Origin of the sequence: Desulfovibrio sp. (assembly GCF_019424165.1) — a bacterium.
In the GTDB taxonomy this organism is placed as follows: Bacteria; Desulfobacterota; Desulfovibrionia; order Desulfovibrionales; family Desulfovibrionaceae; genus Desulfovibrio.
This window is the reverse complement of sequence record NZ_JAHZAA010000011.1, coordinates 26,077-71,604: the sequence shown is the minus strand read 5'-3', so window position 1 is coordinate 71,604 and position 45,528 is coordinate 26,077. Positions and strand designations below refer to the sequence as shown.

36 protein-coding genes and 1 pseudogene are annotated in these 45,528 nt (G+C 57.7%); 12 read left to right on the top strand and 25 right to left on the bottom strand.

Annotation, left to right across the window (positions count from 1 at the left end; translation table 11 throughout):
- Nucleotides 1-496 (top strand): annotated as a pseudogene (locus tag QZ377_RS06095) (phenylacetate--CoA ligase family protein); the annotation flags it as partial.
- Nucleotides 497-912: 416 nt separating this feature from the next.
- Nucleotides 913-1,767 carry a DUF169 domain-containing protein gene (locus tag QZ377_RS06090; protein WP_291440303.1) on the top strand — a complete coding sequence of 285 codons (855 nt, stop codon included), beginning with the start codon at nt 913-915 and terminating at the stop codon, nt 1,765-1,767.
- A 260-nt stretch (nt 1,768-2,027) separates the two neighbouring features.
- On the opposite strand, the gene QZ377_RS06085 is transcribed toward QZ377_RS06090, so the two are convergent.
- From QZ377_RS06085 to QZ377_RS06045, 9 genes are all read right to left on the bottom strand, one after another.
- Nucleotides 2,028-2,453 (bottom strand): hypothetical protein, encoded by a 426-nt coding sequence (locus tag QZ377_RS06085; protein ID WP_012623966.1) that lies wholly within the window; start codon nt 2,451-2,453, stop codon nt 2,028-2,030.
- A complete protein-coding gene (locus QZ377_RS06080; protein WP_291440302.1) occupies nt 2,450-2,779 on the bottom strand; it encodes a hypothetical protein in 330 nt (109 codons plus the stop codon). The genes QZ377_RS06085 and QZ377_RS06080 overlap by 4 nt, the downstream gene beginning before the upstream one ends.
- A gap of 322 nt (nt 2,780-3,101) precedes the next feature.
- On the bottom strand, nt 3,102-3,767 hold the full coding sequence (locus QZ377_RS06075) for a flagellar basal body-associated FliL family protein (RefSeq protein WP_291440301.1): 666 nt from the start codon (nt 3,765-3,767) through the stop codon (nt 3,102-3,104).
- A 59-nt stretch (nt 3,768-3,826) separates the two neighbouring features.
- Complete coding sequence (locus QZ377_RS06070) at nt 3,827-4,207, bottom strand: chemotaxis response regulator CheY (RefSeq protein WP_012623969.1); 381 nt, start codon at nt 4,205-4,207, stop codon at nt 3,827-3,829.
- A gap of 75 nt (nt 4,208-4,282) precedes the next feature.
- Nucleotides 4,283-5,065 carry a FliA/WhiG family RNA polymerase sigma factor gene (locus QZ377_RS06065; protein ID WP_291440300.1) on the bottom strand — a complete coding sequence of 261 codons (783 nt, stop codon included), beginning with the start codon at nt 5,063-5,065 and terminating at the stop codon, nt 4,283-4,285.
- A 162-nt stretch (nt 5,066-5,227) separates the two neighbouring features.
- On the bottom strand, nt 5,228-6,040 hold the full coding sequence (locus QZ377_RS06060) for a MinD/ParA family protein (protein ID WP_291440299.1): 813 nt from the start codon (nt 6,038-6,040) through the stop codon (nt 5,228-5,230).
- Between the two features lie 29 nt (nt 6,041-6,069).
- On the bottom strand, nt 6,070-7,113 hold the full coding sequence (locus QZ377_RS06055; protein WP_291440298.1) for a flagellar biosynthesis protein FlhF: 1,044 nt from the start codon (nt 7,111-7,113) through the stop codon (nt 6,070-6,072).
- Between the two features lie 382 nt (nt 7,114-7,495).
- On the bottom strand, nt 7,496-8,560 hold the full coding sequence (locus tag QZ377_RS06050; protein WP_291440297.1) for an HD domain-containing phosphohydrolase: 1,065 nt from the start codon (nt 8,558-8,560) through the stop codon (nt 7,496-7,498).
- Between the two features lie 35 nt (nt 8,561-8,595).
- On the bottom strand, nt 8,596-10,347 hold the full coding sequence (locus QZ377_RS06045; protein WP_291440296.1) for a methyl-accepting chemotaxis protein: 1,752 nt from the start codon (nt 10,345-10,347) through the stop codon (nt 8,596-8,598).
- 333 nt (nt 10,348-10,680) lie between these two features.
- Here QZ377_RS06045 and QZ377_RS06040 point away from each other — a divergent pair, with 333 nt between their 5' ends.
- Together QZ377_RS06040 and QZ377_RS06035 are read left to right on the top strand one after the other, a co-directional pair.
- On the top strand, nt 10,681-10,875 hold the full coding sequence (locus QZ377_RS06040; protein ID WP_012623973.1) for a helix-turn-helix transcriptional regulator: 195 nt from the start codon (nt 10,681-10,683) through the stop codon (nt 10,873-10,875).
- Nucleotides 10,876-11,233: 358 nt separating this feature from the next.
- Complete coding sequence (locus tag QZ377_RS06035) at nt 11,234-11,500, top strand: helix-turn-helix transcriptional regulator (RefSeq protein ID WP_291440295.1); 267 nt, start codon at nt 11,234-11,236, stop codon at nt 11,498-11,500.
- A gap of 82 nt (nt 11,501-11,582) precedes the next feature.
- Here QZ377_RS06035 and flhA read toward each other — a convergent pair whose 3' ends face one another.
- Entirely contained in the window at nt 11,583-13,682 is a 2,100-nt protein-coding gene (gene flhA, locus QZ377_RS06030; protein WP_291440294.1) for a flagellar biosynthesis protein FlhA, read from the bottom strand.
- Between the two features lie 51 nt (nt 13,683-13,733).
- Nucleotides 13,734-14,813, bottom strand: a complete 1,080-nt coding sequence (flhB, locus tag QZ377_RS06025; protein ID WP_291440293.1) for a flagellar biosynthesis protein FlhB — start codon at nt 14,811-14,813, stop codon at nt 13,734-13,736.
- A 435-nt stretch (nt 14,814-15,248) separates the two neighbouring features.
- On the opposite strand from flhB, the gene QZ377_RS06020 reads away from it, so the two are divergent.
- Nucleotides 15,249-16,475, top strand: a complete 1,227-nt coding sequence (locus tag QZ377_RS06020; RefSeq protein ID WP_291440292.1) for an MFS transporter — start codon at nt 15,249-15,251, stop codon at nt 16,473-16,475.
- A gap of 202 nt (nt 16,476-16,677) precedes the next feature.
- Here the strand turns inward: QZ377_RS06020 and QZ377_RS06015 are convergent, their stop codons facing one another.
- From QZ377_RS06015 to QZ377_RS05995, 5 genes are read right to left on the bottom strand one after another with little or no spacing between them, the layout of a single operon-like run.
- Nucleotides 16,678-17,556, bottom strand: coding sequence for a prephenate dehydrogenase/arogenate dehydrogenase family protein (locus tag QZ377_RS06015; RefSeq protein WP_291440291.1), 879 nt, complete (start codon nt 17,554-17,556; stop codon nt 16,678-16,680).
- Complete coding sequence (locus tag QZ377_RS06010) at nt 17,553-19,007, bottom strand: 3-phosphoshikimate 1-carboxyvinyltransferase (RefSeq protein ID WP_291440290.1); 1,455 nt, start codon at nt 19,005-19,007, stop codon at nt 17,553-17,555. The genes QZ377_RS06015 and QZ377_RS06010 overlap by 4 nt, the downstream gene beginning before the upstream one ends.
- Complete coding sequence (gene pheA, locus QZ377_RS06005; RefSeq protein ID WP_291440289.1) at nt 19,004-20,263, bottom strand: prephenate dehydratase; 1,260 nt, start codon at nt 20,261-20,263, stop codon at nt 19,004-19,006. Before pheA ends, QZ377_RS06010 begins: the two co-directional genes overlap by 4 nt.
- 1 nt (nt 20,264) lies before the next feature.
- A complete protein-coding gene (locus QZ377_RS06000) occupies nt 20,265-21,248 on the bottom strand; it encodes a 3-dehydroquinate synthase II family protein (protein WP_291440288.1) in 984 nt (327 codons plus the stop codon).
- A gap of 4 nt (nt 21,249-21,252) precedes the next feature.
- A complete protein-coding gene (locus tag QZ377_RS05995; RefSeq protein WP_291440287.1) occupies nt 21,253-22,050 on the bottom strand; it encodes a 2-amino-3,7-dideoxy-D-threo-hept-6-ulosonate synthase in 798 nt (265 codons plus the stop codon).
- Between the two features lie 1,054 nt (nt 22,051-23,104).
- Here QZ377_RS05995 and QZ377_RS05990 point away from each other — a divergent pair.
- The 4 genes from QZ377_RS05990 to QZ377_RS05975 all read left to right on the top strand — a co-directional run bounded on the left by QZ377_RS05990 (nt 23,105) and on the right by QZ377_RS05975 (nt 28,390).
- Nucleotides 23,105-24,508: a Na+/H+ antiporter NhaC family protein gene (locus QZ377_RS05990; protein WP_365854388.1), complete on the top strand. Its 1,404-nt coding sequence runs from the start codon at nt 23,105-23,107 to the stop codon at nt 24,506-24,508.
- Nucleotides 24,509-24,787: 279 nt separating this feature from the next.
- Complete coding sequence (locus QZ377_RS05985) at nt 24,788-25,441, top strand: GntR family transcriptional regulator (protein ID WP_291440285.1); 654 nt, start codon at nt 24,788-24,790, stop codon at nt 25,439-25,441.
- A gap of 903 nt (nt 25,442-26,344) precedes the next feature.
- Nucleotides 26,345-27,661, top strand: coding sequence for a hypothetical protein (locus QZ377_RS05980; protein WP_291440284.1), 1,317 nt, complete (start codon nt 26,345-26,347; stop codon nt 27,659-27,661).
- A 24-nt stretch (nt 27,662-27,685) separates the two neighbouring features.
- Nucleotides 27,686-28,390: an autotransporter outer membrane beta-barrel domain-containing protein gene (locus QZ377_RS05975; RefSeq protein ID WP_365854385.1), complete on the top strand. Its 705-nt coding sequence runs from the start codon at nt 27,686-27,688 to the stop codon at nt 28,388-28,390.
- Nucleotides 28,391-28,705: 315 nt separating this feature from the next.
- Here the strand turns inward: QZ377_RS05975 and QZ377_RS05970 are convergent, their stop codons facing one another.
- The 3 genes from QZ377_RS05970 to QZ377_RS05960 all read right to left on the bottom strand — a co-directional run bounded on the left by QZ377_RS05970 (nt 28,706) and on the right by QZ377_RS05960 (nt 33,707).
- The gene (locus QZ377_RS05970; RefSeq protein WP_291440283.1) at nt 28,706-29,749 is read right to left on the bottom strand and encodes a DHH family phosphoesterase; all 1,044 of its coding nucleotides are present in this window, start codon (nt 29,747-29,749) and stop codon (nt 28,706-28,708) included.
- Between the two features lie 77 nt (nt 29,750-29,826).
- Entirely contained in the window at nt 29,827-30,720 is an 894-nt protein-coding gene (cbiR, locus tag QZ377_RS05965; protein ID WP_291440282.1) for a cobamide remodeling phosphodiesterase CbiR, read from the bottom strand.
- 74 nt (nt 30,721-30,794) lie between these two features.
- On the bottom strand, nt 30,795-33,707 hold the full coding sequence (locus QZ377_RS05960; protein ID WP_291440281.1) for an insulinase family protein: 2,913 nt from the start codon (nt 33,705-33,707) through the stop codon (nt 30,795-30,797).
- A 308-nt stretch (nt 33,708-34,015) separates the two neighbouring features.
- Here QZ377_RS05960 and rpsB point away from each other — a divergent pair, with 308 nt between their 5' ends.
- The 3 genes from rpsB (at nt 34,016) to QZ377_RS05945 (ending at nt 37,660) form a co-directional block, all read left to right on the top strand.
- The gene (gene rpsB / locus QZ377_RS05955; RefSeq protein WP_291440280.1) at nt 34,016-34,792 is read left to right on the top strand and encodes a 30S ribosomal protein S2; all 777 of its coding nucleotides are present in this window, start codon (nt 34,016-34,018) and stop codon (nt 34,790-34,792) included.
- Between the two features lie 138 nt (nt 34,793-34,930).
- Nucleotides 34,931-35,791 (top strand): translation elongation factor Ts, encoded by an 861-nt coding sequence (gene tsf / locus QZ377_RS05950; protein ID WP_291440279.1) that lies wholly within the window; start codon nt 34,931-34,933, stop codon nt 35,789-35,791.
- A gap of 285 nt (nt 35,792-36,076) precedes the next feature.
- The gene (locus tag QZ377_RS05945; protein WP_291440278.1) at nt 36,077-37,660 is read left to right on the top strand and encodes a transporter associated domain-containing protein; all 1,584 of its coding nucleotides are present in this window, start codon (nt 36,077-36,079) and stop codon (nt 37,658-37,660) included.
- 524 nt (nt 37,661-38,184) lie between these two features.
- Here the strand turns inward: QZ377_RS05945 and QZ377_RS05940 are convergent.
- The 6 genes from QZ377_RS05940 to QZ377_RS05915 all read right to left on the bottom strand — a co-directional run bounded on the left by QZ377_RS05940 (nt 38,185) and on the right by QZ377_RS05915 (nt 45,146).
- Nucleotides 38,185-39,942 carry a methyl-accepting chemotaxis protein gene (locus QZ377_RS05940; protein WP_291440277.1) on the bottom strand — a complete coding sequence of 586 codons (1,758 nt, stop codon included), beginning with the start codon at nt 39,940-39,942 and terminating at the stop codon, nt 38,185-38,187.
- 202 nt (nt 39,943-40,144) lie between these two features.
- A complete protein-coding gene (locus tag QZ377_RS05935; protein WP_291440276.1) occupies nt 40,145-41,362 on the bottom strand; it encodes a 6-phosphofructo-2-kinase/fructose-2,6-bisphosphatase in 1,218 nt (405 codons plus the stop codon).
- 269 nt (nt 41,363-41,631) lie between these two features.
- Entirely contained in the window at nt 41,632-42,453 is an 822-nt protein-coding gene (locus QZ377_RS05930) for an MBL fold metallo-hydrolase (RefSeq protein ID WP_291440275.1), read from the bottom strand.
- Between the two features lie 13 nt (nt 42,454-42,466).
- On the bottom strand, nt 42,467-42,913 hold the full coding sequence (locus tag QZ377_RS05925; protein ID WP_291440274.1) for a MarR family transcriptional regulator: 447 nt from the start codon (nt 42,911-42,913) through the stop codon (nt 42,467-42,469).
- A 611-nt stretch (nt 42,914-43,524) separates the two neighbouring features.
- A complete protein-coding gene (gene tyrS, locus QZ377_RS05920) occupies nt 43,525-44,721 on the bottom strand; it encodes a tyrosine--tRNA ligase (RefSeq protein WP_291440273.1) in 1,197 nt (398 codons plus the stop codon).
- Between the two features lie 176 nt (nt 44,722-44,897).
- Complete coding sequence (locus QZ377_RS05915; protein ID WP_072311538.1) at nt 44,898-45,146, bottom strand: hypothetical protein; 249 nt, start codon at nt 45,144-45,146, stop codon at nt 44,898-44,900.
- Nucleotides 45,147-45,528: the final 382 nt, after the last annotated feature.

Genomic DNA, 45,528 nt, shown 5'->3' with positions numbered 1-45,528 from the left:
TCTGCATGTGGCTAACCGCTGCTTTGTGGAAATTTGCCATCCTGACACGGGCATTCCGCTCAAGGACGGCGAAGTGGGCGAAATTGTGGTCACGGCATTCAACAAGACCTATCCGCTCATCCGTCTGGCTACGGGCGACCTTTCGTACATTGATCGCAGCCCCTGCGCCTGCGGCCGTACCAGCCCGCGTCTGGGCAGCATTGTGGGCCGCGTGGACACAACTGCCCGCATCATGGGCATGTTTGTCTACCCGCATCAGGTTGAGCAGGTCATGAGCCGCTTTGAAGAAATCAAGCGTTGGCAGATCGAGGTCACCAACCCCGGCGGCATCGATGAAATGACCCTTTTTGTGGAAACAAGCGCCTTCAAGCGCGAAGAGGAACTGCTGCACCAGTTCCGCGAAAAGATCAAACTGCGCCCCGAACTGCGTGTGCTGGCTCCCGGCAGCCTGCCCCCGCAGATCCGGCCCATCGAAGACAAGCGCCACTGGGACTAGCGTGTATTGCCATTGAGAATGCAGCCATTCTCAATGGTTGCACAAACCGGTTCCGGCGTTTGACAGCAGTTTACGCCTTTGGCAGCGGGCGGCGGCACAAGCCGTTGCCCGCTGCCCGCATTTGCAGGCCTGGCAAGGCGGCTCCATAGCGGAACCGTTTCGCCGGGCTTTTCTTTGTGCTGCCTTTTTGCTCCTGTTTCGTCCACTTCTTCCACATGTTTCGCCTTTTCCTGTGTATGCGTACATGTTGCGCCCCTTGTGCAACGGCACGCTGATCGGCTTCGAGGCCTTACCTCCCGGCGTAAAAGATGTTATGCGGAACTGAACCGGATACCCGTGTGTGCCTTACAGCCACGCGTGCCGGGAGCCGCATGGCGGGTGCAAGGCCGCCGGAACCCCTGACCGAGGAGTGCGCAATGCAGGAACTTGTCAAGCAGACGCGGAAATTGCTGGACCTTCTGGGCCATAACGAGGCCCCGATGGGAGTGTATTATACGGATGTAAAGCCGGAAGGCTTCGGCCCCAAAGCCGGAGAAATCTTCAGCCGTGAGCGTGAGACCGCAGGAGAGATCGACTGGCAAAAAGCTTTCGGCGCTTTTTCATGCATTATCGGCAATATACGGCTGGCGCGTAAAAAGCGCACGGCGGCGTGGATAAGCCACAAGGAATGCGGCTGTATGGGGGGCGGGTACTATTCCGGCGTGTACGCCCCCTATCTTGATATGAACGTTCGCTACGTCTCCACCGGAATGCCGGGAACGCCCATTGAAGGGGAGCATTATCTGCCTTCGCCCGAAAGTATGGTGGCTTTTATGGAAGATTGTGCGCCGCCCCTGCAGGAGGGCAAATATTGCGTAATCAAGCCGCTGGAGCAGTTCAGCTCCGCGGAGCCGCCGCTGGTGGTGGTCTTTTTCGCGCGGCCGGAGGTCATTACCGGGCTGCACAACCTGGCCTGCTATACTGTGGGCAGCCATACCGGAGTTGTCTCACCGTTCGGTGCGGGCTGTACCAACATCATCGCCTGGCCGCTGGTGTATGAACGGCGTGGGCAGCCCTGCGCGGTGATCGGTGGCTTTGACCCTTCCGCCCGCAAATACATGAAGGCTGACGAACTCAGCTTTGCCGTTCCCCAGGCCTTGTACGTCGAAATGCTGGACCGCATGGACACCTCGGCCCTGACGCGCGAAACCTGGGCCGGTGTGCGCAAAAAGGTGCTTAAAAGCCGCAGAATCTGGGGTGAAGGAGGGGAGGAGGGCGAAGCGACTTCCTGAGAAGGTGGCGTGCCTGGTCTGAGGCCGCTCATTTTGCGCCACGGCAAAAGGCGCGAAGCGGCTTTCTGAACACGATGCCAGGTGTGGGTGTGGATGCGGAACCGTTGCCGGTTGCGGTGTTCCGGCTGTTCTTACCCGGCTTGCTTGCGCGGCGGGCGGCAGAGGGGGAGGCAGTCAGGCCGTGTTTCTTCAAGGGCCTTGCAAAATGCTTGCAAGGTGAACTTGATTGGCCGTCAAGCAGCCATTTCAAGCGGCGATTGTTAGTCTGTTTCCTGCGCCAGGATCAGATCAACCTCGTCCACGCTCAGGCCTGCGTTGCGGGCGATCTGGCGGCTTGAAAGACCCTTGCGCCTGCCGTTGAGGATGATTTCGCGCAGGAACTGGGGCGAGCGGCTGATGCCTTCGGCCTGTTCCAGCAGGCGGCGCAGTTCCTGTGCGCGCTCCTCAAGTTTTGCGTCCAGGTTTTGCAGTTCGGCCTGACGCTGGGCAAAGGTTGCCACAATTTCCCGCTCCAGCCGCGCGTTCATTTCGATGCGGGCCAGCAGCGCTTCCTGATTGCCCTGCAGGGCGTTGAGCATGGTTTCCGAACGTCGCAGGCGCAGGTAGAAAAAGAGCACACCGCCAAGAATAGCCAGTTCAAGAATGGAAAAAGCGATAATGAGGGCGAAAACGAGATTGGCATTCATACTTTAACATTCAGAAGTTTGCCCACCAAGGGGGATTCCGGCTCGCGCGGGGCATCACTGGCTTCCGGCGGCGGTGGCGGCGGGCGTTTGCGGCGGCGGCTGCCGAACTGCGGCACAGGTGGGCCGCCATCTGCATCGGGCGACAGGTGGGCCTTGTCGCCCGCCTCGCTCTTGGCGATTTGCTGCCGTTCCTGCCGGGCCATTTCAGCGGCAAGCACCCGCGACATGGCAGCAGCGGCCTGCGGGCCTACAGCTGCCGCATTGGCCATGGAGGTAGCCATGCCTGTCTGGGCATACAGCACGGCCATGGTGGCGTCAACGCTCATGGCGGTCTCCGTGGGCTAGAGCAGGTTATTCGAGTGTTTTTTGTCTCCCCGCTTCGATGTGCCGTTGGGGCGTGTACACCCGGCCCTTGTTACGGGCGCGTACCCTTACGGTTGTCGGAACAGTGTTGTGCAAGGTGTGCGACCATAAAATTCCGGATGCTGCCGGGCGATGGCTGTGGTTGCAAAAGCGTTTTTTCGCCGATGGCCTGCTGAAAACCGGTATGTTGCACTGCATCCGGTTTTCCGGGAGTCGCCGTTTTTTCAGCGGCTGTGGCAGGCTGCCCGGCTGGCGGGCAGCGCCGTGCGTCAGCGCGGTTCTGCCTTATTCCGCAAGATAGCTTTCAAAAAGCACGTCATCAATGCGACCCGAGGACAGGTAGTCATTAAGAATGCTCGTCAGATCTCTCTTGATGGTGACAGCATTGCCCGGGTTAAGCAAGTAGTCGTCACTCTTGCCGCTCAGATAGAAGAACAGGGCGTCGCGCAAGGAGATCATCTTGTGATCCATCTCGCCGCTGACGCTGGAACTCTTGCTGATTGTCGAAAATTTGCACACCAGAAAGCGGGCCATGCCGTCCACCTGACGGGGAACCACAAAGGGGGCCAGCTCTTTGACATAATCGGCGGGCGGCACATCCACGGGCTGGGACGGAACCACAATGACTTCGGGCTTGATTTCAAGGGGAGGGGGCGGCGGCGTACGCAGAAAAAACCACCACACGGCGGCGCCAAGAATCAGCAGAAGGGCAACGGCCCCGGCGCCGAGAATAAGAAGCTTTTGTTTTTTTTCTGCTTTTGGATCAGGGGCAACCTGGGCGGGAAGCTTTTTGTCATCCTGTACGGCCGGACTGGCTGCTTCCTGTTCTTCTTTCAGGAATGGGGCGTCGTCAAGATCCAGATCCACCTTGCGCACGGCCGGGTCCGGCCCCAGTGATATCTGCATTTCGTCCCTGGCGGGAGCGTCTTTGACGTCTGTCTTGTTTGCCACAAGGTTCTCCTGGCCGCCACGCAGGGGCCTGCCGCCCGCAGGAGCGCCCCCACAACGGATCAGCCGAAGATTTTGTCGATCTTCTGCTTCATGGTGTCAGCAGTGAACGGCTTGACGATATAGTTGGAAACCTTGGCTTGCACGGCTTCGATAATGTTTTCCTGCTGGGCTTCGGCCGTAACCATAAGAAAGGGAATGTGCGCGAACTGTTCGCTGGCGCGCACTTTGCGCAGAAGCTCAATACCCGTCATGTTGGGCATATTCCAGTCTGACACGATAAAGTCTATTTTTTCGCGGTTGAGCACTTCCCATGCGGTGGTGCCGTCATCGGCCTCCACCACGTTCTGAAAGCCGATCTGGCGCAGAATGTTGCGCACAATGCGGCGCATGGTGGAAAAGTCGTCAACCACAAGAACACGCATATTGGGATTGTAAGGCATGTTGAAAGCTCCTTAACGCCTGCGGGGGCGCCGTAGCGGGGCTTGCCGCGATGTTCGCGCCTGCCCGTAGCATCGTTATATGTCAGCGTCCTCACCATACAGGCTGACGAATTCTTTGCGCAGGCGGCTCAGGGCCTGTGAATGCAACTGTGAAACGCGGCCTTCTGTGATGCCCATGACTTCAGCAGTTTCACGCATATTCAGCTCATCAGTATAGTAGAGTGACAGTACCAGCTTTTCTCTTGGCGTCAAGCGATCTATAAGAGGGGCAACCCTTTCCACCAATTCACGAAAAGCTGTTTTGCGGTAGGGTTCTCCTCCGGGTTCCTGGGCATCACCCGAGATGGTGTCCTGTATGGCGTCCAGTGAGAGCCAAAGTTGGTTTTGCAGCGCTTCAAGCCCCTGGCGCACGTCCCGCAGGGGAAGGTCGGTAATGGCCTGAAGCTCTTCTTCCGTGGCTTGGCGGCCGTGCTCGTGCTCCACCTTGCGCATGGCTTCATCAAGAATGCGCACCCGCTGGCGCAAAGAGCGGGGGAACCAGTCCAGCCTGCGCAATTCGTCCAGCATGGCACCGCGAATGCGGCTTTCAGCGTAGGTTTCAAAGCGTATGCCCAACTGCGGACGAAACTTGCCCAGGGCCTCCATAAGGCCGAGCGTTCCGGAGCTGATGAGTTCGCCCAGTTCCACGCTGCGCGGCAGCTTGGCCTTGAGACGCAGGGCCAGAAAGCGGATTTTGGGTGCATAATGACGCACCACGGCTTCCTGCTCTGCCGGAGAAAAATTTTCCCAGGCGGTTGCCCCGGTTTCGAGCGCTTCCCAGGGGCCGGGGGTATGCGCTTGGGCTGTTCCGGTTTTCATGTTGCTATCCTTCCGGTTTTGCCTCTTCCACCCCGTGGCATGCTGAATGCCGGTTGTGCGCCGCTGCCCTTGCCCGCCAGGCTGTGCAGAACGCGTTATTCCACGTTAAGGTTGATGTTGGGGCGGAACTGATGCCCGCCTGCCTGGGCCAAAATAGATATCCTAGCGGAAAAGCAGTTTTTTCCAGAAAAATTTGATGTTGCCGTCAAGATTTTCGGGCACATCCCACTGCGTTATGCCCCGCGCCAGATCCATGACGGCGCGTGATGCCGGGCTTTGCGGCTCACTGATGCAGAAGGGCAACTGCTGCACAACGGCCTTGCGCACGCCCGTATCGCGCGGGATGACGCTTACAAGCTCCAGTGAAACACCGCTTAAAAAGTGGTCGCAGGCCTGGGCCAGCCGCACAAACATTTCCTTGGCGGTCTTCTGGTCCGGGGCCATGTTGACGCATACCCTGAAGCGCTCCACGCCGTGGTTGGTCTTGAGAACCTTGATGAGGGCGTAGGCGTCTGTAAGAGACGTCGGCTCGGGGGTGAGCACCACAAGGCGCTCCTGGGCGGCCATGTTGAAGTAGAGAACATTGTCGCTGATGCCCGCCCCGGTGTCCACGATGAGGTAATCAAGGTCGTCTTCCAGCTCATCCACGGCGTCCAGCAGTTCCAGCTTCTGGCCTGTGGAGAGGGTGAGCATTTCGCTCATGCCCGAAGAGGCGGGCAGGATGGAAAATCCGTAAGGCGTGGGAAAAAGGATGTCGCCCACGCTGGCGCCCTCGTGAAAGAGATGAAAGATATTTTTCTGCGGCGTAAGGCCAAGCACCACGTCCACGTTGGCAAGGCCCAGGTCCGCATCAATGAGCACCACCTGTTTGCCAAGCTGCGCAAGGCAGATGGCCAGGTTGACCGAAACATTGGTCTTGCCTACCCCGCCCTTGCCGGAAGTGACGGAAAATACCAGGGGGAATGTGCCGCTCATCTGTGTGCTCCGCATAGTTTAGGCCGTGCTTAAGCCGCCTGGCCGGGGATTTGCCTTTTGAAAATCAGTCGCCACACCAGCGGCTCCGTGGCCGGGGCAAGGCTCTCCTTGAGTTCCGCGCCATAAGACAGTGCCGATATGGGCAAACCGGCGGCGCACGCCACGTTGACTATAGTACCAAAGCTCACGGCTTCGTCCAGCTTTGTCCATACCAGGGACCCCGGGCCGTCGCATTTGTAGCGGTGCAGAAATGCCTGAATCTGCACGGCATCGCAATAGGGAGAAAGCGTGAGATGCGTGGCGGCGTCCACCTGTGCCAGACCCATTTCTTCGCGCCATTGCACAAGACTTGTGGTGCGGTCAAGGCCGGGAACGTCTATGAACACGGCATCTGCATCGGCCGTAGCCCGCAGCGCTTCCTGCATGGCGGCCTTGTCCGGGGCTTCAAGGTAGCTGAAATTTGAAAGTTCAGCCCAGTGCCGCAGCACCAGACGACCGTTGCCGCGCAGGCAGTCGGCATTGATGAAGGCTATGCGCGCTTCAGGTTCCGCCTTGCGGCGGTGCAGGGCAAAGCGCAGGGCAGTAGTGGTTTTGCCGAAGCCGAACGGCCCCGCCATCAGGTGCAGCCGCTGATCCCAGTACGCCGGACCCCATCCCTTGACCGGAACCATGCCGCACAGGCATTCCAGCACGGATGCGCCGGGCTGCGCCACTAGGCGCTGGTACAGGTCCACGGCCACAGCGTCAGAAATTCCTTCGCGCTGGAGATACTCAAGGGCAACGCGCTGACGGGGGGTCAGGCGCTCAAGCTGGATGGCGGGCTTCATAAGGGCAAAGAGTTGATCCTTGATCTGCTGCCACTCCTTGTGCCATTCGCCCCATCCGCCCGGAGTGCCGCCGGACGCGCCGTTAGCGGACTGGGGGCGCTCCATCCCCGCCGTGATTTCGTGGCAGACCGCGCCGTTCTTGCGGTAGGTGCGGTTGCCCAGGATGACGGCATCTGGCCCCATTTCGGCCTTGATTCTTGCCAGAATCTCCTGCGATGTGGTGCCGGTGAACGTCTTTACCTGCATGGCCTTTCCTTTGACTGACGGCGGTTGCGCCGCCCGTTATTGCCGTTGTGCCGTATGTTTGACAGCACACTGACTAAATGCAAATTAAGGGCCAAGCTGAAAAACAGGGGAGAGCAAGAGGCGGCATGCTCATGCGCGCAGGGCGTGTATTGCGGGATTGTTCAGGCAAAGGCACGGCAGGAAAAGAGAAAACCGCCTGTCTGAGCCAGGCGGAACAGGGGCTTGCGGGACCGGGGCAAGGTCCCCCTGTGCGAAGTTCGTGGCGCTTCGCACAGGGGGTGGGGCGGCAAGGGCATCCGGGCCGGTTACGGCGGACTGGGGAGTACGCCCGGCAGGGACCGGGCATGCCGCACAGTGTTACGGCCCATGTGCCGCCCCGGATTCAGGCAATAAAGGTGGAGCCGATTTTCTGAAAGCTGGTTGAGATGTTTTTGAATATTTCCCGGTTTTCGTAAAAACATGCAGCCACAACAGGGTCAAAGAGCGTTCCCCTGTTGTCCATAATATACTGTGTGGATACGGAATGAGGCCACGCGCCCTTGTAAACGCGGGCAAAGCGGGTGGCATCGTAGACATCGGCCACCGCCATGAGCCGCCCCACATACGGGATTTCATCACCTTGCAGGGACAGGGGATAGCCGGACCCGTCCCAGCGCTCGTGGTGGGTACGCGCGATTTGTTCGGCAAAATCAAGAAAGCGGGAATCGGAAATAAGCCGGAGACTGTGCAGCAGGTTGCCTCCATGCAGGGTGTGGGTTTTGATGGTGTTGAATTCTTCGGCTGTCAGGGGGCCGGGTTTTTGCAGAATGGCATCAGGAATATGCACCTTGCCGATATCGTGCAGGATGGCGGCCTTGCTCATCTCCTTTATATCCTGCCCGGTCAGGGGTCCGGAGGCGTGCCGCTGCATGGCGGGAACCTCCAGCAGTACCTTGATGTATCGCGCCACACGCAGGAGGTGCCCGCCGGTATCCGGGTCTTTCATGGCGGTGAGGGTGGCCATGCCTTTCAGGAAAATGTTTCTGGAAGAAGACATGTGGGCGCTCAGGTGTAAAAAAGCCTCCTCTGTGCGGCATTGGCCCAGGGTGGCCGCCATGCGTATGGCAAGCTCGCTGTTGGTTACGGGTTGTGTAAGGTAGTCGTAAGCTCCCGCGCTGAAGGCGGCCTCTTTATCTTCAAGAAGTGCGCTGTGCCCTGACAAAACGATGACGGGCGGCCGTGAAGATTGCTGGAGCGCAGAGAGGCGAAGCAAAAAAGCATACCTGTTTTCCGCATTGCCGACGGGTGCTGGAGAAAACAGAACGACACGGGGCAGCCGCGCGATGATATCATCCAGGGCGGTGTCTTCACAGGAATGGTGAGTGAAGGTGCAACCGGGCAGAGCCTGCTCCAGTTGGCGGGTCAGTGTCGGAGTCATTCCTACGGATACAATCAGAGGCGTATGCATGCGCGTCTCCCCATATGATCATTGGCGGCCGATGGTTATTTGCCGCGCAGGTCGATAACCAGGTTTTTTAGCCCGTCCGTCTGCTCAGACAGTTCCACCACCGCCTGGGCGCACATATGCATGGCGGTGGCCCCCTCGTCGGCCATGCGGTTTATTTCGTCCAGAGCGCGGGTAATTTCTTCGCTGGCCGCGGACTGTTCTTCTGCCGCCGCCGCAATATTGCGTACCTGATCTGCCACGGTTCCAACATTATTTACTATTTCCACCAGCGACTGGCCGGATTTTTCCACAAGCTCGGCCGTGCCATTGAGTTCGGTAGAGGTTTGTTCCACTGCGCTGATGCTGTCTCTGGTTCCCTGCTGTATGCCGCTGATGGCTTCTCCCACTTCTTTGGTGGCGTTCATTGTACTTTCGGCCAGCTTGCGCACCTCATCGGCCACCACGGCAAAGCCGCGTCCTGCTTCTCCGGCGCGGGCCGCCTCAATGGCTGCGTTGAGAGCCAGCAGATTGGTCTGATCCGCGATGTCTGAAATAACCGTCATGATGGTTCCGATGTTTTCTGCCCGTTCTCCCAATGATTCCATATATCCTTTGAGGCGCTGGGCATCTGTCTGCACGACGCTGATGGATTCCACAGACTGGCGAACTATCGATTCACCCTGAAGCGCGTTTTCACGGGCAAGGTTGGCCCCGTCTGCCGCTACCCCCGCATTGCGCGCCACTTCAAGCACGGTGGAGTTCATTTCTTCCATAGCTGTGGCAGACGTGGCCACGCGCTCGCGCTGGATGTCGGTTCCTCTGGTGGATTCCTGGATCTGGGCAGAGAGTTCTTCGGTGGCCGTATACAGCCGGGCGGTCACGCCTTCGATGTTTTCAGCCGTGAGCAGGATGGCCTTGTGGCCTTCTTCGGCCTTGCCCTTGGCGATATTGGCCTCTTCTGTGGCGGCTGCTGCCAGCCTGCTTTGCTCGCGGGCTGCCGCGCTCTGTTCTTCGGCTTCGGCAATGCGGCGGCGCAGGTTCTCCACCATATGGGCCAGCGCGTCGGCCAATTGCCCGATTTCGTCAGAACGGTTCAGGCTGAAATCCTGGTCCAGGTCGCCGCCGGCTACCCGTGTGGCCTTGCCCGCGATAGACACCAGCGGATTGGCTATGCCCCGCTTTGTGGCAAGGCCATATAGTGCGCCGAGCACAAGGCCCAGTGCCAGCAGTGCAAAACTGTACAGGCGACCGCGTTCGTAGGTTGCTGTGGTTTCCACCGACCGCCGCTCTGCTTCGCGCATCATTGCTGCGCCAAGATCACCCATCATGCTTTCCACACCGTTGACCTGTTCACGCATCCTGACCAGATCATCAAGCAGGCCTTCTGCGGAAACGGTATCCACTTTGCTGATCAGTTCTTTGTAGCCGGAATCCATCTCGGCAAAAGCCTGTTGCAGTTTTTGCAGCAAAAGCCTGTTGCTTTCATCGGTGATGAGCGGCTCAACCTTTTTCAGGGCCTCCACAGCCTGTCCGGTGTAGCGGGCATAATTCTGCACATATCTCGGGCGGACGTCAGGGGGGAAAAGTATGACATTGTAAAGCGCCCGCACGGACGCGAGCATGTGGATATTGGCCGCATTGGCATAGGCAAGGCCATGCAGGTCAGTGGAGTACATGCTGTCGGCCTCGTCGTTTACCAGGCCGAGCTGCCGGATGCCCCAGAAAGCGATGCCTGCCATGCAAAGCAGCAAAAGAACAATCAGGGCTGTAAGCTTGGTGCCTACTTTCAGATTGGAAAAAAAGTTCATCACATCCTCCTTGCAGAAGTTGCAGAGCAAAGATTGCCTGCTGCCGGCATCCACATGGGTTTATGGAACCCGGCAGGGACAATCCGGACCGTGTTTTGTGGCGCATGGCCTGGAGTGAGCCCGGCTGGGCGCAAAATGCGGTGCAGCAGGTTTTGATTTTGCACAACATTGTATGCTTTTTGCAGTTTTTGCGGGCACGCCGTGAAAGCGGGTGTTGTTTGCAGTGCCGCGCGATTGCCTCAGAACCGGAGCAATTCTGACTTTTTACAGTGATATATCACCGTAAACTAGTTAGAGCAAGGCTGCTAAGATATTCTGGTGAGAGGTAGCGACATGTTGAGAAGCAATCTTAAAAAGATAATGAATGAAAAAAAGGTGACGTACAAAGAGCTTGAAGCGCGAACAGGTTTGTCGAGTCAAACTATAACACGAGCGAGAAATCACCTTATTATCGAATGTCGGATGTCCACACTTTTGAATATCGCCCAGGCGCTGGATGTAAAAGTTAAAGATTTGTTCTCGGAATAGTCTGTTACCGAGAAAATAACATTTCATCTGATTTCAGTTTTGTTTTACTTTTAGATATCCTTTTTAAATTAAATAAATTTTATGTTTCCTTTATATACTGTTTTCTTTATTTTATGACTTTTAATTGTGCTATTTTAGCATACTACGAATAAATATCCGGTAGTAACAGTAAAGGTATACACCTCATCAGCTTTGAATAGACGATAAACATATCCCGACTACAGCACATTGTGCTGTTTTTTCACAACTCTGCCCGCAAAAAACTGTTCTCCCTCCTTTTTATACAATGTCCTGACAGTCAATATTGGTGGTAATATATTACCATAGAATGCCAGGAAAATTTCGCTATACTGGTGAAATGGAAAAATATCCTTATTTAAATGAGTATGTTGCCAATGTTTTAAAGGAAAGGCGCGAAGCTCTTGCCATGAGCAAGCGCAAGCTGTCTGAGCTTGCGATGATAGAGCGGGCGTATATTACCGGGCTGGAGAATGGGAAATGGAATGTGACATTAAATGTTTTCTTTTTCCTGAGTGAGGCTCTTGAAATTGAACCTGAGAAATTTATTGAGCTGGTCCGGAACGAAATTGAACAATTGAAAAATGAAAGGGTTCATAATCAGTGAACTGATTATGAACCCTTTTGTGGAACAGTGCTGTATATAAAGGCGGTCAGCTTTTTACGGTTCTGCTCATGCAGTGCGCGGCCTATTCCGCAGCCACGCTGCCCACAGCCTGAAGCCGGATGTCCGGCGGAATTTCGGCTTGTGAAATAACCGGTACAGATGGCAGAAAGCGCGTGACAAGCTGGGCCAGGTGCGGCCGTATGACAGGGTTCACCAGCAGCACGGGCTGGCCGTCAGTGTTGACGGCGTTTTCCACGGCGGCACTGATGTTCTGTACCAGCCGCTGGGCCGCAGCGGGGTTGAGCGAAAGAAAGGTTGCTCCTGTGTCCGCCTGGCGCACGCCTTCCTGCACCATGCGTTCGGCATTGGGGGCAAGGGTGAGCACGGGCAGGGTTCCCTGGCTGTCCAGATAGGGGCGCACGATGGAACGGGCCAGCTTTTCGCGAACGTATTCCGCCAGTATTTCTGGGTTTTTTACGCCCGCGCCAAAGTCGCCCAGGGTTTCCACAATGGTGAGCATGTCACGTATGCTCACGTTTTCGCGCACCAGCAGTTGCAGCACCTTCTGCACGGTGCCAAGGGGCAGCACGCCGGGTACAAGGTCTTCCACAGCCTTGGGCGAATGCTTGGCCACGGTGTCCAGCAGGCCCTGAACCGCCTGGCGGTCAAGGAAGTCGGCCAGATGACGCTTGAACACTTCCGTCAGGTGCGTGGCTATGACCGTTGCCGGGTCCACCACGGTGTAGCCCGCCAGCATGGCTTCTTCGCGCTGGCTGTCGGGTATCCAGAGCGCGGGCAGGTTAAAGGCCGGTTCGCGCGTTTCTATACCGTGAATCTTGGTGGTTACGTTGCCGGGGTCCATAGCCAGAAAATGGTCTACAAGGATTTCCGCCGAAGCCACCTGATTGCCCTTGATCAGCAGGGAATACTGGCCGGGCTTGAGCTGCAGGTTGTCACGCAGGTGCAGTGAGGGGATGACCACGCCCATATCCAGCGCAAACTGCCGCCGGATGGAGCGTATGCGCGCCAGCAGGTTGCCGCTCTGTTCTTCGTCCACCAGGGGGATAAGGCCGTAGCCCACTTCCAGCTCAAGCGTATCCAGTGGCAGCAGGGCCTGCACTTCTTCGGGAGTATCGGCAGTGCCGGATCCGGCCTTGGCCTTCTTTTCCTTGCTCTCTCTGGCTTCTTTATCGGCATCATTTTTTTCCGTGAGGCGCGCCACCGTGAAAATAAGGCCGGCGATGACCAGAAAGGGAATGGTGGGCAGGCCGGGAACAATGGCAAAGAGCAGCAGCACGGCCGAAACCATCTTGAGCGCCCGGCTGTTGAAGGTAAGCTGGGCCAGAAATTCCTCGCCCATTTTGGCTTCGGAAGCTGCGCGTGAAACCAGCAGGCCTGTACCCGTAGATACGATGATGGACGGTATGGTGGATACGAGACCGTCGCCGATGGTCAGCAGCGAATAGGTCATCAGGGCCGTGTTCCAGTCCATATCCTTCTGCACCATGCCGATGATGATGCCGCCCACAATGTTGACGATGGTAATGAACATGCCCGCGTTGACGTCGCCCGAAACAAATTTGCACGCACCGTCCATGGCGCCGTAAAAGTCTGCTTCTTTGCGCATGCCCTTGCGGCGGGCGGTGGCTTCTTCTTCATCAATAAGCCCGGCGTTGAGGTCGGCCTCGATAGCCATCTGCTTGCCGGGCATGGCGTCCAGGGTAAAGCGGGCCGCCACTTCGGCGATGCGCGTAGTACCTGCGGTGATGACCACCTTGTTGAGAATGAACAGGATCATGAATATGACCGCGCCCACCACGTAGCTGCCGCCCACGACAAATTCGCCGAAAGCGCGGATGACCGAGCCTGCGGCGTCAACGCCCATGTCGCCGTTGAGCAGGATGAGCCGGGTGGCGGCCACGTTGAGCGAAAGGCGCAGCAGGGTGGTCACCAGCAGCAATGACGGAAAGATGGTGAACTCCAGCGGGGAGCTCATGAACATGGTGGTAATGAGCACCAGCAGGGATATGGAAATGCTCACGCAGAGCATGATGTCGAGAAAAAATGTGGGCAGCGGAACCAGCATGACCAGAAGGATGATGACCACGCCGGCGGCGAGCATGATTTCTCCGTTACGGGAAAATCTGCTGTAGTCGAGCTTGGGAAGGCTTGTTGAAGCCATTTTTCTGACACCTCGCTTCTGCGCCCGGTTTTGGCACGCACGCTGGAAAAACTATGAATTATGTACCTTTGGCTTGAGCTTCCAGATGGCGGCCAGCACTGTGGCAACGGCCTTGTAAAGCTCTTCGGGGATCATGTCCCCCACCTCGGCAGACTTATACAAAGCCCGTGCCAGAGGCACATTTTCGCGGATGGGAACATTGTGCTCACGGGCCGCCTGCTTGATTTTTTCGGCAAGGTGATCCGCGCCCTTGGCAAGCACCACGGGGGCCGGAGCCTCTGTGGCGTTGTAGCGCAGGGCCACGGCTATGTGCGTGGGGTTGGTGATCACCACGTCGGCCTTGGGTACGTCCTGGAGCATGCGCTTGCTCATGGCTTCCATCATCTTTTTGCGCTGCTGGTTTTTGACCACGGGGTCACCGTCGGCCTGTTTGTGCTCGTCCTTGACCTCATCCTTGGTCATTTTCATGTTTTCCTTGTACGCGTAGCGTGACTGCCACACGTCAAAGGCCGCGATGATGAGGATGGGGATAAGGGCATAGCTTACCAGCTTGAACGCCATTTGCAGCATGTACACGGCGACACCTTCGGTGGTGGCATAGTACATTGGCAGAAAATTCTGATATTCCTTGTAGATGATCCATGCAGGTATGGTGGACAGTATAAGGGAAAACATCAGGCTCTTGATGGTGCGCAATATGGTCTGGGGCGAAAACAGCATCTGCTTGATGCCCTTGAAAATATTGAAACGCTGAAACTTGGGCTTGAAAACCTTGGTAGTCCACAGCTTGCCCACCTGCAGGCGCTGGGCCAGCATGCTCAGCACAGCCAGGGTAAGCAGGATGGGCATGATGATCTTGCAGACCTCAATCATGAGGTCCAGCGTGAGGCTGTAAACATTTTCCGGGTTGGGGTCGAACTCCCACGCGTGGCTCAAAAAATGGCGGAACAGCTTTTTGATTGCTTCGCTCATGGGGCCTATCCATGCATAAAGAATGGACATGCCGCCGAGCAGGCTTACAGCCTTGCCCAGTTCCTGGGATTTGGGAACGTTCCCCTCGCCGCGCTGCTTTCTGATGCGCTTCGGGGTTGCTTCTTCTGTTTTGCTGGGATCTTTCTGTTTGCCGAACATGCCGTTTCCGCCGTCGTTTTATTGGCACATGGCTGGAAAAACCACGCGCACAGATCAGGATAGCAAGAAGCGTACCCGGAGGAACCTTACGGCGTGTCCCTGTTACGGCCTGTTGCGGGCCTGTCATGGGCGGCTGCTCACTGCCGGAAAAGAAATACCTGGGGAGCGCGGCGGGGTATGCCCCGCGCGGCCGGGCTTGAGCCTCTGCGGCAACGGGTGTATGGCTGGGGCAGGCGAGGCCTGTGCGGCCTGCCAGGCCGGTATTTGCGGTTATCTTGTGCCACAGGTTTGTGACCGTATCTGCACCAATATCTGCGCCAACATCGACATCGGACGGCCCGGCTGCGAGACTGCCCGTTGCCGGTGTGCTTTTTGCCGTTTGGCGGACCGCTGCCCTGTGATGTTTTTCGGTGCGGCACTACTTCAGAGGATGACATGTTTTACGGCTGGAAGATAAGCCTGCTTTCCATGGGCGGCAATTTCATGCTTCAGGGTACGGTGCTCTATTGCATGAATGCATTCATGGAGCCGCTCTGCGTGGCATATGGCTGGACAAGGGCGGAAGTGAATATCAGCATGGCCGTGGCCGCCCTGGTGGGGCAGTTGGCCATGCCTGTGGCGGCTTCGCTTTCCGCCCGGTTTGCGCTGCGCCGCCTCATGACGGCCGGGGCGCTGGTGGGCGGCGTTGCCACCATTTTACAGGGCATGACGAGCAACCTTGCACTCTTTACCCTGCTGTTTACCATTGCCTGGAGCGCCACCCAGATCTGCGGCGGTGTTGTGGGCAACGCGCTGGTGAGCAACTGGTTTTATTATTTTCGCGGCCGGGCATTCGGCCTTGTCAACGCGGGTACGTCGCTTTCCGGCGTGGTGCTGCCCCTGGTAAGCATGGCTCTTATCAATGCTTTTGACGTGAGCACGGCCTACCTTGTGCTGGGGCTGCTCACCTGCGGGCTTGCCCCCCTGTCATGGTTTATGGTGCGCGACACGCCGCAGGCCATGCACATGCACCCTGACGGCAGAAAGCACGAACCCCCGACCGGGCGTTGCAGGCTTGCGCCGGACACGTCCTTCAGGGGATTGATGCATTCGCCCTATGCCTATTGCATGGGCATCGCCTTTGGTCTGGCCCTTATGGTCAGCTCTTCCGTCATGAGCCAGATGAAGCCGCGTTTTGTGGACCTGGGGCTGGCGCCCTATACGTCCATGCTGCTGGCCTGCGCGGCGGCCCTGTGCGCGGCCCTGGGCAAGTATGCGTGGGGCTGGGCCTGCGACCGTTTTACGCCGCTGGCGGCTGCGCACGTCATCATGCTGGCCTGCGCCCTGAGCCTGTGCCTGGGTTTTCTGCCTCCCACGGTGTGGGGCATGACCGTCTTCAGCCTCAGCTTCGGTCTGTGCGTCGGCGGCCTGTGGACCGTGCTGCCCGCGGTGGTTTCCTACTACTACGGCAGCGGCAATTTTTTGCCGTCCTACAAATTCGTGTCCGTGTTCATTGTCCTGCGCTGTCTGGGATATCCCATCATGGGCTATTCTTACGACCTTACCGGAGGTTACCGCGCGGCAGACGTGGTTTTTGTGGCCATGCTGCTGCTTTCTCTGGCATTGAGCATGTGCCTGCGCGAGGATGACGCCGTGGAAGGCGGAACCAAACGGCATAAATAGGCGGCACAGCCGGGCGACATGCCTTTGAAAGAAGCTGCCCCACGTTCATGTGCTTATGCCGCTCGCCACGGAAGCTGGCAACGCGAAGAGCCGGACGGCCTCCCCTGACCCTTCGGCAGTGGCTGAAGCTGGCGCACATTTTCCCACGCGGGGCTGTCAGACAAGGGTAACGCACCCTTGCCGGGCTTACAGCGCGCGTATTTCAGGCTTCTGTCAGCCCGTCCTGGCCGCATTCTTCCGGCCACCACCACGCGGCCCGCTGGCAAAGCAGGTCAATATCCCCGGCAGCGGCCAGGTTGAGCATCTGCCGGTACTGGCGCACGGCCTCATGGCTGTGGGCGTTGGCCTCGAACAGTCCGGCAAAAAGACGGGCGTCTTCAGTCAGCATTTTGCGGGCTGCATGATGGCGGCGGCGGAAAGACGGCGTCAAAAAAGGCAGCAGATCATCCTGCCCGGCCAGCAGCGAAAAATAGGCAAGGCTCGTGATGAAGTTCATGTTCTGTATGCGCGCCATGGCCTTGTCGTGCTTTTCCGCTGTGGTCATGAAGGTGCGACAGCCGATTTTTGTAAAAAAGGCCTCCACCAGAGCCAGATGCTCCGGGTCCGCATTGTGGCCGGCGGTCAGGGCAACGGGAAGATCAGCTTCCGCTTCCGGGCTGGGGCCGAAAAGAGGGTGGGTTCCCACCACGGGGCCGGGCCAGATGCGCTCCATCTGGCGCATGGGCTGTTCCTTCACCGAAGTGATGTCGGCCAGTACCGCCCGCGCGGGCAGGTGCGGGCATACGGCGGCCGCCACTTCGCCGAATACGGCAGCGGGAACACACAGCACGGCCATATCTGCTCCGGCGCAGAATTCAGACAGCTTTTCCGGCGCAAGGGGAACGTCCACCCCGACGACATCAAGACCGGCAGCCTGGGCGCGGGCCACAAGCATGGCCCCCATGCGGCCCAGGGAGCCGATGATGACTGTTCTGCCCGCGCGTTTTTCCCTTTCCAGAATTGCCGTTGAATCCGCCGTGTCCGCGCTCCGGCTGTCTGCCGCCGTGGCACGGCAACGGTTTTGGTCTGCGTGCGCCGTCATGCCAGTTTCTCCCAGATATTCCAGAATTGCGGAAAGGATTTGCTGACCACCGAGGGATCGTCCAGGCGCGAACGCACTACGGCTTCGGGGCGGCAAAGGTCGAGCAGGGCCAGCGACATGGCGATGCGGTGATCGTTATGCGCTGACAGGGTCTGGCCGTCGGGCAGAATGGGATGGTCGGGCTTGCCGTTGTTGCGGCCGCCCAGGCCGTTGATCAGCATGCCATCCGAAAGTTCGTCCACAACCACGCCGGTCTTGCCCAGCTCCGTAGCCGGAGCCTTGATGCGGTCAGACTCCTTGTGGCGCAGGTGGGCCACATTGCGGATGCGCGTAGACCCCTGGGCAAAGGCCGCCACCGTGGCCACCGTGGGTACAAGGTCCGGGCAGTGGCCCATATCCAGGTCCACGCCGTGCAGGCGCGAGGGGTAGACCGTCACGGCCAGGGGTTGCACATCCACCCTGGCTCCCATTCTTTGCAGGATGTGCAGCATGGCGCGGTCGCCCTGCAGGGAGTCCGCACGCAGGCCTTCCACACGCACCGGGCGGCGGCCGATGGCTCCCGCGGCAAGCAGGTAGGACGCGCCGGACCAGTCGCCCTCAACCGTATATTCTCCGGCACGGTAAGGGCCGGGGTAAACGGTAATGCGCAGGCAGCCGGGCAGGGCCTCGTCCAGCCTGCGCCACGCGCCGTCGCCCATGGGCTGCCAGGACGCTCCGGTATGGCGGCGGGTCTGCACCTCAAATCTGACGCCGTAATCCGTAAGGCATTGCAGGGTCAGCCCCACATAGGGCCAGGATACGGCCTTGCGGCCGCCCAGGGCCAGGGTCAGGGGGGTGGGACACATGGGGGCGGCCAGCAGCAGGCCTGAAAAATACTGGCTTGAAATATCCATGCCCAGTTCCACCACCCCATCGCAGCGGGCCGGGTCAAGACCGTGAGCGGTGAGGACACAGGGGGGGCAATCCGGCTTTTCTTCAAAGCTTGCCTGCGCGCCCAGCGCGGTGAGGGCATCAGTCAGCTCTGCAATGGGGCGTTCGTGCATACGGCCCGCCCCGTGAATGCGGAACACCCCCTGGCCTGCGGCCAGCACGGCCGTGAGCAGGCGGCAGGTAGTTCCTGACTCTTCCACATCGCAGGACAGTGGCGCTGCGGCTGTGCCGCCGCGGGGGGCGCCGTTCATGCCCGTAACCCGCCAGGCTCCCGAAGCGGGCGTGCTTTCGGGCAGTTCTTCCATCGTGGCCCCGGCTGCGCAAAGGATGGCGCGGGTGCGCTCCAGGTCGCGGCTTTCAAGTGTGTGGCGCACAATGGAAGTACCCCCGGCCAGGGCCGCGCCCATAAGATAGCGGTGCGATACCGATTTGGAGGCGGGGGCCGTAACGGCCACGGTTTCCGCTGTTCCGGCGGCTTCCACAGTATGGTTGGCGGCTGCGGCGCCCTTGGTCTGGCTCATGATTCTTTCTGCTCCGGTTCGTCCGTATGAAGGTCAAGGCGGTCCAGTTGCGGCCCCGTGGGGTAGCTGCCCAGAATGCGAAAGCCCGTACAGGCGTGGCCCAACTGGACCAGCAGGTCTGCGTGGCGCGGGTCTTCGAGGTCACTTTCCACATCGGCAAAGAAAACATACTTCCAGCACTGGCCGCGCATGGGGCGCGACTCCAGCTTGCGCATGTTGATGCCGTGTCCGGCCAGCAGGTCCAGCACGCGTGAAAGCGCTCCGGCCTTATCGGGAAGGGTGAAAAGCAGGGACGTTTTGTCCGCGCCGCCATGCCCGGGCTGGGGATTCTGTATTTTACCGCCCTGGGCGGTGGAGGCCTTGGGGCCAATGATGACAAAGCGCGTCCAGTTGCCGGGCTCGTCTTCAATGCGGCTGGCAAGAGTGCCAAGACCCGCCAGGTCGGCCAGCTTGCCGTGCCCGATGGCCGCCGCATGCTCCTGATCCGGCCCCTGGGCCGCGCGCTGGGCGGCGGCGGCCGTGGATTCCACAGGCACAAGGCCCGCATTGGGCAGGTGCGTGCGCAGCCATGTGCCGCACTGGGCCAGAGGCTGCGGGTGCGAATAGACCGTGCGCACCGCGGCAAGAGAGGGCGCATTGCTCAGCAGGCAGTGCGAGATGCGTGAAAAAAGCTCGGCCTGTATAAAAACCTCGTGCTTGAGAAAAAGGTCAAAGCTCACGCCCACGGTACCCTGAAGGGAGTTTTCCAGCGGCACGACGCCCAGTTCACAACGGCCCGAGGCTACTTCTTCAAAAACCTGCGCAATATCGTTACAGGGGTGAAAGGTGGCCGCATGCCCCAGGTATTCAACCCCGGCAAAGTAGGAAAATGTTCCTTCCGGCCCCAGATACGCCACGTTTTGCGGCCGTTGCAAGGCGCGGGACGATGAAAATATTTCGCGCCAGATGGCCCGCAGGTGGTCTTCGGGCAAGGGGCCGGGGTTACGGGCGGCCAGGCTGTCGAGCACCTCTTTTTCGCGCACGGGCCTGAAGATAATGCCCGGCGATCCGGCCTTGATGCGGCCGACCTCGCAGCTCAGGGCGGCGCGGCGGTTAAAGAGGTCCAGCAGATCCTGATCCACCGCGTCTATCTCGTGCCGGATGGTGGAAAGGCGCTCATCGGCATTGTGGATTTTTTCTTTGCGCCCTGTTTCGCATCCCGTGCCGTGCTCCGGTGTGGAGGCGGGGCCGGGCCAGTGGCTGTTGCTGTCGCCCATGCTATACCTCCTGTATGTCTTCGCGCACGCGCATGCCGAAATGGCGGCCGGCTTCGTCCAGGCGGCAGAGCACGCGGTCGCCGGGCTTCAGCCCGACCACGCTCACGGCTTCGCCCTCGGGGGTGGTCAGGCGGATTGTTTCGGCATTCTGGAGGAAAACCGTACCGGTTTTTACGCCTTCGGGGGTTTCGACCTGGGCTTCCACAAGCAGCATGGGGCGCACTTCTATCTTGACCCTGCCGAGCGTGGCCACACTGGTTTCGCCCGTGTAGTCCACAATAAGAACTTCCTGCCCGGCGCGGAATTCGCCAAGGTAGGTGGTCTGGTCGCCGGGCAGGCGCACATAGGCGTGCACAGCACCGGCATTGACCCTGAAAGGACGGGCAGCCACATATTCATTGCGCTCGGTTTCGGCATGCACAAGAAAGGTAAAGGCGCTGGAATTGCCCACCAGCATGCCCTGGCCCTTGTGCAGCAGGGAGAGCGTGTCGGCGCAGACGCGGTGGCCGAGCCCCACAGGCTCCACGCGGGTGACCACGGCGGGCATAAGCTCTTCACGGCTGCGAGCCATCTTGCACTGGGCCACAATGTCCTTGAGGTCGGCCACGGCCGCCCTGGATACAACAATGCCCGCCACACCGCGTTCCAGAATACCTGCGGCAAGGCGGGCCTCGTCCAGTGTGCCGGCTTCGGCCAGCACGCTGTCGCTCTGGGCCAGAAGGTTTTCTACAGGAATAACCTCCCAGCCGCGCGCCAGTACCACGCGCTCGCCCTTGTGCAGCCGTTGCAGCACGGCTTCTTCGTCAGCCTTGACGCCAAGCGTCGCCAGGGGCGTTTCTTCAGCAGCCCATACAGGGCAGCGCGAAAGACCGGCCACCTGTTCCACATGTTCTGCGGGTACAATAACGCCGTCCACGCCGGACTCGAGAGCAAGTGTCACATCGCCCTTGTCAAAGGGAACACAGTTGAAATAAATGCGCGACATATTGCTATTCTCCCACCATGGTGATGGCTTGGTCCACACTGGCGTTTTCATGCACGATGGCCCGCAGGGCCTTGACCAGATTCACGCGGCTGGGGTGCTGGAAAACGTTGCGACCCACGGAAATGCCCGCGCCGCCCGCCTTGATGGAGTCGTGCACCATCTGGAGTATCTGGCGTGTGGACTCCATACGCTCGCCCCCGGCAATGACCACAGGCACGCAGCAGGAGGACACAACTTCTGCAAAGCTGTCCACATCACCGGTGTAGGGAACCTTGACGATGTCCGCACCCAGCTCCACGCCAACGCGGGCGCAATGGGCCACCACGTTTTTAGCAAAGCCGTCCTGAATCTGCGGGCCGCGGGCGTACATCATGGCCAGCAGGGGGATATGCCAGTTGTCGCAGGCTTCGGCCACGCGGCCAAGGTCTGCCAGCATGAGGCGTTCGTTGGGGTCGCCCAGGTTGACGTGAACAGACACGCAGTCCGCCCCGTGCTTGATGCCTTCTTCAACCGTGCCGACCAGGGTTTTGGTATTGCCGTTGGGCGTCAGGGCCGTGGAGGCGGAAAGATGGACGATAAGGCCGATGTCCTTGCCGGCGCTGCGGTGCGAGCAACGCACAAGCCCCTTGTGCATGAGTACCGCATCCGCACCGCCCCGGGCCATGTCGTTGACGGCCTCGCGCATATCCATAAGGCCATCAACTGCACCTATGGTGACGCCATGGTCCATAGGTACGATAATGGTCCGCCCGTTTTCCCGATTGATGATTCGTTCAAGACGGACTTTTTTTCCAAGGTACATGGCCTGCTCCTTTTAGTTGCTGACGTGCGTATTGCAGTCAAATTGCATATTGCCTGTAGCCGTGGACCGCTCGGCGTGAGCATTTTGAAGACCGGCCGCCCATACAAAAAAAGGGCCGCCGGCGGTTTGCCTGCGGCCCTTTGAACTTCCTAACTCGTTTTTTTGCGTCAGCGAAGCTCCCGACCACAGGCATCCATAAAGTACGCAAAAAAATACCAGCTATAAAAGCTAGCGGCGTAAGCGGAGGTGTGGTTGGAAGAAATGCGTTGCATGAAAAATCCTTGTTGTTTCTTCAAAAACGTTACGCCGGGTAAAAACCGCTGTCAATACCTTTTACGAAAAAAATAAAAGAACGCTTTTCGGTCTCGTCATGGCGGAGCCGTGTTTCTGAGAAGCGCGGTGTGACTGTTCTTATAACGTCATTAATAGTATGTAGTTATGTTTTTATGCTATGGCCCGGCCACGTCTCTGGAATTTTGCCAGTCTTGAGCAAGGGCCTTGGCGGCAAGGGCAATGTGTGGATCAGGCGCGGAACCCTTGGATGCTTGATCGCGGTCCTGGCTTTGACCACATGGCCGTACCCGGCGATAGCGCCGACCTGTGCGGGAGTTCCGCGGGGCATGCCCGGTTGCAATATGGACATCCCGGTGACGGGCATCGGCGTGAACCGCAAAAGTGCGTACAGGAAGATGCCGTGTATTTACCCGTGCAGGAACATGCGGGCCTTCCGGGTGTTTATACGCCCTTGCCGAGGCAAGCCGTGGTGGATTACGATGACCACCTGGAACCCGGCTATCCGTTGCCCACAGCCGCCATGGTGGATACGGTGCGCCTGCTCGCCCCTACAGAAAGCATTCTTCTTGACCCGGTGTACTCCGGCAAGGCCATGTCGGGCCTGATCGACCCTGTGCGAAAGGGATATTTCGCCACAGGCTTCAATGTGCTTTTTCTGCATACGGGTGGTTCTTCCGCCCTGTACGCCCAGCTTGACACGTTCCGCCAGCAGCCACACGGCCCGTGCGTTATATTTCCCCGAGGGGAGAGGAAGAAAACCATGCAGAATGACAAGTTGAAAATGTACGGCGGCATATGGGGCGGGCTTGTTCCCCTTGCCATACTGGTGGTGGGGCTTGTGTGGCTTTCCGTGGCGGGGCGGGGCGGCACCAAACCGTTCTGGGCCTGCGCCTGGCTGGCGCTGGCAGTGGGATTGTTTTTTGCCAGAAGCAAAGAGGAATACTGCAAGGCCGCCATGCGCGGCATTGGCGACAAAACCGGCATTGTCATCGTAACGGCCTGGCTGTTCGCGGGGGTGTTCGGCAAGCTTATGGCGGTCGGGGGGCTGGTGGACGGCCTGCTGTGGCTCGGCATGACCACAGGGGCGCAGGGGGCGATATTTACCTTGCTGGTCTTTGCCGCAGCCATGCTTTTTTCACTGGGTACGGGAACCAGCACCGGTACATGCATTGCCCTTACCCCGGTACTGTACCCGGCGGGATATTTTCTTGGGGCGGATCCGGCCATGCTCGGGCTGGCCATTCTGTCCGGCGCGGCTTTTGGCGACAATCTGGCTCCCATATCGGACACAACCATTGTGTCCGCATACACGCAGGGCGCCACCATGCGCGACGTGGTACGAAGCCGCTTTCCTCTCTGTATTGTGGCGGCGGCCTTTACCGCGCTGGCATTCTTGATTTTCGGCGGCGGGGGCGAGGCCGTGGTGCTGCCCGAGATCCAGGCCAGCCTGAACCCTTCCGGCATATTCATGCTGGTGGCCCTGGTTGTGGTTGTGGTGGCTGCGCTCAGCGGCAGGCATATTATTGAGGCGCTCATTTACGGCAACGTAACGGCGGCCCTGGTGGGCATGCTTATCGGCACGCTCAAGCCCGGCGATATTTTCGGTATTCCCGCCAGAGCGGGAGCTTCTACGGGAATCATCCAGTCCGGCATTGACGGCGTGGTGGGCGCGATTATTTTTGCCATCCTTATTCTTGCCGTTACCCAGATTCTGATGGAATGCGGCATCATGACCAAAATTCTGGAATTTGCCCACAAGAGTGTGGTCAGCACAGTGCGTCAGGCTGAACTGTTTATCGTGGGGGTGACCATTCTGGCGTCCATCCCCATTTCCGCCAATGCTCCGGCGGAATTGCTGGTGGGGCCGAGCCTCGTGCGGCCCATAGGCGAAAAATTCAACCTTGCCCCGGCACGGCGCGCGAATCTTATGGACTGCGCGGTGTGTACCATCTTTTTTGTCCTGCCGTGGCATATTGTGGTAGCCGCCTGGTATGGCGCCATGGTGAGCGCGGCAGAAAGCTACGGCATTGCGGCGCCGCCCATCAGCACGGCCCTGTGCAATCCGTATTCGTGGGCTTTGCTGGCAGTGCTGGTATTCTCTGCCGTTACCGGCTGGAACCGGCGCTACGCCACGCCTGGGGACGCGGCCCCCGAAGAGGCCTGACAACGCTGCCCGGACACGCCGTGTCATACCGCATAGGCGGCAGGCCAGATGCGCTTATTCCGGCTGCCGCTGTGTCAACTTTGTCACCGTGCCGATTTTACTGTAAAACTGCGGGGGCAGGCAGCCACCGCCAGGAGCAGCGCAATGTGTCGGGGTAAACGCCGAAGCGAGCGCTTTGCAAAGGTTGAGAATATAAATTCCCAACCTTACTATATGCGCTATGGACAAGGCATCATAATTTGCTAAGACTAACACAGGCAAACACACGAGGAGCAGACATTGAGCCAGGTTCAGACCTACAGCGCGCAAGCCATAGACTATATCAAGCAGTGCCTGCTTGACGGAACGCTCGCGCCCGGCGATCCCATCCGCGAAACAGAAATCGCGGAGTACCTTGGCATCAGCCGTGGACCCGTGCGTGAAGCCCTGCAAACACTTTTGCAACAAGGGCTTGTGACCGGACTGCCGCAAAAAGCCAAACACATCCGTCACCTGACAGCGCAGGAAATTGAAGACAGTTACTGCCTTGGAGGTACGCTGGAAGGGGCCTGCATTGTGCAGTCCATAGATAAATGGGATGACGCGGCCCTGGCCGAAGTGAAAGCCATACTGGACGAGATGGCGGAGCAAAGCCGGAACGCTACAGGGCTTTCGAGCATGAGTGCTGTGGACGAAGCTTTTCACAATGCGCTGCTTTCGCGCTGTAGCAACAGGCTGATGGTCAGAACGGCCCGCAATTCCTGCGCTCATATTTCAAAGTTTCTTTACTATAAAAGCTGGGATACGCTCTTTTCACCCCAGGAATTCTATGAGCGCCACGAGCTCATTTATGAGGCCCTGTGCAGCCGCGACCTGCAGCGCATCGAACGCGTCCTGCGCGAGCATTATGCCGAGTCCGGGCGGCGTCTTGGGCTTCAGTGCGGTCAGTGCTAGGGGCCGTTTAGCCTTTGATGCGCCGGCTCCGTGCATGGCCTTCCCGGTCTCCTTTACGAAGTGCCGGGTATAAGCTGGCAGCATTGCCGGGGATGCGGGTTTCGAAAAAACAAATGCCATATTTTTCCTGAGATAGGGCATCCCGCTCTGGATTTTTGGCAGCGCGGCATTCAAATTTCATCACGATACTACTGCGTTCGCAGCTTTCAGCAGGGATAAATTATTTATCCCTGCTGTCTTTTGTTTTTCCATTTGGACAATAGCCCTTCAGGGCAAGCCTTGCGATCCTGTCTTTGCTCCATTGCATCTGGCCGGCGTTATCGCCTGTCTGCCCGGCATGACCGCGACGCTGTGTGGGGTTCCTCGCGGTTTCTCATGAGGCGAAGAGCAGTATGCCCTTGCGAAAATTCTCCCCGCTGGGGTCGAACTGTTCATTGGGCTGGCTGAAGCAGGGAAGGTTCACCGCAATATAAGGCATGTCATGAGCATGAATAAGCAGACAGCAATTATATATGCTGAATGATAAGGTTATAACGAGTCTTGTCGCGCGTCATAGTGAAGGTGTAACTAAGGTCATATATATTTTATGTATGTTGTGTATAGAAAATATAATCATATATGAATTGTTTACAATCTTTCATATTTTTATGTTCATGTTGATGCAATTTGATATGTGTATAGCTATTGCAGAATGGTGCAGTTTGGTTAATCAAGCAGTTTATTTATTTGTAGTGTATTCATCTACTTGTTTTATACAATGTAAAATATGCATTAAGAATGTCTTATATAGTTGTTATTCTTTAGTTGTTTGTATATTGTTGACTTTGGTATAGTTATTTTGTGGCGTGCACCAGTGTTATTGTGAATTTTATTTCAAATAATTTTGCATGATTGGAGGTGTTTATGGCTGTGTCGAAAATGTGGGTCGGCCTTTTTGTTGCCGCGCTCTTCCTGGGCAGCGTTGCTCCTGGCAGCTCAAAGGCTGAAAATATTGTTTACGATGGATCGAATCCGGGCATGTTGCAGACGAACCCTGTCGGCACCGGCACGGCCATTTATCCGACCGGTCTTTCCGGAAATACCGTCACCGTGACGGCTTCCGGCCCAGGCTCGATCTTTGGCGGGCTTGCACTGGGCAATGAAGATGTGCGCAATAATACTGTTAATGTCTCAAATGCAATCGTTGCTACTATCCGCGGCGGCCATAGCGAAGGTGGGGGGATTGTTGAAAATAACACGGTGAACTTTTTTTCAGGCAGCACGATTGATTTGTCCGGAGGTTACAGCATTGGTGGAAACGCCATAAATAATAGCGTTATTCTTGATGGCGGATCTGTGCATTTGGAGGTGTCCGGTGGGTATAGCTCGGGTGGAGACGCCATTGGAAATACTGTTATCGTGTATGATGCTGCTGTCGGCACGCATGTAGCTGGCGGAGAAACTGATATTGGAAATGCAGTAAAAAATACCGTAATTGTGAATGCTGGATCTGTTGCGGATATTTACGGAGGCCTCGCTTTTCTTGCCGGTAATGCCACTGACAATATTGTCAGTCTTGCTGGCGGCACCATAACCGGCGATGTATGGGGCGGGCATGCTCCGGCAGGCGATGCTTTCACAGGCAATACTTTGAACGTCTCAAATCGGTTTACTTTCAATAGCCTGAACAATTTCGAATTTTTAAATTTCAATCTGCCTGAGGGGTTTCAGGCAAATAACCCCGGCGACGCTATGCTCACAGTAGCCGCAACCAGCCTTGGCGGTGCAAGCACAGTCAGCAGCATTAATGTGGCGCGAGGGAGCAGCTTTGCTGTCGGCGACACTGTAGCCCTGATCAACTCCACGGGTGTGATTTCCGGCAGCCTTGCCAAAAATACAGCGCAAGGCTTGAAGGGGGCGGCCCTTGTTTACGATTGGGATGTAAACCTTGCAGCCAACAGCCTCACGGCCACCCTGACCGGCATATCTGCCAACCCGCAACTGAAGGGGCCAAGCCAGGGCGCTCTTGCGGGAACAGCGCTTATTAATGAAGGGGGCAACCTTGCTGCCGAACAGGGCATCAGCAGTGCTGTTGACGCGACATGTCAAAAAAATCCGAAAGGCGATAAAGATTGCACGGGGTTGATAGGTTTCAGTGCGCTTCGAGCGGGTTTCTCACGCTATAATACCGGTTCCCATGTGGATATGACCAGCTTTTCATTTTTGGCAGGCCTGGCCTAGGGGCAAGAACTCAATTTTGGGCGTCTGACCCTGGGAACATTCTTTGAAGCAGGCAGCGGTTCCTACAATACGTATAGTTCTTTTTCCAATGCGGCATCAGTAGATGGCGACGGCAAGGCCCGCTACCTTGGCGGCGGCCTCCTGGCCAGAATGGATTTTGCCCCAGCGGGGCCTGGGCATTTTTATGTTGAAGGCACCGCCCGCACAGGCGGTCTCTACAATCATTACAATACGTCAGACCTGCACAACGCCATGAACCAAAGCGACGTCGGGTACGACAGGTACTCCGCCTATTACGGTCTGCATGGCGGTGGCGGTTATGTATGGAACCTGACAGAAGCTCTGGCTCTTGACATGTATGGCAAATATTTCTGGACGCGGCAGGAGGGCAACTCCGTCACTCTTTCCACCGGTGACCCTGTGGACTTTGATGATGTGAATTCCAACCGTCTGCGCATGGGCAGCCGCTTGACCTATACGCTCAATGACTATGTTAATCCCTATGTTGGCGCGGCCTATGAGCACGAATTTGACGGCAAGGCATCAGCAAGCACGTATGGCTACTCCATTAAATCCCCCACCTTGCGCGGTGACACGGGCATAGGCGAACTGGGCCTGTCACTCCGTCCGTCACAGGCAGTGCCGTTGACGCTGGATTTGAGCGTGCAGGGCTATGTGGGCAGGCGTGAAGGCGTGAGCGGCAACGCACAGATCAAGTTCGACTTCTAAGGCAATTAACGCTCCAAATAATTGCTTAACGGTCGGCAAAGCCACCCTATAGTCAAATCATTTGGCGACAAGGATTTGGAGACAAATTCTTGCAGGGTATTTCTAAGGATGAAATGTTCCAGGCGGCGAAAGTCATCTTTCCGCCAGATGGATGCCCCGCAGAAATCCATCTGGCCCGATGTTAGCCGCATCGGGGCATGGATGCTGTTTTTATGCAGACAGGCTCCCCAATCAGGGAGCCTGTCTTGCTGTTGGAAACGGCCCCGCCATGCGGCGCAGCGCAAGCTGTGCGGGGGATATTTTACTATGGTGTGTCTAGGGTGTATCGGCGCTGTCCTTGTCTTCACCCGCAGGAGATGTAGCACGGCGCAGCTTGCGCGTTTGCAGGCGCTTCAGCACAAAGTCCGCCACCTTGATGTTTTCCGGAACTGCCGCCAGCGGAAATTCCGCCCTGCCCATGTTGCGATGGCCCCCGGCCTGCCCCACATCGTAAAAGCAGGCGTCAGCCAGGCGGCCGATGTCGCGCCCGCCGTCGCCGCGAAAGATGACGATGACGGTTTTGCCCACAATGCCGCTCACCGCAATCCACTTCAGCCCGTGCACACGGGTGAAAAAATCCGCTACGGCCACCAGCAGGTCGGCGCTGTTGACTTCATTGAGCCAGGCAAAGGCCCCGCTGCCACGGCAGTCGGTAAGGCTGCGGAAGGCGCGCGAAAAAAGCGGCAGCCAGTCGCGCAGGTATTCACTGCGCACAATGCGCCGCAGAAGATTGTTGTCCGCATGGCGTGAAAGCCACTGGTACGCGCGAAGGTCGTCCTCATCGCCCGAACGTTCGAAAGCGCCCGTGTCGGTGCGTATGCCGTACAGCAGGGCGGTGGCCAGCCTGGGGCCGGGACGCATGCGCAGCCCCTGCATATAGCGGGTCATCATGGTGCTGGTAGCCCCGAGACCTGGGCGAATGTCGCAATAGGCGTCGGGCGAATACGGCGAGTTGTCTGCGTTGGAGGGCAGGGGGTGGTGGTCGATAACGCAGTCAAAGACAACGCCGCAAAAAGACTTGTGATGATGCGGCTGGGAATCCACAATGGCAAAGCGGGTGTATTGATCGGCCTTTTCCGCCTGCCATACGCGTACCGGGATGCGCAGGTAGCGTATCATGGCAAGGTTGTCGGGCCGGGTGACCTCGTTGATGCGCGCAATGTCGGCATTGTGCACCCGCGGCAGCAGAATGCGCCTCAGTGCCAGCGCCGAGGCCAGGGCATCGGGGTCGGCATTGATAAGGATGCACCAGCGGTCGTCTTTGTCCAGTGATTGTCGCCATTGTTTCATATTGGCGACAAGTTCGGCAGTGGGCAGCATTGCTGTGTTCATCCTCCCGAGGCCGATGCCCCTGATTGCACGGCGGATATATACGCCGCATGGCTTTGCTTTTGCCTTCAGCCCCCGGACGCATCCGGCGTTTCACCGGTGGCAAGGGCTGCCAGAACAGGCAGGGAAGCCGCCAGGCCTTCCCACTTGAAAACTTCTACCAGATGTGTGGCCGTGCGCGGGGCGTCAGCCATGATGTGCCGCGCAATGCGTCTTTGCGCGGGAGTGAGAGCCGTGAGCGGCAGGTGCTGATCGCCCTTGCCGGGTGCGCTCCAGTGCAGCAGGCCCGCCTGTGAGGGCAGGGCCGAATGCAGCAGCTTTTCTTGAGCATAGCCGAGGAGATGTCCTACGTCCAGACAAAGCCCCAGCCCGTGATCATGAAGAAAGTCTTCGCCAAGGCAGGCCACATCGCTGTGCGCCACGTTTTCCAGCAAGATGGGAACAGGGCGCAGGGGGGGCAGGTCTTTCGGATTTTCTGCCCCGTTTTGCCAGTGCTTTGCAAAATCAGCCAGCAAGGTGCGCTGCAGGGCGGGCGGGCCTTCGGGCGGGTGCAGCACCGCCACGCGCGGAACAAGGCCGGGTACAAGAGTCATGAGCCGCGTGATGACAGCCGCCGCCGCACATGCGGCCTGACGTGCGGGATTGGCCTGGCGTGCGGCCGGGGGCTTGGGCCAGGGAAGATCCACCGGCAGGTGGGCATGCCAGCGCAGAGGCAGGGAGGCCAGAGCCGGCGGCAGCTCGGTGGAAGTGTATTCCTGGCAGGCGCGGAATTCAAACAGGCACAGCGCAACCTCATCCACACGGCCCGCGAGAAAACGGGCATTTTCTGCCACACCGGCCGGGATGACAAAAGAGGGCGCGGCAATGCGCCCGGCAAGGGGATGCCCGGCAAGAAAGGCGGCATGTGTTTCTGCCGGGGATGGCGCGGGCGGGGCGCAAGGTGGCGGGCTGGAGGAAAGCATTGTGGTGCAGCTTGTGTTCCGGGACCGGCCTGGGCGCGTCAGCGCACCCAGGCCGGTCCCGTTTTAGTGTCTTTTTATATCAGCCTGCTGCTTTCCCATCCGTGTTCCACGGCGGCAGCCTCGGCCTTGGGGCCGCCAAGCACGCATATGTGTCCCTTGGCCGCGGCTTCGTCCAGCACGTCCGCGAAATCGCGGAAGTGCTTTTCGGTGGTGGAAAGGATTTCCTCGCGCATGAGCGCGCGGGCGGCGTCCGTGTCGTTGGTGAGCCAGCGGGCCAGAGACTGCGCGCCCTTGGCGTCGGGCAGCAGGTAGCTGTCCAGATCGCCTATGGCGCCCACGATGGCCTGGGTAAGCTGGGCCTTGTCGGGTGTAAAGCCGCGCAGGAAGCCGGCCATGCCGTCAAAGGCCTCCAGCGTGGCTTCCACATTGGGGTCGCGGTAGGAGGCGCAGACAAGGGTGCCGCCCAGACGGTCCAGGTTGCAGAACGCCCCGTACGCGCCGCCGCGCACACGCACGCGTTCCCACAGGTAGCCCATGCGCAGGTAGCGCAGGATAACGCTGGCAGAACCGTGATATATATAACCCTGGTCGTAGATGTTGGCGGCCTTGCCCACATAGTTGATCTGCGCCGGAGCGATGAAGGCTTCGGCCGCAGGCAGGCGCATGGGGCTTTCGCCAATGCCGCCCGCCGCGCCGGGGCGCAACTGGGGCAGGGCCTGCAACAGGCGGCGGGCGTGATTCTCAGCCTGGGACAGGCCGGAAGCCTCGGCGGTGCAGTCAAAGACCGCGCCGGGACGCGCCACGATGCGGGTGCGAAGCTCTTCAAGGTCGGCCATGAGCGCCTGCGGTTCTTTTTCCATACGGCCAAGCATGGCGCGCACGCTTTCAAGGTAGCTCAGGCCCGTGGTGCGCTCGGCCAGAGCGCCTGCGCCGGTATAACGCGCCCGCAGGCGCGCGCTTACGGCCGCATGCCCGGCGGACTGAAGGGCGTTTTCCAGGCGGGCCTTGGTTTCAAGCAGCATCTGGCCCATGCGCTCTTCGATCACTTTTTGGTCGGCCAGGGGCTCAAGCAGGATTTCATGTATGATGTCAAATAAATCAGGCAGTTTGTCATACACTGTTTTGCCGGAAACGGCCAGATAGCTGACGGTCTTGCGGCTTTCGCGCACGGTTCCCAGCAGGGGGTCGGCCCCCACGCCGCCGGTCTTGGCGGCCATGAGCGCCCCAAGCTCCGTAAAGTCGCGGCGCGCCGTCCCCATTTCTGTGAGGCTGCGGGCAAAGAGCGGCAACAGGGGGACAAGGCGGTCAGGCACGTTATCCAGCGGCAGCAGGACAGTGGTGTAAGCAACACCCTGGGTGGGCAGTTCGTGGCTCAGGATGGCCTCTGGCACTTCCACCACATTGCGGGGGATGGGGGCGTTGTGCTTCGGCAGGTCCTCAAGCCCAAGGGCCGGAATGGTCGCCAGCGCCTCCGGGCTGTCGGGGGCGCTCTGCACTTCTTCAAGGCGCAGGGTGTCGGCGGCCACGGCAGCGCGTTCTTCGGGGCCGGCTGCGGCCTGCACCGCGTCCACACGGGCTTTTTCCGCCTCATCACGGGTTTTGCCAAGGCCCGTATCCGGCAGCAGGACCACGGTGGCGCGATGGTTATTGTTCAGAAACCAGTCTTTGATGGCCTGTTCAAATACGGGTTCGCCCGCTTCGATCCGCTTTTTAAGGGCGGCAAGAGGAGCCTCCCACGCCAGGGGAGCCAGGGGGTCGCCATCATACAGCCAGGTGGACAGCGACTGGATCATGGCTGAAAGCCCGCGCGGGAAGCGGCCGGAATTGTTTTCACGGTAGGCGAATTCTACAGTGTTGACCGCAGCTTCCACGGCGGCAGCGGGGATGCCCTCCTCGGCCAGTTGGGCCAGGGTTTCAAAAATGAGTATTTCGGCCGCCGGAACATCTCTGGGCGCCAAGCCCTTGAGACCGGTGGAGTAGTACATCTGGCGGAGGTCGGTTTCCAGCCCGCAGCCAGTGGTGTCTTCACCAAGGCCCGAGGCGATGAGCGCCTTGCGCAGGGGAGAGCCGGGCAGCCCTTCAAGGATGTGCTCAAGCATCTCCATCAGCAGGGCCTGATCCACGTCGCCGCGCTCGCCAAGCAGCCAGTTGACCGTGAACAGCGCGCGCTTTTCGCCTTCGGAGGCCGCATAGGCAACCTCGATATGGCGCGGCGTGTCGAGACGTTCTTGCAGAGGGACGGTGGAATCCACCGGGCGCGCCGTATATTTTTCCAGGGCCTGGCCCGCAAGGCGCAGCCGCTCAGCTTCCGGGTCATCGCCCCAGAAGAAAAAGCGGGCATTGCTCGGGTGGTAATAGCGGCTGTGGAAGTCGCAAAACGCCTCGTAGGTAAGGTCGGGGATGCACTGGGGGTTGCCGCCGGAGTCGAGGCTGTACAGCGTGTCGGGAAAAAGGGATTGCTGGCTCTGCTCGGCAAGCACGGAGTCCGGCGAGGAGTACACACCCTTCATTTCATTATAGACAACGCCCTTGTAGGCCCAGGGGCCGTCCGCAGCGGGGGCGTCCACATGCCAGCCTTCCTGCTTGAAAATGTCTTCGTTGATGCGCGGGTGAAAAACGGCGTCGATATAGACGTCGATGAGATTGTAAAAGTCGCGCAGGTTGCAGCTTGCAACCGGGTAGCAGGTTTTGTCCGGAAAGGTAAAGGCATTGAGGAAGGTTTGCAGGGAGCCTTTGAGCAACTCCACAAACGGTTCCTTGACGGGATATTTGTCAGACCCGCAGAGAACGGAATGTTCCAGAATATGAGCCACACCGGTGGAATCGGTGGGCGGCGTGCGAAAGCTCACGCCAAAGCATTTGTTTTCGTCCGTATTGCTGATGGAAAGCAGCTGGGCGCCGGTAGCTTCGTGCCGCCACAGGCGGGCGGTGCCGTCCACTTCGCGCAACTGCTGTTCGGTGATCAGGGTAAAGCCGTGATTGTTCATGTTTTTTCCTGCGGATATTTTTTGTCTTGTATTTTTGCGGCAGATGAATCTTGACTATAAGGGCTGCTTCAGACTTTGAAAAGGGGCGGCCCGCCCGCCGCCGTTTTTCGCGGAAAGCCCGCATCAATGCTTGCCAAGCCCGCGGTGATCATGTATGTACACCCTTTCCATCAAGCACACCCAGGCAGCGGCCCGGGGTGCCCGGCGGAATGCCGCGTGTGGCGGCGTTCATACTCGTGCTCAGGCGCGACGTCGGGTTGCAGGGTCAGGGCGTGGGTGGAAGAAAACAACCCTTTGGAGGAATCCCCATGGCTTACGTCAGCATGAAGCAAATGCTGGAAACCGGCGTGCATTTCGGTCACCAGACCCGCCGCTGGAACCCCAAGATGCGTCCTTACATTTTCGGTGCGCGCAACGGTATCCATATTATCGACCTGCAGCAGACCGTAAAACTCTTCCGCATTGCCCACGACAAGGTTGTGGACGTTGTGGCCAAGGGCGGCAAGGTCCTTTTCATCGGCACCAAGCGCCAGGCCCAGGAGGCCGTGGCCGCTGAAGCCGGACGCGCCGGGCAGTTCTTTGTGACCAATCGCTGGATGGGCGGCACGCTCACCAACTTTGTCACCATTCAGAAGAGCGTTGACCGCCTGAAGAAGCTTGAAAGCATGTTTTCCGACGGCAGCATCAACCGTTACCAGAAAAAGGAAATCCTGCTTCTGGAACGTGAGCTTGCCAAGCTGGAAGAAACCCTCGGCGGCATCAAGAATATGGATCGCCTGCCCCAGATTGCCTTTATCATCGACCCCCATCGCGAAGACATCGCCGTCAAGGAATGCCGCAAGCTCGGCATCCCGATCATTGCTGTCACCGACACCAACTGCGACCCCGATGTCATCGACTATATTATTCCCGGCAACGATGACGCCATCCGCGCCATCAAGCTTTTTGTGGCCGCCTTTGCCGAAGCCTGCATGGAAGGCGAAGCTATGGGCAAGGACCACAAGGGCGAAACCGCCAACGCTGAAGAAGCCATGCAAAAGGGCGCCGCTGCTGAAGCTGCTGCCGAGGCTGCTCCCGCCCAATAGTCGGTTTTCTGCTTTCGCATTCCTGGGGGCAGCGCAACCTGATTTATGGCTGCGCTGCCCCGTTTTGGATGCACCTCCGCAATTCAGGAAGTAATTTTGATAACTCCGGCTGCAGGCCGGACGCATTTGGAGAATACAATGGCTGCTATCAGTGCTCAGATGGTGAAAGAACTGCGCGAAATGACCGGCGCGGGCATGATGGACTGCAAGAAAGCCCTGGTGGAAGTGGAAGGCGACCTGGAAAAGGCTGTTGACTGGCTGCGCCAGAAGGGCATGGCCAAGGCTGCCAAAAAGTCCGGTCGCGCCACCAGCGAAGGCCTTGTAACCGTGGCTCTGAGCGATGACGGCAAGACCGTGGCCATGGCTTCGCTGCTGTGCGAAACCGACTTTGTGGCCCGCGGCGACCAGTTCCAGGACATGGCCGCCAAGGTGGCCAAAAGCGTGCTCGACAACGCCCCCGCCGATGCCGCTGCCCTTGAAGCCCTTATGGGTGAAGAAGTGACCCAGCTCATCGCCTCTGTGGGCGAAAACATGCAGCTCGGCAAGTTTGCCCGTCACGCCAAGCCCTGCGAAAACTCCCTGGTGGGTCAGTACATCCACGCCAACGGCAAGATCGGCGTGCTGGCTTTCCTGACCTGCGGCAAGGCTGAAAGCGTAAACAAGCCCGAAGTGCAGGAACTTGCCAAAAATATCGCCATGCAGGTGGCTGCTGCCAGCCCCATGGCCCTTGATGCCGCAAGCCTTGACCAGGCCGCTGTGGAACGTGAGCGCGAAGTGTATCGCCAGAAGGCCCTGGAAGAAGGCAAGCCCGCCAATATCGTTGACAAGATTGCTGACGGTGCGGTGAAAAAATACCAGAAAGAAGTGTGCCTTATGGAACAGCCCTTCATTCGCGACGACAAAAAGACCATTACCGATGTCGTGCGTGAAACGGGCAAGGCCGTGGGCGATGAAATCACTGTTACCGGCTTTGAACGCATCCAGCTCGCTGCCGAGTAATGACATCTGACTTGTCCGAGCCGGATCAGCCATCTGATCCGGCCACATGCCGGGCGCTTTTGAGCGCATACTTGCAACGGCATTGCGGTTTTCCGTTTTCCGTCCACATCCGGCGCGCCCTGCGCCTTGCAACGGAAGTCGAGAACCACCTGATGCCGGCGGCAACGGCAATTTACTGACAAAAGGGGGCGTTCGGCCCTCTTTTGTCTTTTTTTTCGGGGCCCGGCAATGGGCGCCATATCCGTCATTCCGCAAGAAGGGGCAATTGCCCCGGAGCGTGACACTATGTTCGACTTTTCATGGGTGACACACCTTTCTGCCTGGGCCGGTCTGGGTACGCTTGTACTGCTTGAAGTGGTGCTCGGGGTGGATAACCTGGTTTTTATTTCCATTCTTGTCGGTCGGTTGCCCGGTGAACGCAAACGGCAGGCTTTTTTGGTGGGCCTTGGTCTGGCCCTGCTTATGCGCATGCTGCTGCTTACCGTCATGGCGCGTCTGGCCACACTGACCACACCCCTGTTTGAACTGGGGGGGCACGGATTTGCCGCCCGCGACCTCATACTCATGGCCGGGGGCGTTTTTCTGCTGCTCAAGGGAACCATGGAGCTGCATGACCGTCTGGAAGGCCATAGCGGCCGATATGCCGGGGACTCTGGGCATCATGCGGATTTCTGGCAGGTCATTTTTCAGATAGTGGTGCTGGACGCCGTATTTTCTCTTGATTCCATCATCACGGCTGTGGGTATGGTGGAGCACGTGACCATCATGATGCTGGCTGTGGTCATCGCCATGGGCATCATGCTGCTGGCAGCGGCGCCTTTGCTCAATTTTATGGAGCGGCATCCCACCGTCATCGTGCTGTGCCTCGGCTTTTTGCTGATGATCGGCTTGAGCTTGCTGGCCGATGGCCTGGGCTTTCACATTCCCAAGGGCTATATGTACGCGGCCATTGTTTTTTCCATCATGGTGGAAGCGTGCAACCAGTGGGCATTGCGCAACCGGCGCAGGCGCTTCAGCATGCGCGACATGCGCGAATCCACGGCCCGCGTCATCCTGAATATTCTTGGGGGCAACGCCCCGGGGCAGGGCGATGCCCAGCTTGATGCTGCGGCCCTGGCCGGAGGAGAAAAAGAACAGCTTTTTGCGCCCAAAGAGCGGGATATGCTGGCCCGGGTCATACGCCTTGGTGGGCGCACGGCACGGTTCATCATGGTTCCGCGCCAGCGTGTGAACTGGCTGGACAGCAATGCTGACCGCAAGACCGTGAGCCATTACGCCGCCTCGTCGCGTCTGGCCTGGCTGCCCGTATTACGGCGTGATACGGATGAGGTGCTCGGCGTGGTGCATCCCGGTGATATCCTTGAGCGCGGCGACTGCGCGGCCGAAGGAACCTGGGATCTCAAGTCTTACATACGCCCTGCGCCCACCATTTTTGAGCATACGCCCCTGCATGTGATTATGGAGGATTTTCGCACACATCCCACGCCTCTTTCCTTTGTGCGGGATGAGTACGGCAGCGTGGTGGGCGTGATCACCCCGGCGGAACTGCTGAGCGTACTGGCCGGGCAGATGGGCGACATGCCCGCCGGGCCGGAGGCCTGCCGACGCCCTGACGGTAGTTGGGTCATGCCGGGGCGCCTTACGGTAGACCTGTTCGCAAGCTGGCTCGGCATCAGCCTGCCCAAGCGTCTGTCCAGCGCTACTCTGGCGGGCTTTATTCTGGAGCGGCTTGGGCGCATCCCTGAAAAGGGCGAACGCCTGCATTATCAGGGATGGGAGCTGGAAATTACCCGTATGGACAAGCGCCGCATTGACGAGGTGCGCGCCGTGCGCATGCTGACCCCTCCGGGCAAGGGCAGAAAAAAATGAAGGCGTGCGCCTGAGCGGCGGGTTGCGAGGGGAAGAGGCTTGCCCTTCGCGAAGGAGTATTTTACAGCCCTGCGGGCGCGGGGGCTTTTCTCTCATTCAGTTTGGGCCGCCTTGCGCGGCGTGCGGCATGTGGGGGGGGCGGAACACCCCGCTGGGCTTTTCTTCCACCAACCCTCAAGGACCCCTCTGCACGCACTCCGAGCAACGCTGTTGGCCCTTCCAGCTTTCGCCAGCCTGCGAGGGCTGCGCGGCTTTTGCTTCGGGATCTTCCTTCCCGAGGTCGGGTGATTTTTCTGCGCACCGTACAATACCAGCGTTTGCTTTCGCCTTGTACGAAAGCTGTGGGACGGCTGTATATTTAGGGCTGATGGACGTTGAGGCAGTGCTATGTCTGTGAGGCGCTTTGGGGGGGTCCCACCGCCGCAGGCAGGAAAATGCCTGTAACGGATGGAAGTAAAAGAAAGGTGTTAGAGGGTGTGGGTGAAGGCCCCTTCTGAAAAAGGGGCCTTCACCCGCAAGGCATGTTAACGGCTGCCTTCAGCCTTCATGTCATTGATAAGGCTCTGCAGCACCTGAGACTGTCGCGCCAGTTCCGCGGTGGCCTGCGCGGCCTGGCCCATGGCGGTGGCCGTCTGGCTGGAAATGGCCGCAACCTGTTCCACAGAGCGATTGATTTCGTCGCTGGCTGCGGACTGCTCTTCGCTGGCCGTGGCGATGGAGCGTACCTGATCGTTGGTCTGGTCTACCAGCGCAACAATGCTGTGCAAGGTTTCGCCGGACTGGTTGGCAAGGCTGGTGGCCTCCTGAATCGTGCCGATGGAAACATCCACCCCGGCCACGCTTTTGCGTGTGCCTTCCTGGATGCCGCTGATGACCTGGCCCACTTCGTGGGTAGCGGTCATGGTTTTTTCGGCCAGCTTGCGCACCTCGTCCGCCACTACCGCAAATCCTCTTCCGGCCTCGCCGGCCCGGGCGGCCTCAATGGCGGCATTGAGGGCCAGCAGGTTGGTCTGGTCGGCAATGTCGGAAATGACGCTCATGATCTGCCCGATACCTTCGGCCTGATGGCTCAGAAGATCCATATCTTGCTTGATTTCAATGCTTTGCCGTGAAACTTCATTGATGCCCTGCACCACGCGCGACACTATGGCCGCGCCTTCCTGCGCCTGGAGGTGGGCCTGGTCAGACATTTCCGATGCGTGTCCGGCATTACTGGCAACTTCGCGCACGGTGGCGTTCATTTCTTCCATGGCCGTCGCCGTTTCACTGACGCGCTGCGACTGTTCGTCCGCGCCGCGGCTGGACTGTTCGATCTGTGCCGAAAGCTCTTCGGAAGCAGAGGTCAGGATACCCACCACTTCTTCAAGCTGCTGGGCAGCTTGCAGCATGCCTTCAGCCTTGGCACGTTCTGCGGCAGCCTTGGCGGCGTGCGCTTCCTGGGTGGCAATGTTGGCCTGATCGGCCTGACGGGCCGCTTCAGCGCTTTTTTCCTCGGCTTCGGCGATTTTTTCCTTCATGGTGCCGACCATGTTTTGCATCACATGGTACACGCCCCCGGCTGTCTTTTGCGGCCTGAACGCCACATTGAGGTTGCCCTGCGCGATCTCGCCCGCCACTTCGGCCAGGTAGCCTGGGTCTTCGCCAAGCTGGCGCATGATGTTGCGGGTAAGCAGAATACCCAGGGCAATGGAAAGCAAAATGCCGAAGCCCAGGGCCACATAGAGCAGACGGCTGGACGAATCAGCCAGTTCGGCATTTTTTTGGGACAGCAGCTTGCCCTGCTCAAGTTTGGAGGCCACAAGATCACCAATGGCGTTCTGGTAGGCGGTAGATATTTCCCAGCCCTTGCCGGTAAGCAGGGTATAGGCCTGGGCCTGCTTGCCATCACTTGCCAGCGACATGACAGTGTCTGTCATGGTGCGGAAATCCTGACGGCGCAGCTTGTATACCGCCAGGATTTTTTGCGCTTCAGCGGAAATCAGGCTTGATTCCACCTCGGTAGTGCCGCTGTCGATGATGGCCCTGTACTGGGGAATTTCTGTTCGCACGCGCTGTTTTACGGTATCTTCATCGGTAGTGACAAAGGTCAGCAGGTCCAGGCGGATACGCTGGAAATAGACTGACATGTTTATAAGGTCGCCCATAGGTTCCGTCGAGTGCGTATACAAAAACGTGTCGGCCTTGCTCATGTCGTGCAGACGTGAGTCGGCAAAAATACCCATGGACAGCGTGATCAGGGCAGAAAGAAGAAAACCTGCCAGAAGTTTAGCTTGTAATTTCATAGTATTTTCCTTGGATTTTTGCCGCTTCACTCGGCGGTTGAGATTATTCAAACCGCATAAACAGATGTATTCGAGGGGGGTATGCGTATGAAGCGGCCTGAGTGTCCTTGGAGGGACATGGGAAAGTGGCTTGGCACGCAGGCTAATACCGTTTCGCGCAAAAAGAGTAAAGCTTATTGTTAGACGCGCAAGGGCAAAACCGTTAGAAATTTTCTTCCTGATAGGGAATACGTTCAAAAACCTTGCGCCGCGGCGTCATACTTATATGGTAATACTGATTTTGCGGTATGTAGATATAAGGCACGTCTTCACTGCGCTGCTGAAGAAAAAGGGAAAGCAGTACCCGGTTTACAGCTTGATGCCCCACAATCACAAGCGGCGTGTCACCAGCAAGAAACAGGGCGCGCCGTAGTCCGCGCTGTACGCGCTCGCGCAATATGGCGTAGCTTTCGCCATTGGGATAGGCGTATGTATATTTGTTGGCATTGCGCCCGGCGGTCACTCCGGGCATTTTTGCGCGGATTTCGCTGTACAGCATGCCTTCACAGTCGCCGGCCCATATTTCGTCAAATTCCTTGAAGGCCATGACATGAGCGCCGGGATGCCCCGCCAGCAACGGCGTGGCGGTTTCGTGCGAGCGCAGCCGGGTAGAGGTAAAGACCCAGCTTATGTCCTTGTGGCGCATGTGCCGCGCCAGGGCTTTGGCCTGGTTGCGCCCTCTGGCCGTCAGGGGCGGATCGCCGCCGATGCGGCCGCGCACGTTGAATTCTGTCTGGCCGTGCCGCGCAAGATAGAGGCAGTGAACCCAGGCGCTGACCACTATTTCGCGTATGGCAGGATAGTAGGGTGAACCCTCGCAAGGGCGCTCGCCCAGAATACGGTTGGCGGTGGAGTCTACGCAGAGCCAGAATTTTTCCTCTTTCAAGGGCTCATAAATGGCTTCATAATAGCTTATGCGCTTCATGAAGCTTTGCAGGGCTTCATCCTCGGTGTAGGCGGCGTATTCCGGCAGGGTAGTCTTGCGGCGTATGCATGCCTTGAGGAGCAACTGGTCCTCATTGACGCATTCCACAAACAGCACGGGGTGCTCGGTAAGCGTTTTTTCAATAAGGATGCGCCGCGCGCGGCTAACGTTGGTGGCGTCCAGAATTGCCACTTCACCTTCGGCGGCCAGCCATGCGCGGGCAAGCTCCATATTCCGGCGGCAGATCATCTCGCGCGCTTCGCGGCCCGTTTCGTTGGCGGGATTGTAAAAGTCCGGGTTGGTAGACTCCGCGCCCATAAGCGCGCGGCGCATGTCGCCATTATTGAACAGCCTGGCCTCAATGCCCTCGGCCAGCAGGCCGTCACGAATGCGCTTTGCCAGGGTGGATTTTCCCCTGGCGGGCAGGCCGACCATGGCAACATAAAGTTTCTGCATACGCCCTCCATTGCCAGAGTAAGATAAATCATCATGAAATAAAAGCGGGTGTGCCAATGCCCATAAAGGTGCACTGGCACAAAAAATTATCGGTCTTCCGGCGGTATGGGTTGGGAACGTACGTCTACATACTACCCGGCTATCAGGCGTGGGGTCAGGCCGCTTTTTGCTGTACGCAGCAGCCGGAAAGGCTACAGTATTTATAATGCTTGCTCTTGTCTTTTATGCCGGAAGTTCAATGCTTCGCTTGTTGAGCGGCGCTGAAATGTTTAAACCGTTACTTCTGAACCCGCCGATGCGTACCAAATTTTATCACGCATGTTTTCTTTCAGGGCATTGAAAACGGTTTCTCCTGTGCAGTGGCCTGTATAAAAAACTGTTTTCCGTTTACGTAGTTCTTGCTCTATTGCCGTAACCAGCTCTGGCTGTTCAGATACCTTTGTTATGGGATCAAACAGGTGAAATCCTGAAAAAACGAAATCAAACTCTGATTGATAAAGGTTTTCGCCTTTCTCCAAAATGTTCACAATGCCGCTATGGGCGCATCCACCAAAGAGTATTTTTTTATTTTCAAACTCCACTACAAGGCATTGCTCATGCGCAAATTCATCGTGAACAAACTGCTGATTTACTTTTTTGAACAAACTGGCGTTTAACTGTGTGACAAGTTTACGTCCTGTGATTTTACCAAATATTGAAAGCTCATCATCTATACGCACAAAATCATCTACCAGTCTTATTCTTGGGTGAGATTTTAGGGCAGCATCAAGGCTTAAATCAAACTGCCGGCCTCCGGAAATCGCATAGTATTTTTCAAAAGCTTCTTTTTGCAGATAGATTAGTGCGGTATCATTTTTTTCTAAAAACAAGTTCAACGCGCCACCATGATCAATGTGTGCGTGAGATATGACAACAACATCTATTTGGTCTATGTGTACATTTAATAGACTTGCGTTATATAAAAAGTTTTCGTTTTCACCTACATCAAAGAGGATTTTATGCTTATTGGTTTCAATATAAAACGATAGACCGTGGTTTGCCCTAAACCGTTTATCCAGAGCCGTATTTTCAACAAGAGTTTTTACTATCATTGTGATGTCCTTATCAAAGATGGCTGTTTGTCATTTCAAGGATTTTTTCCAAGAAATCTATGTATTCAAGGCGAACAGAAGCATCTTTCGCCGATAAATAGGCATTAAATTCACGCGACAGGTTTTTGTGATATTGTTCATGCAACAAAAAAACTTTCTTGCCTGAATCTGTCAGATGCAGTGCGATGTTTTTGCTGCTTACTGGCTGGCTTGATTTAAAAATCAAATCCTTTTTTTCAAGTTGTGCAAGTATCTTATGGGTTACCCCCCTGGTGATGCCAAAAAATCTGGCCAGCTCTGTGCCAGTTATTCCTTCTGATTTTCCAATAAGAGCAATTACGTGCAGCTCTCTGCGGTAAAGTGTGTGTCCTTCAAGGTCTACCGGGCGCTTTGAAAGAGTTGTAACACGTTCAATGAGTGCCATAAGCGTGCTTTCGATTTTTTCATTTTCGGTCTGCATTTCTGTCTCCGTCATGTTGAAATATTGTATGCCATGCATACAATATTTCAACATTTATTTTTTCCAATAAACACAGTTTATTATATAAATTAGGGCAAGGTTTTTCTCTGCATGTGCCTGAATGTTCGTCGGCAAACAAAAATAGTCTTTCCGAATGTTGGCATGCTTGCCGGAACAGGCTGTTTTTTACTTTTTTCTATTGATTTAAGACTGTTATTTAAAATTGGCGAGCTGTGCTCACGAAGGTGTAAGCCAGGTTCCGCCGTTGTGGGGGGCTGCTGATGACGCCAGCCCTGCGTATTTGCGGCGGCAGGCTCACAGCGGGCGACATCAACGCTGAGCATGCGCATTACAGCGCTGCAATGTCGAAAGGCCCGTTGCAGCTCAGGCGCGTACCCAAGGGTACTGTTCCTGTGCTGCAACGGGCCTTTTTCGGTCAATAAACAAAAATCATCGCAACGGCGCTTGTTTCAGGGCCGTTTTTTTTAACTGTCCAACGTGGGCGCGGGCATTCGCCACAGAGGCGTAAACGCCGTTTACGCCTTGCCAGACACCGGAGTGAAGGGTTTACAACTGCTGAGAATGCGTATGCCCAGCATGTATAAAACGCGTTAGCTGACCAGCAGCTTCAAAAAGCGCTTTTTGCCCAGTTTGATCACATATTCCCCTGCGGACAAGGGCGTTATGGCGTCGTCGCAGCGCTGTCCGTCGATGGAAAGCGCCCCTTCCTTCATGAGACGTTTGGCCTCGCCGCGGCTTTTGACCAGACCCGCAGCTTCGAGAAAGACCGGGGGGGTGCTGTCTTCGCCGTGGGAGCACTGGTGTTCGGGCATTTCGTCCGGCACGCCGCCGCCCGCAAAAACCGCATTAAAGCCCTGCTGGGCTTCGTCAGCGTCTTTCCGGCTGTGATAACGGGTGACCATTTCGTGGGCCAGAGTTTCCTTGGCGGCCTTGGGATGTACTGTACCGTTAGCCACATCTGCCTTGAGGGTGGCGATGTCTTCCAGGCTTTTGGTCGAAAGCAGCTCGTAGTAGCGCCACATGAGATCGTCGGAAACGGCCATGATCTTGCCGAAGATTTCGGAAGGCGCTTCGTCAATACCGATGTAGTTGCCGTAAGACTTTGACATCTTGCGCACGCCATCCGTACCTTCAAGCAGGGGCATGGTGAGAATGCACTGGCTCTCGATGCCGTAATGGGCCTGAAGGTTGCGGCCTACCAGCAGGTTGAACTTCTGGTCGGTGCCGCCCATTTCCACATCGGTCTTGAGGCATACGGAGTCATACCCCTGGCAGAGGGGATAGAGAAATTCGTGGATAGAAATGGGCCGCTGCTCGCGGAAGCGCTTTTCGAAGTCGTCGCGCTCCATCATGCGGGCTACGGTATAGCTGGATGCAAGCTTGATAAAGCCGGTGGCGTCAAGCTTGCCGAGCCAAGCGGAGTTGAAGGCCACTTCGGTCTTGGCGGGGTCAAGAATTTTGAAGACCTGTTTTTTATAGGTCTCGGCATTGGCGAGCACCTGCTCTTCAGTGAGCGGGGGGCGGGTTTCGGAGCGGCCCGAAGGGTCGCCGATGCGCCCGGTGAAATCGCCGATAAGAAAGACTACATGGTGGCCCAGTTCCTGAAAGTGGCGCATCTTGTGCATGACTACCGTATGCCCCAGATGCAGGTCGGGGGCGGTGGGGTCAAAGCCCACCTTGATACGCAGGGGAGCGCCGCGCAGGATTTTTTTGCGCAGTTCGTTCTCGTCGATCAGTTCGGCCACGCCGCGCTTGATGGTAGCCATTTGGCGGTCAATGTCGGTCATTTACCCTATCCTCATGTACCGGCTGCGGTAATACAGTCTGTTGCGGTAAAAAATTCGGCACAGAACAGGTGTTCTGTGCCTGACTTGGACAGGTGACAGTATCCTCAACGCGGCGGAGGTGTCAAATTTTCATTCCCATAACCGCAGCATGCAAGGCGCGGCCGGGGCCGCCCCCGCTACATGCCGAGCAGCGCGAAAACGCGGCTCTGGCTCAACCCGCCATGCACGGAGAGCGCGGCCACGTTGTCATGAGCGATCATATTCAGGGTTTCGTCCATAACGGCATCCACTTCATGATCTTCAAGCAACTGAGGGGTGCTCAGATTGACGACGTCCTGCACGGCTGCGGGGGTGGAGCCGGAATCGTCCTTGCCGGGCAGGGGAAACGCAAAGGCATTGAATTTGTTGAGTCCGGAAATTTCCATGGCAGTGTCCTCATATATGGCCGCGAAGGCGGGTAGGGTCAGATTTTCCGCACAGGGCGGATGCGGAAAAATATGCAAATTAAATGCCATTGCATATGTAGAAGGGCCATTGCCCCCTTTGCCGCGCGGGCGCAGGGGATTCAAACGAAGACAGTGAGGGCATTGCAAATGCCGGCTGCTATGAAGAAAGGTGCATCGCGCAGGGATGGGTGGCGCATTGCCCGCAGATGCAGGCGGGAGGGCAGTATTTTCCGCCGGGCTGGTTGCCCTTGGCTGCTGGTTAGAAGCCTGGTTGCCGTTGGGCCGTCGACGTCATGACGGCTGGCTGCTGCGACAGAGGCAGTCATGCAGGCTGGCGGTTTTGTGCGGGCAGCAGAAGACG

Bases quoted from the DNA above. Each gene is read 5' to 3' on its own strand.
- QZ377_RS06090 (WP_291440303.1), top strand. From the start codon at position 913: ATGCAGGAACTTGTCAAGCAGACGCGGAAATTGCTGGACCTTCTGGGC.
- QZ377_RS06085 (WP_012623966.1), bottom strand. From the start codon at position 2,453: ATGAATGCCAATCTCGTTTTCGCCCTCATTATCGCTTTTTCCATTCTT.
- QZ377_RS06080 (WP_291440302.1), bottom strand. From the start codon at position 2,779: ATGAGCGTTGACGCCACCATGGCCGTGCTGTATGCCCAGACAGGCATG.
- QZ377_RS06070 (WP_012623969.1), bottom strand. From the start codon at position 4,207: ATGCCTTACAATCCCAATATGCGTGTTCTTGTGGTTGACGACTTTTCC.
- QZ377_RS06065 (WP_291440300.1), bottom strand. From the start codon at position 5,065: ATGAAAACCGGAACAGCCCAAGCGCATACCCCCGGCCCCTGGGAAGCG.
- QZ377_RS06060 (WP_291440299.1), bottom strand. From the start codon at position 6,040: ATGAGCGGCACATTCCCCCTGGTATTTTCCGTCACTTCCGGCAAGGGC.
- QZ377_RS06055 (WP_291440298.1), bottom strand. From the start codon at position 7,113: ATGCAGGTAAAGACGTTCACCGGCACCACATCGCAGGAGATTCTGGCA.
- QZ377_RS06050 (WP_291440297.1), bottom strand. From the start codon at position 8,560: ATGCATACGCCTCTGATTGTATCCGTAGGAATGACTCCGACACTGACC.
- QZ377_RS06045 (WP_291440296.1), bottom strand. From the start codon at position 10,347: ATGAACTTTTTTTCCAATCTGAAAGTAGGCACCAAGCTTACAGCCCTG.
- QZ377_RS06040 (WP_012623973.1), top strand. From the start codon at position 10,681: ATGTTGAGAAGCAATCTTAAAAAGATAATGAATGAAAAAAAGGTGACG.
- QZ377_RS06035 (WP_291440295.1), top strand. From the start codon at position 11,234: ATGGAAAAATATCCTTATTTAAATGAGTATGTTGCCAATGTTTTAAAG.
- flhA (WP_291440294.1), bottom strand. From the start codon at position 13,682: ATGGCTTCAACAAGCCTTCCCAAGCTCGACTACAGCAGATTTTCCCGT.
- flhB (WP_291440293.1), bottom strand. From the start codon at position 14,813: ATGTTCGGCAAACAGAAAGATCCCAGCAAAACAGAAGAAGCAACCCCG.
- QZ377_RS06020 (WP_291440292.1), top strand. From the start codon at position 15,249: ATGTTTTACGGCTGGAAGATAAGCCTGCTTTCCATGGGCGGCAATTTC.
- QZ377_RS06015 (WP_291440291.1), bottom strand. From the start codon at position 17,556: ATGACGGCGCACGCAGACCAAAACCGTTGCCGTGCCACGGCGGCAGAC.
- QZ377_RS06010 (WP_291440290.1), bottom strand. From the start codon at position 19,007: ATGAGCCAGACCAAGGGCGCCGCAGCCGCCAACCATACTGTGGAAGCC.
- pheA (WP_291440289.1), bottom strand. From the start codon at position 20,263: ATGGGCGACAGCAACAGCCACTGGCCCGGCCCCGCCTCCACACCGGAG.
- QZ377_RS06000 (WP_291440288.1), bottom strand. From the start codon at position 21,248: ATGTCGCGCATTTATTTCAACTGTGTTCCCTTTGACAAGGGCGATGTG.
- QZ377_RS05995 (WP_291440287.1), bottom strand. From the start codon at position 22,050: ATGTACCTTGGAAAAAAAGTCCGTCTTGAACGAATCATCAATCGGGAA.
- QZ377_RS05990 (WP_365854388.1), top strand. From the start codon at position 23,105: ATGCAGAATGACAAGTTGAAAATGTACGGCGGCATATGGGGCGGGCTT.
- QZ377_RS05980 (WP_291440284.1), top strand. From the start codon at position 26,345: ATGGCTGTGTCGAAAATGTGGGTCGGCCTTTTTGTTGCCGCGCTCTTC.
- QZ377_RS05970 (WP_291440283.1), bottom strand. From the start codon at position 29,749: ATGCTGCCCACTGCCGAACTTGTCGCCAATATGAAACAATGGCGACAA.
- cbiR (WP_291440282.1), bottom strand. From the start codon at position 30,720: ATGCTTTCCTCCAGCCCGCCACCTTGCGCCCCGCCCGCGCCATCCCCG.
- QZ377_RS05960 (WP_291440281.1), bottom strand. From the start codon at position 33,707: ATGAACAATCACGGCTTTACCCTGATCACCGAACAGCAGTTGCGCGAA.
- rpsB (WP_291440280.1), top strand. From the start codon at position 34,016: ATGGCTTACGTCAGCATGAAGCAAATGCTGGAAACCGGCGTGCATTTC.
- tsf (WP_291440279.1), top strand. From the start codon at position 34,931: ATGGCTGCTATCAGTGCTCAGATGGTGAAAGAACTGCGCGAAATGACC.
- QZ377_RS05945 (WP_291440278.1), top strand. From the start codon at position 36,077: ATGTTCGACTTTTCATGGGTGACACACCTTTCTGCCTGGGCCGGTCTG.
- QZ377_RS05940 (WP_291440277.1), bottom strand. From the start codon at position 39,942: ATGAAATTACAAGCTAAACTTCTGGCAGGTTTTCTTCTTTCTGCCCTG.
- QZ377_RS05935 (WP_291440276.1), bottom strand. From the start codon at position 41,362: ATGCAGAAACTTTATGTTGCCATGGTCGGCCTGCCCGCCAGGGGAAAA.
- QZ377_RS05930 (WP_291440275.1), bottom strand. From the start codon at position 42,453: ATGATAGTAAAAACTCTTGTTGAAAATACGGCTCTGGATAAACGGTTT.
- QZ377_RS05925 (WP_291440274.1), bottom strand. From the start codon at position 42,913: ATGCAGACCGAAAATGAAAAAATCGAAAGCACGCTTATGGCACTCATT.
- tyrS (WP_291440273.1), bottom strand. From the start codon at position 44,721: ATGACCGACATTGACCGCCAAATGGCTACCATCAAGCGCGGCGTGGCC.
- QZ377_RS05915 (WP_072311538.1), bottom strand. From the start codon at position 45,146: ATGGAAATTTCCGGACTCAACAAATTCAATGCCTTTGCGTTTCCCCTG.